This is a genomic window from Sphingobium nicotianae, assembly GCF_018603885.1.
GTDB classification, from domain to species: Bacteria; Pseudomonadota; Alphaproteobacteria; order Sphingomonadales; family Sphingomonadaceae; genus Sphingobium; species Sphingobium nicotianae.
Map to the genome: position 1 here is coordinate 112,470 of NZ_JAHGAW010000009.1, position 55,285 is coordinate 167,754.

The 55,285-nt window shown below is 65.4% G+C and carries 58 protein-coding genes (2 of these 58 only partly in view); 35 read left to right on the forward strand and 23 right to left on the reverse strand.

Annotation, left to right across the window (positions count from 1 at the left end; genetic code table 11):
* Nucleotides 1-960, reverse strand: partial view of an acyltransferase family protein gene (locus tag KK488_RS14400; protein ID WP_214624393.1) — the 5' portion only. The gene continues 54 nt to the left of window position 1, outside the view; the window shows 960 of its 1,014 coding nt (coding positions 1-960); it begins with the start codon at nucleotides 958-960; its stop codon lies off the left edge, out of view.
* A gap of 114 nt (nucleotides 961-1,074) precedes the next feature.
* Here KK488_RS14400 and truB point away from each other — a divergent pair, with 114 nt between their 5' ends.
* The 3 genes from truB (at nucleotide 1,075) to pnp (ending at nucleotide 4,836) form a co-directional block, all read left to right on the forward strand.
* On the forward strand, nucleotides 1,075-2,013 hold the full coding sequence (gene truB / locus KK488_RS14405; protein WP_214624394.1) for a tRNA pseudouridine(55) synthase TruB: 939 nt from the start codon (nucleotides 1,075-1,077) through the stop codon (nucleotides 2,011-2,013).
* Between the two features lie 17 nt (nucleotides 2,014-2,030).
* The gene (rpsO, locus tag KK488_RS14410; protein ID WP_214624395.1) at nucleotides 2,031-2,300 is read left to right on the forward strand and encodes a 30S ribosomal protein S15; all 270 of its coding nucleotides are present in this window, start codon (nucleotides 2,031-2,033) and stop codon (nucleotides 2,298-2,300) included.
* Between the two features lie 196 nt (nucleotides 2,301-2,496).
* Nucleotides 2,497-4,836 carry a polyribonucleotide nucleotidyltransferase gene (gene pnp / locus KK488_RS14415; RefSeq protein ID WP_214624396.1) on the forward strand — a complete coding sequence of 780 codons (2,340 nt, stop codon included), beginning with the start codon at nucleotides 2,497-2,499 and terminating at the stop codon, nucleotides 4,834-4,836.
* 575 nt (nucleotides 4,837-5,411) lie between these two features.
* Here pnp and KK488_RS14420 read toward each other — a convergent pair.
* Nucleotides 5,412-6,338 carry a LysR family transcriptional regulator gene (locus KK488_RS14420; RefSeq protein ID WP_214624397.1) on the reverse strand — a complete coding sequence of 309 codons (927 nt, stop codon included), beginning with the start codon at nucleotides 6,336-6,338 and terminating at the stop codon, nucleotides 5,412-5,414.
* A 289-nt stretch (nucleotides 6,339-6,627) separates the two neighbouring features.
* Here KK488_RS14420 and KK488_RS14425 point away from each other — a divergent pair, with 289 nt between their 5' ends.
* A complete protein-coding gene (locus tag KK488_RS14425) occupies nucleotides 6,628-7,446 on the forward strand; it encodes an alpha/beta fold hydrolase (protein WP_214624398.1) in 819 nt (272 codons plus the stop codon).
* 541 nt (nucleotides 7,447-7,987) lie between these two features.
* Nucleotides 7,988-9,181 carry an MFS transporter gene (locus KK488_RS14430; RefSeq protein WP_214624399.1) on the forward strand — a complete coding sequence of 398 codons (1,194 nt, stop codon included), beginning with the start codon at nucleotides 7,988-7,990 and terminating at the stop codon, nucleotides 9,179-9,181.
* Between the two features lie 85 nt (nucleotides 9,182-9,266).
* Here the strand turns inward: KK488_RS14430 and KK488_RS14435 are convergent, their stop codons facing one another.
* Nucleotides 9,267-9,467 (reverse strand): hypothetical protein, encoded by a 201-nt coding sequence (locus tag KK488_RS14435; RefSeq protein ID WP_214624400.1) that lies wholly within the window; start codon nucleotides 9,465-9,467, stop codon nucleotides 9,267-9,269.
* A gap of 297 nt (nucleotides 9,468-9,764) precedes the next feature.
* Between KK488_RS14435 and KK488_RS14440 the strand changes: the two genes are divergently transcribed.
* The 3 genes from KK488_RS14440 to KK488_RS14450 all read left to right on the forward strand — a co-directional run bounded on the left by KK488_RS14440 (nucleotide 9,765) and on the right by KK488_RS14450 (nucleotide 11,231).
* The gene (locus tag KK488_RS14440; RefSeq protein WP_214624401.1) at nucleotides 9,765-9,974 is read left to right on the forward strand and encodes a hypothetical protein; all 210 of its coding nucleotides are present in this window, start codon (nucleotides 9,765-9,767) and stop codon (nucleotides 9,972-9,974) included.
* Nucleotides 9,975-10,114: 140 nt separating this feature from the next.
* Nucleotides 10,115-10,873: a hypothetical protein gene (locus KK488_RS14445; RefSeq protein ID WP_214624402.1), complete on the forward strand. Its 759-nt coding sequence runs from the start codon at nucleotides 10,115-10,117 to the stop codon at nucleotides 10,871-10,873.
* Between the two features lie 76 nt (nucleotides 10,874-10,949).
* Nucleotides 10,950-11,231: a hypothetical protein gene (locus KK488_RS14450; protein ID WP_214624403.1), complete on the forward strand. Its 282-nt coding sequence runs from the start codon at nucleotides 10,950-10,952 to the stop codon at nucleotides 11,229-11,231.
* Nucleotides 11,232-11,308: 77 nt separating this feature from the next.
* Here KK488_RS14450 and KK488_RS14455 read toward each other — a convergent pair whose 3' ends face one another.
* Entirely contained in the window at nucleotides 11,309-13,861 is a 2,553-nt protein-coding gene (locus tag KK488_RS14455) for a TonB-dependent receptor (RefSeq protein WP_214624404.1), read from the reverse strand.
* A 319-nt stretch (nucleotides 13,862-14,180) separates the two neighbouring features.
* Here KK488_RS14455 and KK488_RS14460 point away from each other — a divergent pair, with 319 nt between their 5' ends.
* Nucleotides 14,181-15,137 carry a hypothetical protein gene (locus KK488_RS14460; protein ID WP_214624405.1) on the forward strand — a complete coding sequence of 319 codons (957 nt, stop codon included), beginning with the start codon at nucleotides 14,181-14,183 and terminating at the stop codon, nucleotides 15,135-15,137.
* Between the two features lie 147 nt (nucleotides 15,138-15,284).
* Here KK488_RS14460 and KK488_RS14465 read toward each other — a convergent pair whose 3' ends face one another.
* From KK488_RS14465 to KK488_RS14475, 3 genes are all read right to left on the reverse strand, one after another.
* Nucleotides 15,285-16,370, reverse strand: coding sequence for an NHL repeat-containing protein (locus KK488_RS14465; RefSeq protein WP_214624406.1), 1,086 nt, complete (start codon nucleotides 16,368-16,370; stop codon nucleotides 15,285-15,287).
* A 161-nt stretch (nucleotides 16,371-16,531) separates the two neighbouring features.
* Entirely contained in the window at nucleotides 16,532-17,146 is a 615-nt protein-coding gene (locus tag KK488_RS21420; RefSeq protein ID WP_250890451.1) for a PEPxxWA-CTERM sorting domain-containing protein, read from the reverse strand.
* Nucleotides 17,147-17,324: 178 nt separating this feature from the next.
* Nucleotides 17,325-18,308 (reverse strand): DNA topoisomerase IB, encoded by a 984-nt coding sequence (locus KK488_RS14475; RefSeq protein WP_214624407.1) that lies wholly within the window; start codon nucleotides 18,306-18,308, stop codon nucleotides 17,325-17,327.
* Between the two features lie 112 nt (nucleotides 18,309-18,420).
* Here KK488_RS14475 and fumC point away from each other — a divergent pair, with 112 nt between their 5' ends.
* The 9 genes from fumC to KK488_RS14520 all read left to right on the forward strand — a co-directional run bounded on the left by fumC (nucleotide 18,421) and on the right by KK488_RS14520 (nucleotide 28,054).
* Nucleotides 18,421-19,806 carry a class II fumarate hydratase gene (gene fumC, locus KK488_RS14480; protein ID WP_214624408.1) on the forward strand — a complete coding sequence of 462 codons (1,386 nt, stop codon included), beginning with the start codon at nucleotides 18,421-18,423 and terminating at the stop codon, nucleotides 19,804-19,806.
* Between the two features lie 180 nt (nucleotides 19,807-19,986).
* A complete protein-coding gene (ku, locus tag KK488_RS14485) occupies nucleotides 19,987-20,853 on the forward strand; it encodes a non-homologous end joining protein Ku (protein WP_214624409.1) in 867 nt (288 codons plus the stop codon).
* Nucleotides 20,854-20,855: 2 nt separating this feature from the next.
* Nucleotides 20,856-21,359 carry an MgtC/SapB family protein gene (locus KK488_RS14490; protein ID WP_214624410.1) on the forward strand — a complete coding sequence of 168 codons (504 nt, stop codon included), beginning with the start codon at nucleotides 20,856-20,858 and terminating at the stop codon, nucleotides 21,357-21,359.
* A complete protein-coding gene (gene ligD / locus KK488_RS14495; protein WP_214624411.1) occupies nucleotides 21,346-23,871 on the forward strand; it encodes a DNA ligase D in 2,526 nt (841 codons plus the stop codon). Before KK488_RS14490 ends, ligD begins: the two co-directional genes overlap by 14 nt.
* Nucleotides 23,872-24,015: 144 nt before the next feature.
* Nucleotides 24,016-24,384 (forward strand): PRC-barrel domain-containing protein, encoded by a 369-nt coding sequence (locus tag KK488_RS14500; RefSeq protein ID WP_214624412.1) that lies wholly within the window; start codon nucleotides 24,016-24,018, stop codon nucleotides 24,382-24,384.
* A gap of 78 nt (nucleotides 24,385-24,462) precedes the next feature.
* A complete protein-coding gene (locus tag KK488_RS14505) occupies nucleotides 24,463-24,645 on the forward strand; it encodes a DUF3008 family protein (RefSeq protein ID WP_214624413.1) in 183 nt (60 codons plus the stop codon).
* 41 nt (nucleotides 24,646-24,686) lie between these two features.
* Entirely contained in the window at nucleotides 24,687-25,538 is an 852-nt protein-coding gene (locus tag KK488_RS14510; protein WP_214624414.1) for an SDR family oxidoreductase, read from the forward strand.
* A 72-nt stretch (nucleotides 25,539-25,610) separates the two neighbouring features.
* Nucleotides 25,611-27,566: an OPT family oligopeptide transporter gene (locus KK488_RS14515; protein ID WP_214624415.1), complete on the forward strand. Its 1,956-nt coding sequence runs from the start codon at nucleotides 25,611-25,613 to the stop codon at nucleotides 27,564-27,566.
* Between the two features lie 98 nt (nucleotides 27,567-27,664).
* Nucleotides 27,665-28,054: an endonuclease domain-containing protein gene (locus KK488_RS14520; protein ID WP_214624416.1), complete on the forward strand. Its 390-nt coding sequence runs from the start codon at nucleotides 27,665-27,667 to the stop codon at nucleotides 28,052-28,054.
* 113 nt (nucleotides 28,055-28,167) lie between these two features.
* Here the strand turns inward: KK488_RS14520 and KK488_RS14525 are convergent, their stop codons facing one another.
* Nucleotides 28,168-28,794, reverse strand: a complete 627-nt coding sequence (locus KK488_RS14525; RefSeq protein ID WP_214624417.1) for a glutathione S-transferase family protein — start codon at nucleotides 28,792-28,794, stop codon at nucleotides 28,168-28,170.
* A gap of 121 nt (nucleotides 28,795-28,915) precedes the next feature.
* Entirely contained in the window at nucleotides 28,916-29,392 is a 477-nt protein-coding gene (locus tag KK488_RS14530; RefSeq protein ID WP_349356901.1) for an Lrp/AsnC family transcriptional regulator, read from the reverse strand.
* A gap of 121 nt (nucleotides 29,393-29,513) precedes the next feature.
* Here KK488_RS14530 and KK488_RS14535 point away from each other — a divergent pair, with 121 nt between their 5' ends.
* The 5 genes from KK488_RS14535 to KK488_RS14555 are packed head-to-tail and all read left to right on the forward strand — an operon-like array spanning nucleotide 29,514 to nucleotide 34,909.
* Nucleotides 29,514-30,743 carry a thiamine pyrophosphate-dependent enzyme gene (locus KK488_RS14535; RefSeq protein ID WP_214624418.1) on the forward strand — a complete coding sequence of 410 codons (1,230 nt, stop codon included), beginning with the start codon at nucleotides 29,514-29,516 and terminating at the stop codon, nucleotides 30,741-30,743.
* A gap of 60 nt (nucleotides 30,744-30,803) precedes the next feature.
* Entirely contained in the window at nucleotides 30,804-31,808 is a 1,005-nt protein-coding gene (locus KK488_RS14540) for an alpha-ketoacid dehydrogenase subunit beta (RefSeq protein WP_284732210.1), read from the forward strand.
* A gap of 2 nt (nucleotides 31,809-31,810) precedes the next feature.
* Nucleotides 31,811-33,142 (forward strand): dihydrolipoamide acetyltransferase family protein, encoded by a 1,332-nt coding sequence (locus KK488_RS14545; RefSeq protein WP_214624420.1) that lies wholly within the window; start codon nucleotides 31,811-31,813, stop codon nucleotides 33,140-33,142.
* Complete coding sequence (gene lpdA / locus KK488_RS14550; protein WP_214624421.1) at nucleotides 33,139-34,527, forward strand: dihydrolipoyl dehydrogenase; 1,389 nt, start codon at nucleotides 33,139-33,141, stop codon at nucleotides 34,525-34,527. The genes KK488_RS14545 and lpdA overlap by 4 nt, the downstream gene beginning before the upstream one ends.
* Nucleotides 34,511-34,909 carry an acyl-CoA thioesterase gene (locus KK488_RS14555; protein ID WP_214624422.1) on the forward strand — a complete coding sequence of 133 codons (399 nt, stop codon included), beginning with the start codon at nucleotides 34,511-34,513 and terminating at the stop codon, nucleotides 34,907-34,909. The genes lpdA and KK488_RS14555 overlap by 17 nt, the downstream gene beginning before the upstream one ends.
* 27 nt (nucleotides 34,910-34,936) lie before the next feature.
* Here the strand turns inward: KK488_RS14555 and KK488_RS14560 are convergent, their stop codons facing one another.
* The 11 genes from KK488_RS14560 to KK488_RS14610 form a co-directional block, all read right to left on the reverse strand.
* Nucleotides 34,937-35,506 (reverse strand): outer membrane protein, encoded by a 570-nt coding sequence (locus KK488_RS14560; RefSeq protein WP_214624423.1) that lies wholly within the window; start codon nucleotides 35,504-35,506, stop codon nucleotides 34,937-34,939.
* 215 nt (nucleotides 35,507-35,721) lie between these two features.
* Complete coding sequence (locus KK488_RS14565) at nucleotides 35,722-36,636, reverse strand: HpcH/HpaI aldolase/citrate lyase family protein (RefSeq protein ID WP_214624424.1); 915 nt, start codon at nucleotides 36,634-36,636, stop codon at nucleotides 35,722-35,724.
* Nucleotides 36,633-37,088, reverse strand: coding sequence for a MaoC family dehydratase (locus KK488_RS14570; RefSeq protein ID WP_214624425.1), 456 nt, complete (start codon nucleotides 37,086-37,088; stop codon nucleotides 36,633-36,635). Before KK488_RS14570 ends, KK488_RS14565 begins: the two co-directional genes overlap by 4 nt.
* A complete protein-coding gene (locus tag KK488_RS14575; protein ID WP_214624426.1) occupies nucleotides 37,085-37,564 on the reverse strand; it encodes a GNAT family N-acetyltransferase in 480 nt (159 codons plus the stop codon). The genes KK488_RS14570 and KK488_RS14575 overlap by 4 nt, the downstream gene beginning before the upstream one ends.
* A 120-nt stretch (nucleotides 37,565-37,684) precedes the next feature.
* Nucleotides 37,685-39,610, reverse strand: coding sequence for an acetyl/propionyl/methylcrotonyl-CoA carboxylase subunit alpha (locus tag KK488_RS14580; protein ID WP_214624427.1), 1,926 nt, complete (start codon nucleotides 39,608-39,610; stop codon nucleotides 37,685-37,687).
* On the reverse strand, nucleotides 39,604-40,053 hold the full coding sequence (locus KK488_RS14585; RefSeq protein ID WP_214624428.1) for an endonuclease domain-containing protein: 450 nt from the start codon (nucleotides 40,051-40,053) through the stop codon (nucleotides 39,604-39,606). The genes KK488_RS14580 and KK488_RS14585 overlap by 7 nt, the downstream gene beginning before the upstream one ends.
* A 125-nt stretch (nucleotides 40,054-40,178) precedes the next feature.
* Nucleotides 40,179-41,780: a carboxyl transferase domain-containing protein gene (locus KK488_RS14590; RefSeq protein WP_214624429.1), complete on the reverse strand. Its 1,602-nt coding sequence runs from the start codon at nucleotides 41,778-41,780 to the stop codon at nucleotides 40,179-40,181.
* Between the two features lie 151 nt (nucleotides 41,781-41,931).
* Nucleotides 41,932-42,558, reverse strand: a complete 627-nt coding sequence (locus tag KK488_RS14595; protein ID WP_214624430.1) for a TMEM175 family protein — start codon at nucleotides 42,556-42,558, stop codon at nucleotides 41,932-41,934.
* The gene (locus tag KK488_RS14600; protein WP_214624431.1) at nucleotides 42,555-42,815 is read right to left on the reverse strand and encodes a hypothetical protein; all 261 of its coding nucleotides are present in this window, start codon (nucleotides 42,813-42,815) and stop codon (nucleotides 42,555-42,557) included. The genes KK488_RS14595 and KK488_RS14600 overlap by 4 nt, the downstream gene beginning before the upstream one ends.
* 144 nt (nucleotides 42,816-42,959) lie before the next feature.
* A complete protein-coding gene (locus tag KK488_RS14605; RefSeq protein ID WP_214624432.1) occupies nucleotides 42,960-44,111 on the reverse strand; it encodes an isovaleryl-CoA dehydrogenase in 1,152 nt (383 codons plus the stop codon).
* Between the two features lie 207 nt (nucleotides 44,112-44,318).
* A complete protein-coding gene (locus tag KK488_RS14610; RefSeq protein ID WP_214624433.1) occupies nucleotides 44,319-44,681 on the reverse strand; it encodes a response regulator in 363 nt (120 codons plus the stop codon).
* Nucleotides 44,682-44,847: 166 nt separating this feature from the next.
* On the opposite strand from KK488_RS14610, the gene KK488_RS14615 reads away from it, so the two are divergent.
* Together KK488_RS14615 and KK488_RS21425 are read left to right on the forward strand one after the other, a co-directional pair.
* A complete protein-coding gene (locus KK488_RS14615; protein ID WP_214624434.1) occupies nucleotides 44,848-45,459 on the forward strand; it encodes an NAD(P)-dependent oxidoreductase in 612 nt (203 codons plus the stop codon).
* A gap of 166 nt (nucleotides 45,460-45,625) precedes the next feature.
* Entirely contained in the window at nucleotides 45,626-46,303 is a 678-nt protein-coding gene (locus KK488_RS21425; RefSeq protein ID WP_250890454.1) for a PEPxxWA-CTERM sorting domain-containing protein, read from the forward strand.
* 79 nt (nucleotides 46,304-46,382) lie between these two features.
* Here the strand turns inward: KK488_RS21425 and KK488_RS14625 are convergent, their stop codons facing one another.
* Both KK488_RS14625 and KK488_RS14630 read right to left on the reverse strand, forming a co-directional pair.
* Nucleotides 46,383-46,760, reverse strand: a complete 378-nt coding sequence (locus KK488_RS14625) for a hypothetical protein (RefSeq protein WP_214624435.1) — start codon at nucleotides 46,758-46,760, stop codon at nucleotides 46,383-46,385.
* 211 nt (nucleotides 46,761-46,971) lie between these two features.
* Entirely contained in the window at nucleotides 46,972-47,490 is a 519-nt protein-coding gene (locus tag KK488_RS14630) for a nuclear transport factor 2 family protein (RefSeq protein ID WP_214624436.1), read from the reverse strand.
* Between the two features lie 164 nt (nucleotides 47,491-47,654).
* Here KK488_RS14630 and KK488_RS14635 point away from each other — a divergent pair, with 164 nt between their 5' ends.
* The 5 genes from KK488_RS14635 to fghA are packed head-to-tail and all read left to right on the forward strand — an operon-like array spanning nucleotide 47,655 to nucleotide 50,832.
* Nucleotides 47,655-48,767, forward strand: coding sequence for an S-(hydroxymethyl)glutathione dehydrogenase/class III alcohol dehydrogenase (locus KK488_RS14635; protein WP_214624437.1), 1,113 nt, complete (start codon nucleotides 47,655-47,657; stop codon nucleotides 48,765-48,767).
* 16 nt (nucleotides 48,768-48,783) lie between these two features.
* The gene (locus KK488_RS14640; RefSeq protein ID WP_349356902.1) at nucleotides 48,784-49,155 is read left to right on the forward strand and encodes a VOC family protein; all 372 of its coding nucleotides are present in this window, start codon (nucleotides 48,784-48,786) and stop codon (nucleotides 49,153-49,155) included.
* Between the two features lie 35 nt (nucleotides 49,156-49,190).
* On the forward strand, nucleotides 49,191-49,580 hold the full coding sequence (locus KK488_RS14645; RefSeq protein ID WP_250890456.1) for a VOC family protein: 390 nt from the start codon (nucleotides 49,191-49,193) through the stop codon (nucleotides 49,578-49,580).
* A 24-nt stretch (nucleotides 49,581-49,604) separates the two neighbouring features.
* Nucleotides 49,605-49,985, forward strand: coding sequence for a VOC family protein (locus tag KK488_RS14650; protein ID WP_214624439.1), 381 nt, complete (start codon nucleotides 49,605-49,607; stop codon nucleotides 49,983-49,985).
* 4 nt (nucleotides 49,986-49,989) lie between these two features.
* Nucleotides 49,990-50,832: an S-formylglutathione hydrolase gene (fghA, locus tag KK488_RS14655; protein ID WP_214624440.1), complete on the forward strand. Its 843-nt coding sequence runs from the start codon at nucleotides 49,990-49,992 to the stop codon at nucleotides 50,830-50,832.
* A 148-nt stretch (nucleotides 50,833-50,980) separates the two neighbouring features.
* Here fghA and KK488_RS14660 read toward each other — a convergent pair whose 3' ends face one another.
* Nucleotides 50,981-51,877, reverse strand: coding sequence for a LysR substrate-binding domain-containing protein (locus KK488_RS14660; protein ID WP_214624441.1), 897 nt, complete (start codon nucleotides 51,875-51,877; stop codon nucleotides 50,981-50,983).
* Between the two features lie 114 nt (nucleotides 51,878-51,991).
* Here KK488_RS14660 and KK488_RS14665 point away from each other — a divergent pair, with 114 nt between their 5' ends.
* The 5 genes from KK488_RS14665 to KK488_RS14685 all read left to right on the forward strand — a co-directional run.
* Nucleotides 51,992-52,156: a hypothetical protein gene (locus tag KK488_RS14665; protein WP_214624442.1), complete on the forward strand. Its 165-nt coding sequence runs from the start codon at nucleotides 51,992-51,994 to the stop codon at nucleotides 52,154-52,156.
* 253 nt (nucleotides 52,157-52,409) lie between these two features.
* Nucleotides 52,410-53,441, forward strand: a complete 1,032-nt coding sequence (locus KK488_RS14670; RefSeq protein ID WP_214624443.1) for a DUF8021 domain-containing protein — start codon at nucleotides 52,410-52,412, stop codon at nucleotides 53,439-53,441.
* A 141-nt stretch (nucleotides 53,442-53,582) separates the two neighbouring features.
* Nucleotides 53,583-54,071, forward strand: a complete 489-nt coding sequence (locus KK488_RS14675) for a DUF6644 family protein (protein WP_214624444.1) — start codon at nucleotides 53,583-53,585, stop codon at nucleotides 54,069-54,071.
* 13 nt (nucleotides 54,072-54,084) lie between these two features.
* Nucleotides 54,085-54,579, forward strand: a complete 495-nt coding sequence (locus KK488_RS14680) for a DUF6644 family protein (protein WP_214624445.1) — start codon at nucleotides 54,085-54,087, stop codon at nucleotides 54,577-54,579.
* On the forward strand, nucleotides 54,522-55,285 hold the 5' portion of the coding sequence (locus KK488_RS14685) for a MarR family winged helix-turn-helix transcriptional regulator (RefSeq protein WP_214624446.1). It continues 316 nt past the right edge of the window; 764 of the gene's 1,080 nt are visible here — the first part of the coding sequence; it begins with the start codon at nucleotides 54,522-54,524; its stop codon lies off the right edge, out of view. Before KK488_RS14680 ends, KK488_RS14685 begins: the two co-directional genes overlap by 58 nt.

Sequence of the window (55,285 nt, forward strand, 5' to 3'; positions counted from 1 at the left end):
GAGCAGCACCGCGAGACCGAGGCGCCGGGCGATCAGCTCGGCAACGATGGGGCCGATGACGGCCGCGCCGAGACTCAGCAGCATAGCGATTCCCGTGTTCAGCCCGGGTGCGAGCTTCACGAGGATGATGCGGAGACCCGCGCCCGCGATCACGTGCAGGATGTAGATCGCCAGACTGTGGCGGCCCAGCAGATCGAGCGCGGCCGCCAGGCGCGGGATTCGTGCCGAATAATGGGCGGCAACATAGACGGCATAGCCGCCCGCCAGCATGAACGGCACATCCATCGGGCCCAACTCGGCCCCCTTGTGGTTCGCCCCCCATGCAGCCAGAGCGAGCGCCGCTGCGCATATCAGCGCGGCCCAGGGGGCGGGCACCACCCGCAAGCCGCTCTGCGACAGCCAGCCGCCGATGAGGACGAAGGGCACGCCATGGAAATAGATCTGCAGCGAATAATTCGCCGGACCGAGATCATCGAAGACGGACGGATGTCCGATCGCGAGAAGCAGAACGGCACTCGCCAGCAGGAGCGGCCCGCTCCGCAGCAGTCCCAGCAGCGCTGTACCGGCCATCAGCACGAGCAGGAACCAGAAATGCTGTATTGGCACGACGGGAATCCAGAACAGATCCTGCCAGGTGAGTGGCGTGTTCACCTTGCTGGCGAACGGCACGAGCAGCAGCCAGGTAATCAGCGACCAGAGTAGATAGGTGTAATAAAGCGACGCCTGACGCCGCAGCTGAAAGCGACCCAGAGCCGCGCGCGGAAAGGCGAGATAGCCGGCGATCACCAGGAATGTCTGGACATGCCAACCATAGGCCAGGGTATCGGCGAACCGCAAGCCAGGGGTCTGCGGCAGCAGCCCCGCGGTGACGAAGCCGCGCGTCACATGGAACAGCACGACCGCGAAGATCGCCAAGCCCTTGGCGCGATCGAGCGCGTGGTCACGATGAGCTTGCGGCATAGCGCCCACGAATTGTCCCCTGTCGCTGAACTTGAGCAGGCATGGCCTGCATTTACAAGGCTTTTGCGCTGATACGACCTGACAAGCGCGCAATCGCCGACTATGCAGCGTGGCATGACGCCATCCGATCCCGCGCCTCATGGCTGGCTGATCCTCGACAAACCGATCGGCATCGGGTCGACCCAGGCCGTCGGCGCCGTCAAGCGCGCACTACGCGAGGCGGGGTTCGGCAAGGCCAAGGTTGGACATGGCGGCACACTCGATCCGCTCGCCTCGGGCGTGCTGCCGGTGGCGATCGGTGAGGCGACCAAGCTGGCCGGACGGATGCTGGACAGTGACAAGATCTATGAGTTCACGATATGCTTTGGCACGCAGACCGACACGCTGGACTTGGAAGGTGCAGTGATCGCGACATCGGACGTGCGACCGTCGCTGGCGCAGGTCGAGGCAATCCTGCCTCGTTTCACCGGGCCGATCGAGCAGGTGCCACCAGCCTATAGTGCGATCCTGATCGACGGCGTGCGCGCCTATGACCGGGCACGGGCGGGCGAGGCGGTCGAAATGAAGCTGCGCGCGGCGACGATCCACGGGCTGTCCCTTCATCATTCCCGCGAACGCGGGAATGATGAAGGAGGTGCGGGCAAGCCTTTATCCGAGGTTACGCTCCTTGCCCACGTCTCGAAGGGCACCTACATCAGGAGCCTGGCACGGGACATCGCGCTGGCCTTGAACACGGTCGGGCATGTGACCATGCTCCGGCGGATCAAGGCCGGTCCATTCGGCCTCGCTCAGGCGATTTCGCTGGACAATTTGCGCGAGACTGCTAAGGCGCGCGCCATTGCGGAGCATATGCTCCCATTGACGGCAGGGCTGGACGACATCCCGGCTCTCTCCGTCACCCCCGAGCAAGCCATGGCCCTGAGGCAGGGTCGGACGCTCGCAGGGGATCCTCGCACCCAGGGGTTGATGCTGGCGACAGAAGGCGAAACGCCGGTGGCGCTGGTAGAGGCTTTTGGTCCGGATATCCGGGTCGTGCGGGGCTTCAATCTCTAAGACGAAAGGAATGGACGATGTCGATCACAGCGGAGCGCAAGCAGGCGCTCATCGAAGACAATGCCCAAAATGCAGGCGACACCGGTTCCCCGGAAGTTCAGGTCGCGATCCTCACCGAGCGCATCGCCAACCTCACCGAGCATTTCAAGGATCACCACAAGGATAACCACAGCCGTCGCGGCCTTCTCATGATGGTCAACAAGCGTCGCTCGCTGCTGGACTATCTGCGCAAGAAGGATGAGGCACGCTACACCGCCCTCATCGCGAAGCTCGGCCTTCGCAAGTAAGACGAGGAGGGCGCCTTCGGGCGCTCTTTTTACATATGGCAGCCGGACCAGATATTGGCCGCTACTAAACGGGACCAGACGGCAATCCGGCCTTCTGACCGGGAGCTCGACAAGCTCCACAGCCGCCGCGGGCCGGCTTAGCCCGCGACTGTAAGCCTCGCCGCGCAATAGGGCGCCGCGGGTGGAAGGAAATCAGATGTTTGATGTGAAGACAGTTGAAATCGAGCTGGGCGGAAAGACCCTCAAGCTCGAAACGGGCCGCATTGCCCGTCAGGCCGATGGCTGCGTCATCGCGACCTATGGCGAAACCGTGGTGCTCTGCGCCGTGACCGCCGCCAAGTCAGTGAAGGAAGGGCAGGACTTCTTCCCGCTCACCGTTCACTACCAGGAGAAATTCTCGGCTGCCGGCCGCATCCCCGGCGGCTTCTTCAAGCGCGAGCGCGGTGCGACCGAGAAGGAGACGCTCGTCTCCCGCTTGATAGATAGACCGGTGCGGCCGTTGTTTCCGGAGGGTTTTTATAACGAGATCAACTGTATTGCGCAGGTGTTCTCGTTCGATGGCGAGAGCGAGCCCGATATCGTCGCGATGATCGCGGCGTCGGCGGCGCTGACCATCTCGGGCGTGCCGTTCATGGGCCCGATCGGCGCGGCGCGCGTGGGCTACAAGGATGGCGAGTATCTGCTCAACCCGAGCATGGACCAGGTCAAGGAAGGCGAGCTCGACCTCGTCGTCGCGGCCACCCATGACGCGGTCATGATGGTCGAGTCCGAGGCCAAGGAGCTTTCGGAAGAGGTCATGCTGGGCGCCGTCGGCTTCGCGCATGCGGCGTGCAAGAAGATCGTCGAGGCGATCATCAAGCTCGCCGAGAAGGCCGCCAAGGATCCGTGGGACATGGCGCCCCAGGCCGACCTGTCGGCCGCCAAGGACAAGCTCAAGAAGCTGATCGGCAAGGACATCGCCGCCGCCTACAAGGTGACGGACAAGTCGGCCCGCTCCAACGCGCTGAACGAGGCCCGCGCCAAGGCGAAGGCCGCCTTCGCCGACGCGACCCCGCAGGACCAGATGGCCGCCCAGAAGCTCATGAAGAAGCTGGAAGCGGAAATCGTTCGCGGTGCCATCCTCAAGGACGGCCAGCGCATCGACGGCCGCACCACCACGCAGATCCGCCCGATCGAGGCGATGGTCGGCTTCCTGCCGCGTACGCACGGCTCGGCGCTGTTCACCCGCGGCGAGACGCAGTCCATCTGCACCACGACGCTGGGCACCAAGGACAGCGAGCAGATGATCGACGGCCTGACCGGCCTGTCGTACGAGAACTTCATGCTGCACTATAACTTCCCGCCCTATTCGGTCGGCGAAGTGGGCCGCTTCGGCGCCCCGGGCCGCCGCGAAGTGGGCCACGGGAAGCTCGCCTGGCGCGCGCTGCACCCGGTGCTGCCGAGCAAGGACGAGTTCCCCTACACGATCCGCGTCCTCTCGGACATCACCGAGTCCAACGGCTCCAGCTCGATGGCGACCGTCTGCGGCGGCTCGCTCTCGATGATGGACGCCGGCGTGCCCCTCAAGCGCCCGGTCTCCGGCATCGCCATGGGCCTCATCCTGGAAGGCAAGGATTTCGCGATCCTCAGCGACATTCTGGGTGACGAGGATCATCTGGGCGACATGGACTTCAAGGTCGCCGGCACGTCCGAAGGCATCACCACGATGCAGATGGACATCAAGGTCGCCGGCATCACCGAGGAGATCATGCGCGTCGCGCTGACGCAGGCCAAGGAAGGCCGCGCGCACATCCTGGGCGAGATGGCCAAGGCCCTCGACAGCACGCGCACCGAGCTTTCCGCGCATGCCCCGCGCATCGAGACCATCCAGATCGACAAGACCAAGATCCGCGAAGTCATCGGCACCGGCGGCAAGGTCATCCGCGAGATCGTCGCGGAGACCGGCGCCAAGGTCGACATCGACGACGAGGGCCTGATCAAGATCAGCTCGTCCGACGTCAACCAGATCGAGGCCGCCAAGAAGTGGATCCTCGGCATCGTCGAGGAAGCGGAAGTCGGCAAGGTCTATAACGGCAAGGTCGTCAACCTGGTCGACTTCGGCGCCTTCGTGAACTTCATGGGCGGCAAGGACGGCCTCGTCCACGTCTCGGAGATCCGCAACGAGCGCGTCGAGAAGGTCTCGGACGTCCTGACCGAAGGCCAGGACGTCAAGGTCAAGGTGCTCGAGATCGATCCGCGCGGCAAGGTGCGCCTGTCGATGCGCGTCGTCGATCAGGAGACCGGCGAGGAGCTGGAGGACACCCGTCCCGCCCGCGAGCCGCGTGAACCGCGCGGCGATCGTGGCCCGCGCCGCGAAGGCGGCGACCGGGGTGACCGTGGCGGCCGTGGTGGTGGCGATCGCGATCGCGGCCCGCGCCGGGATCGTGGTCCCGGTGGCGGCGAGCGTGGTGAGCGTGGCCCCCGCCGCGAGCGCAGCGACGATGACGGCCCGGCGCCCGAGTTCGCGCCCGCCTTCCTGAAGCGCGACGACGACTAAGCTTGAGGCGTCTGCCGAGAGGCGGACGCGCCAGAGACAGGGAAGCCCCGCAGCGATGCGGGGCTTTTTTGTTTGTGACGCCGCTGGGATGCCGATCCTGACAGGGTTGGCATCGCTCCCAGGTTACATGTAACCTGGGCGGCGTGGACGGATGCGAACAGGCTATCCGGTTATTTTATCTCGGAAGCGGACTGCCGGGATCGACGACATCTCTGACATTCGGATGCTCAACAGCGGTGCCCGGAGGCTGCCATTGGTCCACGCGTAATCCGGCGGCCGGGCTTGGGACGAAGCCGTCGTTCCCGGCGCGACATATAAATGACGCCTTCTGGCGGGAGCAGACACTCCAGCCTTGCAGGGGACGCCGTCGTTGATTGACTGACGTTAGGCAGGAAGCGGACTGCCAAGTTTCAAGTTGCGGGTTTCCGGAAGATGCCATTCGCGCCGCCAACTTTGAACCTGGCAGGACTCGACCATCCTCCACCGTTAAACGGCGCAGCTAATCCCCCAAAAGGACCATCTGCTATCGGCATCGACGGAACCTCTCCCCCATAATCGATAATGCGAGCGAACCCTCACGAAAGAGTTTCGGCGTATCGAATGATGCTCTGATTTTGAACACTTTCGATTAGCTCGTCGACCCGAGACAAAAGTCGACGGAGTAGGGGCGATGAATTTGCCTCCGCGTATCCCAGAGTGAGATCAACTGTTGGAGATACGCCCTCGAGTGCTCTGGCCACGACGTTCGGGGTCAACATATTTTGCGCATAAAGGGGCACAATAGTAACTCCGCCGGAAGAGGTGACCAGCGACATCGCCGATGATATGTTTTCGCCTTCATACTTTGCCTTGAGCGTAATGCCCGCGTTAAAAGCATACTCTTCGATCACCGCCTGTAATACAGGAGAGGTTCTTGCAGAACTGACGTAAATTTCGCGCGCAATATCCTGCGGCCGAATTTTTTTGTATGATGCCAAGCGATGGCCTGCTGGCAGCACAGCGACGAGAGGTTCCTTCGCTAACAATTTGAAGGAGAGTCCCAAACTCTGTTTCTCGGGTCGAAGGAAGGCCATGTCCAGTTTCCCGCGCATTAGTGCAAGAGCAAGCTCCGGGGAAGAAAGGCTGCATAGGGTAACTTCAATCTCCGGCGCTTCTTCACGGATTATCCGCAATAAATGCGGTAGCCATGTGACTTCCAGCCCAACCAGAAACCCCATGGAAAGTACGGGCCTCTTGGGTTGTGCTGCGCGCTGGGCTCCATCAATCGCTGCCTCGACCTGAAGAAGCGCCAGCCTAGCATGATCGAGAAAGACGCGTCCTGCAGGCGTGAGCACAACGCCGCGCGCCTTACGTTCAAACAGCGTCACACCGATTTCGAATTCTAGGTCACGAATTTGCCGGCTTAACGACGGCTGCGAGGTATTCAATCGCCGTTGGGCCGCGGTCAGCAGACTGCCCTCCTCCGCGACCGCAACGAAATAGCGCAGATGACGAAGCTCCATCCGAATCCCTTCCTATACCTCCCAAGCATAGCTGGAGCCTACAAAGTCTTTGTCGGACATTGAAGGCGATTTTACTGTTGCCGCTAGGTCAACGAAGGAGACGGAAGGTCAACAAAGTCCAGACCTACGACCGACTTCTGCCGTGGCATCAGCGCCGGCGGGCAGTGCTTCAGCACCGTCATTCCGATGCTGCAGGCCGACGGCCATCCGCAGCGACGACCTTTCTAGGTCACCGCATGCATCTTCTCTCGAGGACTTAATGTCTACCAGCACAAGATGGAGCAATTCGATGTCCACGATAACTACGACAGATGGCGTGAAAATCTTCTACAAGGATTGGGGGTCTGGTCAGCCGATCGTCTTCAGCCATGGTTGGCCGCTGACAGCGGACGACTGGGATGCCCAGATGACGTTCTTCCTTCATCACGGGTATCGAGTGATCGCCCACGACCGGCGCGGCCACGGCCGCTCCGACCAGCCCAGCGCTGGCAACGATATGGACCACTGGGTTGCCGACCTCGCAGCACTGACTGAACATCTCGACCTTCGCGACGCGATTCACATCGGGCACTCGACAGGCGGCGGTGAGGTGGCTCGCTATGTCGCTCGTCACCAGGAGCGGGTCGCGAAAGCGGTGCTGGTCGCTTCACTGACGCCAAACATGTATCTGAGCGAGAACAACCCGTCCGGTCAACCGCCCGAGTGGTTCGAAGCGATCAAGGCAGGCGTGCTCGGCAACCGCTCGGAATTCTTCCGTTTCGTCCCTGAGAATCCATTCTACGGCTTCAATCTGGACGGGGCCAAGCCTTCGGAGGCGATCATTGCGAACTGGTGGCGCCAGGGCATGGCCGGCGGCGCTCTCGCACACTACGCGACGGTCGACTCTTGGCTCGAAGATTATAGCGAAGACCTCAAGAAGATCACCGTACCGGTGCTGGTGATGCATGGCGAGGCGGATCAGGTCGTCCCGTTCGCAAGCTCTGTGCCGCGTGCGGTCGACCTGCTTAAGAACGGGTCGCTGAAGACTTATCCCGGTTACCCCCACGGCATGCTCACCACACATGCAGATGTCCTCAACCCCGACCTGCTCTCGTTCATCAGGTCTTGACGACGCCTCTCATCCATCATCGCATATGGTGGGCATTGCGGGTTTTGATTTGGGGAGGGTTCGGTTTCGGCATCGTGACAAAGGAACGAACGAGAAGCACAAACCCTCCTCGAACATTTGTCGATCAAGACTTCTATAGAAGCGGTTTCAAACAAGCGGCACGTGCCATGCTCAACCGTTTGCGCTAGGCTTGGCCGCACCTCGGTGAATGGTCGGTTTGAGCGCGGCCTATTCGCTGCTTAGGCTCGTCATTTCGGCGCGTTGCTGTTCGTCCGCTTTGACCAACCCGATCGGCAGCTTCCGACAAGACCGGACGTTACCCAAAGATAAATTCAGCGACCGACCCTGGTCGATAGCCGCCGCGCAGACTTCCCGTTAATGAGCGGCAGGTTTGCCTTTGCTGCTCTCATAGAAGAAGACCGCAAGCCACGACTTGTCAGCCATCCGGCGTTGATTGTCAGCGCGTAAGAGCGGACAAGCATTGAAACGGGAATTTGTCCACGCGGCCAAGTGACTTCGGGCATTTCGGGGAGGTTTCGAGGTGCGTTCTTCGACCCGGCCAGGCGCGACAATCGCGATTCCGCGCACGGTGGTGGCGCTCGGCTTCGTCAGCCTGTTCATGGACCTCTCGTCCGAGATCATCCACGCGCTGCTGCCGCTGTTCCTGACGGCGACGCTGGGGGCCAGCGTTGTCGTCGTCGGCGTGATCGACGGGATTGCCGAGGCGACCGCGTCCATCTCCAAGATCTTCTCGGGCTATGTCTCGGACCGGATCGGGCGGCGCAAGCCGCTGATCCTGCTGGGCTATGGCATGGCGGCGCTCACCAAGCCGCTGTTCGCGATCGCGCAGAGTGCGGGCCTCGTGCTGGGCGCGCGGTTCGCCGACCGGATCGGCAAGGGGCTGCGCGGCGCGCCGCGCGATGCGCTGGTGGCCGATGTGACGCCCGAGGCGATCCGCGGGCGCGCCTTCGGCCTTCGCCAGTCGATGGATACGATCGGGGCGTTCCTCGGCCCGTTGCTGGCGATCGGCCTGATGCTGCTGTTCCGCAACGACATGCGCGCGGTGTTCTGGGTGGCGGTCATCCCCGCCGTGATGTCGGCCATGATCGTGCTGGTCTGGGTGCGGGAGCCGGCGGACCATGGCGCGGGCACCGCACGGATGCCATTGCGGATGCGCGACATCGGCCAGTTCGACTTCGGTTTCTGGGCCGTGGTGGGGACGGGCGTGATCTTCACGCTCGCGCGGTTCAGCGAAGCCTTTCTGGTGCTCAAGGCGAGCGAGAGCGGCCTGGCCGTCGCGTTCGCGCCGCTGGTCTTCGTCGCGATGAACCTGATCTACTCGACGGGCGCCTATCCTGCCGGCATCCTGTCCGACAGGGTTCCCGCCAAGGTCCTGCTTCGATGGGGGCTGCTCTGTCTTGTCGCGGCGGATGCCCTGCTGGCATTCGGGTCGACGCTGCCGCTCGTCTTCTGCGGCGTCGCGCTGTGGGGCGCGCACATGGCGCTGACCCAGGGCCTGCTCGCCAAGCTGGTGACCGACCGGTCGCCCGGGCGGCTGCGCGGAACGGCCTTCGGCCTGTTCAACCTCGCGACCGGCATCGCCATGCTTGTCGCGAGCGTCGTGGCCGGTCTGCTGTGGGACAGGCTTGGGTCCGCCGCGACCTTCATGGCCGGGGGCGCATTCGGGCTGCTGGCGCTGATGCTGTCCTTCTGGGGGAAAGATCCGACCGTCTGACCGTGCTCGGACCCGGCGATATTGGCGGCGTTAACAGAGTTGGGACCGTGAGGCTGCCGTCGGATCGATCCGCGGCCCAAGCGCCTTATCGATCGATCGACCAGAGCCCGGCGCGGGTGCGGCAGATGGAGCCGAGTCGCTTTTCGCCCTCCCACAGGATTCCCTGCCGGCCGACATCCTCGCGCTGGAGGAGCTGGAAAACATAATCGGGCTCGTCCGCTTCGAATTCGATGCGTTTCGAGATACCATATTTGTCTTTTTCGAACGTGATTGCGAATGACCGCATGAAGAATCTCCGGGATGCGGGCGAAAATCTCTTCTAGCATATTTTAAGATTATTTCAAGAAATGTCCGGATCAACTCATGTTTAGAACGATTCTTTTCAAGAAATACCTGGATTGAATGCCATGATATTTTGGCAAATAATAGAACGGAAGCATATTTACATCATTAAGCTCAAATTGAGTAATTGTCTAAAAATGACCATAACTCGCCTTCTGAGCGCTTTTCAGGGGCGTTGCGCTGTCCTATACCCGTCTCCGTCCCCCGCTCGAACAGGATGGAGGCGCGTTTGGCGGATCCGATGCGCGAGCAACGCCTGCAGATCATGCTCACTCAGGATGAACTGACCGCGATAGACGACTGGCGCTTCGCGCGGCGCATGCCGACGCGGGCGTCCGCGGTGCGCGAGCTGCTGTTTCGCGGCCTTGCCGCCGAAGGATTCGATCTGGCCAAGGTGGGACGGAAGTCGCAGGATTTCGGCGTGGTGAACGGGAAGGGCGAGGGCAAGTAGCGCTCGCGCATCCGCACAGCGTGGCGGCGCACAGGATGATCGGCGAGCGGGCGCGGCGTCCGGAAAAAAAAGCCTGTCCTACATTCCGCGAACAACCATATCTGGATCGCCTCCCAGCGACTTACTCCGGAAGGCATGCCATGACCGCCAAGTTCACCGCCGCGCGCCGCGACGCCTTCCTGCGCGCGCTGGCCGAGACCGGCAACCAGACGATCGCCGCCGAGCGGGCGAAGGTCTCGCGATCCTGGGTGTCCCTGCACCGCGCGAGCGAGCCGCTGTTCCGCCAGGCGATGGACGAGGCGATCGCGGCGGCGCGGGCCGCGTTCGATCCGCATGGCGGCGACGGCTCGTGCGCGGCGCCGCAGGAGGCGCTGCGCTATCATGACGGGAGCGAGCTAGTGGTGCGCGGGAGCAACGGGCGGCGCACGCAAGTGGCGCGGGCGCGCGTCCGGCAGTTCACCCCGCGCAGCGAGGACCGCTTCCTCGCCACGCTGGCCGCGACCTGCAACGTCAAGGCGGCCTGCGCGGAGGTCGGCATGACGGCGGCCGCCGCCTACAAGCACCGGCTGCGCTGGCCGGCCTTCGCACGGCGCTGGGACGAGGCGGTCGAGGTCGGCTATATCCGCATCGAGGCCGCGCTGGTCGAGGCGGCGTGCAATCTCTTCTCCTCGCCCGCGCATCCGCCCGAGGTGCCGGTGCCGGAGATGACGGCGGCGCACGCGATCCAGCTGCTGCACATGCACAAGCATCAGGTTCGCGCGATGGGCAAGCGGCCGGGGCTGCCGCCGCACCGGCCGGGGCTGGACGAGGTGCGCGCCAGCATCCTGCGCAAGATCGAGGCGATCGAGCGGCATGAGAAGCGGCAGGAGATGGCGCGGATCGCGCACCGGCTGTGGTGAGGGCGGCGCGGGCCGGGGAGGCGCGGGGCTGCGTCGGCATCATTGCATGCGGCGCGCAATCGGCTAGCCTGCGCGCATGTGGCTGTTCCGGATCCTGTTCGCCTTCGATGCGCTGGCGCTGCTGGTGCTGCTCTATTTCTTCGTCGAGGGGCTGCAGTACGGCCCGGGGCCGGATTATATGGTCACCTGGCTGCCGATCCTGGCCGTGCCGATCGCGGTGGTGGCGGGCGCCTGGGTGCTGAGCGGGCAGGGCAGGCGGGGGCTGGCCTCGGTGCTGCTCGGGCTGCTGGCGGTGCCGCCGTTCCTCTACCTGCTGTTCCTGATGCTGATGGTGGTGATGCAGCCGGACTTCCGCTGAGGGAAGGGGGCCGGAAATGAAGAAGCCCGCGCTCTCCGGGGAGGGCGCGGGCTTCTTCCTTATCGCTGATGCGTCGATCAGAACTTCTTGCTCAGCTCCACGAACCACTGGCGCGGGGTGCCGGGCTGGCCGTTGACATTGGGGAAGCCGATGTCCTGGTAGATGAAGAAGTTCTGGTAGTAGCGCTTGTTGAACAGGTTGGTGACGCCGAGCGACACGGTGAACTCATGCTCCGTGTTCGCATAGGTCACGCGGCCGTTGAACAGCGAGTAGGCCGGCTGGTTGTAGGTGTTGCGCGCGGCGCTCATCGCGATGTCGCCGGTGTAGAACCAGTCGAGGCGCGGGGTGACCGTGCCGCCGATCGGTTCGGCCGGGATGGTGTACTGGATGCCCATCGTGCCGTTCCACTCGGGCAGGCCGGCGAGCCGGTCGTTGGCGCGGGTGGCGATCTTGAGGTCCGGGGAGTCGAACTTGGAATAGCCGACCGCGCCGTTGATCGCGAGGCCTTCGATGGGGCGGAACTCCATCTCCAGCTCGAAGCCCTTCACCTTGCCCGGCGTGTTCACGAAATAGGTGCGCGGGATCGAGAGGACGCCGACGCCGTTCGCGAGGTTGCGCGTCTCCGTGTTCGGATCGAACGGCGTCGCGCGGCAGGCCGTGGCGCCGGTGCCGCCCGCGGGGAAGCCGACGAGGACGCAGGTGCCGGCCACGGGCGCGCCCGAGAGGGTGTTCGCCTCGGCGCCCGTCACGCTGGTGTAGCGCGACTTGTAGTCGGTGTAGAAGACGTCCGCGTTCAGGCGCAGCCGGCGATCGAGCAGGTCGGCCTTGATGCCGAGCTCATAGGCGAGCGTCTCTTCGCTGCCGAAGGAGACGACCTGGCTCGGCTGCTGCGGGCGCGTATTGTAGCCGGGCAGGCGCGCGCCGGTCGATGCCGAGGCATAGACCATGGTGTGCTCGCTGATGTGATAGTCGACGCCCAGCTTCCAGTCGAAGCGGTCGGCCGCCGGCTTGATCTTGAAGAAGGTATCGCCCGGACCGGGGACCGGGTTGGTGTCGAGCACGTTGCTGAAGTCGACATTCTTCTCGTCATGCGAGTAGCGACCGCCCAGCGTGATGCCGAGGCCCTCGATCGGCTTCACCGTCGCATTGGCGTAAACCGCCTTGCTCTTGGGTGTGTAGCGGATGTTCTGGATCTTGAAGAAAGCGCTCTGCGGCGAATAAGTGATGGCGTGCGTGAAGCCGCTGCCTTCGAAGTAGAAGCCACCGGCGACCCAGTCGACGAGATCGGACTTGCCCGAGAGGCGAAGCTCGAAATTCTTGTAGTCCTCGCCGATGTTGAGGAGGGTGTGCTCAAGCACCAGCGGCGAGCCGTCGATGTCGAAGCTGTGATCCTCGGTCATCTTGCGATAGCCGCCGATGGCGGTCAGGTCGATGCTGTCGGTGAGGCCGACGACCAGCTTGGCCGAGACGCCCCAATTGTCGAGGCGGGTGTTCGGGCTGAACACGGCGCCGCCGCGATTGGAGCGGCCGTTGTGGAAGGTGCTGGCGGCCGTTGCCGGACTGCCGGGATAGGCGGCGCCTGCGGCATAGGCCGGGATGGCGACACCCGCGCCGACCGGGTCCGAATAGGTCGCGTAGGTGGTGAACGGATCGCCGGTCACGAAGCGGCTGTCATATGGCACGCCGAAATAGTTCGACTCCGCCTGGAGATTGGCGCCACCCGGACCGGTCACGGCGACGAGCTGGTCGGCCGGATTCTCCGAACGGTCGCGGGTATAGTCGCCGATCAGGGTCAGCGAGACGTTGTCGACCGGCTCCCACTTCAGGCTGCCGCGGATTGCGCGGACATCCTCGCCGCCCAGACGGCCGACCGTGCAGTCGCCGGCCGAGAAATTGTTGGCCGCATTGTTGATCGCGCTGGCATAAGGCAGCTTGCCGGCCAGCGCGGGCGTGCCCTTGCGCTCCATGTCGCAGCGGAAATCGAGCATGCGCTGATAGCCGTCGCGCTTCTTGGAGACGCCCGAGACCGAGATGCCGAGATGGTCGTTCAGCGGCAGGTTGAAGCCGGCGCGGATGTCGACGCGGTTGTAGCTGCCCATCGTGGCCTGCACATAGGCCGAGGTCTCGGTCAGGCTGGGCTGCTTGGAAACGATGTTGACGGCGCCGGCCAGCGAGTTGCGGCCGAAGAGCGTGCCCTGGGGACCGCGCAGCACCTCGATATGGTCGAGATCGAGCAGGTCGAAGTTGGAGCCCAGCAGCAGCGGATAATAGACGTCGTCGACATAATAGGCGACCGACGGCTCGGAGCCGAGGCTGGTGTCGGCCTGGCCGATGCCGCGGATGAAGGCGCTGACGCCGGGGCCGAATGCGCCCTGCACGCGGCGGAAGGTGGCGTTGGGAACGGCCTGCGAGAGGTCGGCCGTGCTCTTGAGGCCACGCTCCTGGAGCGTGTCGGAGGTGACCGCGGTGATGGCGAGCGGGGTGTCCTGCATGTTCGTCGCCTGACGCGTGGCGGTCACGACGATGTCCTCGAGGCCGGTATTGTTTTCCCCAGCCGCATTCTGGGCCCAGGCGGGCGCGGCGGCGATCAGGGCGGCGGTCGACGCCGACAGCATGAACAATCTGGTCACGATACTTCCTCTCTAAAACTTTGGACGAGCAGAATGGCTGCACTGGCAGCGCTTCTCGTCCCCGCGGCACTTATTCGAATCGGAAGCGGACAATTGACCAAAGGGGAAGACAGTTTTGCCCCATTGTTCCGGAGGCGCGAAGCGGAGGCCCTGTTGCGTCCCTGTCACAGTATCGTCGCATGCCAGCCAGGATGGGCTCGAACATTGATTTAATCCTTGCCGGTTAGTCGTCGTCATAGTGATCATCTGGCTCTGGGAATCGGTGGGGGATTAGGTGGGGAAACAGGCAAGGTGGCTGGTCGGCGGGACATGCCTGACCGTGCGCGGGATCGTTCTGGCTGGTTTGGCGATCGGATGCGGGGCGAACCTCGCCTTCGCGCAGTCGCCGGGCAACGGCGCCCCGACCGCCGCCAATGGTGTCGGCTCGCCGTTCGAGCTCGCCTTCTGGCAATCCATCTCGACGAGTGAGGACCGGGCGCAATATGAGGCCTATCTCGCGCAATATCCCGCAGGGACGTTCAGCGGCCTTGCGCGGGCGAAGATCGCGGCGCTCGATCGGGCGCGGGGCGGCGCGCCGACAGGGACGACGCCGGCTCCGGCAGCGCCTGCTCCCGTGCCGGTCGCGGCGACCGTCGTGAGCCAGCCCGCGCCGGCGCCGAGCCCCGCGCCTGTTCCGGCGCCTGCCCATATGGTCGAAGCGACGCCTGCGCCGGCTGTCGCCGCGCAGCCCGCCCTTGCCACGGCCCCCGCTGCTGTCGCTGCCGCACCGGCTCCGGCTCCGGCTCCGGCTCCGGCCCCGGCGGTGGCCGCGTCGTCCGCACCCGCGCCGGTCGCCAACGATCCCTATGCCAAATTGCGCGCGGCGATGGCGGCGCGGGCCGCCGCCGCCGCCGGTGGCGCTCAGCCGGGCGTGGCGTCCGCGCCGGCGCCTGCCGCGTCGCTCGCCGCGGCGCGGCCTGCGCTGACCGCCATTCCAGCGGTCGCGCTGCCGGATCATTTCTGTTCGGCGGAGGATCGCAATCGCTTCCACGACACGGTGTACAGGCCCGCCGTGGCGATCGCGGACCAGAACAACCAGGCGGCCATCGCCTATCTGGAAAGACTGCAGGCCGACTATGACGCGCGCTCGGGCCAGCGCGAGATCGAGGCGGCCAACATCATCGCCAGGGAAGCGGCCGCCTATAAACCCGTTGCGCAGGAGGCCTATGCGGCGCGGGGAGCCTTCACCCCGTTGTTCGACCGCATCATGGCGCTGCCGATCGCGGCCTGCCCCTGATTTGGCGTGGATGCGGGGCCGTCATGGGCACGTTGGGGTCGCGGTGGGTGCCCGAACGGGGGGCTAGCGGACGCCAATTTAGGCAATGGCTGCAATGGCGTCGCGTCCGGACCGGCGGTCCATGGAGTTCCCCACCCCGCACCACCCTCAGGGGTGAACGCGGATATATTTCTGGATGTTCCGGGGCACGGGTTCGCCGCCGTAGATGTTGCCGGCCTTGTCGACGGTAACGAACTCGGCGGCGGTGCCCTGCGTGGTGCGCGGATCGCCCCAGGGATAGAGGATGAAGTCGCGCACCCAGCCGGTGGCGATGTCGCCGATGCGGATGCCCATCTCGAAGCCCGGATTCTCGACATTGTCGGACTCGGAATCCGCGACATACATGTCGCTGCCGCGAATGAAGATGCCGCTCGGCCGGCCGAACTGCAGCCAGCTCGTCACATAGCTGCCGTCCGGCTTGAAGATCTGGATGCGGTTATTGTAGCGGTCGGCGACATAGATGCGGCCGTCATCGTCGGTGGCGATGGCGTGGATGCCGCGAAATTCCTTCGGCGCGTAGCCGGTCTTGCCGAACTCGGAGACATATTTGCCGTCGAGCGTGAAGCGCACGATGCGGTTGTTGTCGGCGGGATTGTGGCCGTCGGCGACGAGGATGTCGCCGTCTCTGGTGAAGGCGACGTCGCTCGGCGTGCTGAGATGGGCCGGGTCGTTGCCCGCTTCGCCGGGCGTGCCGAGGCGCAGCAGCAGCTTGCCATCCGGGCTGAACTTGACGACCTGCGCGCCGCGCTTGTCGCCCTTGGGAATGAAGCGCGGCGAGACGGCGTCCGTCACCCAGATATTGCCGTCGCGATCGATGCCCATGCCGTGCGGCCAGATGAACAGGCCGCCGCCGAAGCTTTTGATGACATTGCCGTCGAGATCGAACTGGATGATCGGATCGAGCTTCGAGTTCAGGCACTCATAGCCGAACAGGCCGGGCAGCTTGCGTGGGGCGTGGAGGGATGGCTCCTCGGGCGGGGCGCAGCGGATGATCGCCCAGATGCTCTGGCCGTCCGGCGCGGTGACGAGCTTGCCCACCGCCGCCGTCTTGCGGCCGGCCGGGAGCTTGGCCCAGTCATCGGCCAGGCGATAGCGGCTGGGGTGCTGGGCGAGGGCGGCGGTGGGCAGTGAGAGGAGGGCGGCTGCGAGCACCAGCGCTCGCGTGAGCCGGCCAAAGCTGGTGGCGTGTTTCATCATCCCTCCCCCCGTGCAGGTTTGTGCGCGCCTTATCATGCGACGAGGCGGCTTCCTAGCGCAGGAGGCACCAAGGGCCGGTTAAGCGCCTGGATACGCGACAAAAGGAAAGGGCCGCCGGCCTCCCCGCCGACGGCCCCACCCGCAATCGTCAATCAGGATCAGGCGAAGCGCAGCTTGCGATTGCCGCGGCGCATGGCCGCGCCAACGACGCCGAGGCCGCCGATCATCATCGCCCAGGTGGCCGGCTCGGGCACGGCGCCGCCGGCGTTGTAGACGATATTGTCGAACGCGAGATACTCGGACGCGCCGGTGAACTTGCCGAATGTGACGGAGGTCAGGCCCGACCAATTCAGCGTGTGCGTCTGGAAACCGTAGCCGACGGTCAGCAGCTGGCTGACCGTGCCGCCGCCGAAGAGATTGCCGGTCACCAGCGTCGTGTCGGTCGTCAGGCCGTTATGCTGGAACGGACCGAACGCGAGATCGACCGAGTTCAGGCTGAACACGCCGCCGCCCGTCAGCGTGAAGCTGGTGTCCGAATAGCCGCTCGCCATCACCGTCGAGGTGATCGTCGTCGGGAAGTCGGCCGGGCTCGACGGGCTGTAGTAGCAGGCAGCGAAGTCATAGCTATAGGTCAGGCCTTCGGCACTGTGTGAGCCGCCGGAGTCGCAGCGGAACGCGGCTTCGCTTTCGAAGGTGACCGTGGCGGCCTGCGCCGGCAGTGCCGACAGGCCGGTCAGCGCGGCAGCGATCAATCCAATGGCCCGAAACTTCATGTCATATCTCCCACAAGGCTAGGTAAGCCCGGGTGCCATAGACGGTATCAAAGTTTATGGAATCTGTTTTCTTGGGAGCGTAAGGTTAACGTCGGATCGTTATTTCAGTATGTTAGATAGTGAATGTATCATTATGGCCCAGTATCTTTCGGCGGGACCGCGATCCACTCGACCCAAGTCAGTTTCCGCCTTCCAGATACTCGATCAGCCCGCGCTCGTAGCGGCTGAGCCAGCGGGTCTTGCGGGGGAGCGTGAGGCTGTCGCGGAAGGCGATCGGGCTGTCCTTCGCCACCTCGATCAGGGCAGGGTGGATATAGGATTTGCGCGCGATGGCCGGGGTGTTGCCGAGATGCTCGGAGACGAAGGCGAGCATCGCGTTGAGACCGCTCTCTTTGTGCTTCTGAGCGAGCCATTCGAAGGCGAGCGCGCTCGCGGTCCAGGTGCGGAAATGCTTGGCGGTGAAGTCCGCGCCGGTCGTCTCGCGGATATAGGCGTTGACGTCTGAGGAGCTGACCGGGGAGACCTCGCCATCGTCGCGGACATATTGGAAGAGATGCTGGCCGGGCAGGTCCTGCATCTGCCTGACGAAGCGGACGAGGCCGCGATCGGTCACGCGCAGCTCGCATTGCTTGCCGGACTTGGCCTTGAAGCGCAGCAGCAGCCTGTTGCCCGCGATCTTCGCGTGGCGGACGCGCAGGGTGGTGGCGCCGAAGCTCTTGTTCGATTTGGCGTAGGATTCGTTGCCGACGCGGATACGGCCGCTGTCGAGCAGGCGCACGATCGAGGCGATGGCGCGCTGCTGCGAGAGATCGCGGCCGGCCAGATCATCCTCGACGCGGGCGCGGACCAGCGGGAGCAGGCGGCCGAACTGCGCGCAGCTCTCGAACTTGGCGGAATCGCGCGCGGCGGTGAAATCGGGATTGTAGCGATATTGCTTGCGGCCTTTGGCATCGATCCCGGTGGCGAGGATGTGCGCCTGGCGGCTCGGCGCGAACCAGGCATCCTCATAGGCGGGGGGCAGGCCGATCCTGTTGAGCCGGTCGATCTCGTCGCGCTGCGTGATGCGCTCGCCCTTGGGATCGAAATAGGCCCAGTGGCCCCGGTATTTGCGCCGGCGGATGCCCGGCAGGCTGTCATCGACGAAAATCAGGGCTTGGGACATGGGTTTGATGCGGTCTCCCGGGTTGGCCGTGCGGGAACGCATGAGCGCGCGCCTTGTTTCAGAGGCCTGGCGGGCGCATGGGAAGCGCCTTCGACTCCGAGGAGATTCCGCGATGAGCGACACCCGCAGCGAAAGCGACAGCATCGGCAGCATCGACGTCCCCGCCGAGGCCTATTGGGGCGCGCAGACCCAGCGCAGCATCGAGAATTTTCCTTTCCCGCCCGAGGAGCGCATGCCGATCGGCATCGTCCAGGGCCTCGCCATCGTGAAGCGCGCGGCGGCGCGGGTGAATCGAGCGCACGGGCTGGAGGCACGGCTGGCCGATGCGATCGACAGGGCGGCGGCCGAGGTGATTGCGGGCAAGCTCAACGACCAGTTCCCGCTGGTCATCTGGCAGACAGGCAGCGGCACGCAGTCGAACATGAACGTCAACGAGGTGATCGCCGGCCGCGCCAACGAGATCCTCGCCGGGACGCGCGGCGGCAAGAGCCCGGTCCACCCCAACGATCATGTCAATATGAGCCAGTCGTCCAACGACAGCTTCCCGACCGCGCTGCACATCGCGGTGGCGCGCGCGGCGACGGACGAGCTGCTGCCGGCGCTCGACTATCTGCACGACCTGTTCGACGCCAAGGCGAGCGCCTGGGGCGGGATCGTCAAGATCGGCCGCACCCACCTGCAGGATGCGACGCCGCTGACGCTGGGGCAGGAATTTTCCGGTTACGCGCAGATGCTTTCCAATTGCCGCGAGCGGATCGCCCACGCGGTGATGCACGATGTCATGGCGCTGGCGCAGGGCGGGACGGCGGTGGGCACCGGGCTGAACGCGCCGGAAGGCTTTGCGCAGGCGGTTGCGGCGGAGATCGGCGCGATCACCGACATGCCCTTCTATACGGCGCCCAACAAGTTCGAGGCGCTGGCATCCAACGATCCGCTCGTCCATGTCTCCGGCGCGCTCAACACGCTGGCGGTGGCGCTGACCAAGATCGCCAACGACATCCGCCTGCTGGGAAGCGGGCCGCGCTCGGGGCTGGGCGAGCTCGATCTGCCGGCCAACGAGCCGGGCAGCTCGATCATGCCGGGCAAGGTCAACCCGACCCAGTGCGAGATGCTGACGATGGTCGCCGCGCAGGTGATCGGCAATCATCAGGCGGTGACGATCGGGGGCCTGCAGGGGCATCTGGAGCTCAACGTGTTCAAGCCGATGATCGGCGCGGCGGTGCTGCGCTCGATCGGCCTGCTGGCGGTGGGCATGGAGAGCTTCGCCGAGCGGTGCATCGAGGATCTGAAGCCCAACGAGGGGCGGATCGCCGAGCTGGTCGCGCGCTCGCTGATGCTGGTGACGGCGCTGGCGCCGGAGATCGGCTACGACAATGCGGCCAAGATCGCCAAGCAGGCGCATGCCGAGGGGCTGACGTTGCGCGAGGCGGGTCTGAAGCTTGGGCTGGTGGATGAGGCGACGTTCGACCGGCTGGTGCGGCCGGAGGAGATGGTTTGAGCTGCCTTTAGCCCCTCTCCTTCAGGGGAGGGAGTATCAGGTCGGTCATGCCGGGTGGGGATTGGGTGTTGCAGTTCGCTGCGCGACACCCACCCCCTACCCCTCCCTTGAAAGGGAGGGGCCAAGATAGAGGCGGGAACCATATCCCCGACCCATGCCTTCTGTCCGATGGAGGTTCCCATGGCAGCCCGCGCATATTGGCAAGGACAGATCAAGCTCGCCCTCGTGTCGATCCCGGTCGAGGTCTATCCGGCGACCAGATCCGGCGCGACGATCAGCTTTCACCAGATCCACGAGCCGAGCGGCAAGCGCATCCGCTACGAGAAGGTGGCGCCCGGCGTCGGGCCCGTCGATCCCGACGAGATCATGAAGGGGTTCGAGGTCTCCAAGGGCAATTATGTGCTGCTCGACGATGAGGAGATCGAGGCGGTCAAGATCGAGAGCCGCAAGACGCTCGAACTTGTCCAGTTCGTCGACGCCAGCGAGATCGACGTGCTCTATTATGACAAGCCCTATTTCGTCGTGCCGGCGGACGATCTCGCCGAGGAAGCCTATGTCGTGCTGCGCGATGCGCTGCGGCAGAGCAGGAAGGTCGGCCTGGGCCAGCTTTCGGTGCGCGGACGCGAGCAGCTGGTCTCGATCAAGCCCTGCGGGCGCGGGATCGTCATGGAAGTGCTGCGCTATGCCGACGAGGTGCACAAGGCACAGGGCTATTTCCGCGACATAGAGGACAAGAAGCCGGACGAGGATCTGCTCGACCTGGCCACCGCCCTGATCGACAAGAAGACCGCGCCCTTCAAGCCCGCCGAGTTCCACAACCGCTATGTCGAGGCGCTGCAGCGGCTGATCGACAAGAAGCGCAAGGCGCACAGCAGCAAGCGCATCCTGGAGGATGTCGAGGAGCCGGGGCGCGGCGGCGGCAACGTGATCGACCTGATGGCGGCGCTGAAGAAGTCGGTAGGCAGCGAGGGGAAGGCCCCGCCGCGCAAACCGACAGCCAGGAAAACGACTCCGGCCAAGGCAGCGCCCAGACGCAAGAGTGCCTGACGATGGACCTCAACCCCGATACGCCGCTGCATTGGATCGACGCCCCCGTGCTGCTGCGTCTGGGCGTGGCGGCCTTACTTGGTCTGCTGCTCGGATTCGACCGCGAAATGAAGGGGCATAGCGCGGGGCTGCGGACTCACGGGATCGTCTGTTTCAGCGCGGCGCTGATGACCGTCAGTGCCATCGCGCTCTACAATCAGCTCGATACCGGGCAGACTCGCATGGATCCGCTGCGCATCTTTGAAGGATCGGGGGCATTCGTGGGCATCATCGCTGCCGGGCTCATCGTCGTCAGCAAAGGCCAGGTGCACAACATCACGACGGCCGTGCATCTCTGGCTCGCGACGGTGGTCGGCATTGCGTGCGGCGCCGGGCAATGGCCGCTGGTGATGGTTGCGGTGCTGGTGGCGATCATCATGCTGACGATCCTGAGCATGGCCGAGCGTCGCTGGATCAAGCCGCTCGAACATCACCGCCGCGAGGAGGCCGACAATGGCGGATCGTGACGCGCTTGCGACCTACAACGCCAAGCGGGACTTCGGGAAAACGCCCGAACCAGCGGGCAAGGCGCAGAGCAGCCCGGGCGGCAATCTCTTCATCGTGCAGAAGCATGAGGCGACGCGGCTGCACTGGGACTTCCGGCTGGAAGTGGATGGCGTGCTCAAGAGCTGGGCCGTGACGAAGGGGCCGAGCCTCGACCCCGATGACAAGCGCCTCGCGGTGCGGACCGAGGATCATCCGCTCTCCTACGCTCATTTCGAAGGGATCATCCCGGAAGGTGAATATGGCGGCGGGACCGTCATGCTCTGGGATCAGGGCACGTGGGCGCCGATCGCGGGCAAGAGCGCGAAGGACATCGAGAAGGGCCATCTCCATTTCACCTTGCAGGGCGAGCGGATGAAGGGGGAGTGGATCCTGATCCGCCTGCGGCCAAGGCCGGGCGAGAAGCGCGAGAACTGGCTGTTGCGCAAGATCGACGACGCACAGGCGGGATCGGGCGACGAACTGGTCGAGCGGGGCCTGACCAGTGTGCTGACCGGCCGGACGATGGCGCAGATCGCGGCCGACAAGGGCGGCACGCAGTCGCTCGCCGGCAAGAAGGGCAAAGCGTTCAACGCCGCGATGGCGGCAGCGGCAACGCATAATGCCAAGGCGACTGGGCCCCGAAAGGCGACACGCAAATCGAGCAATGCCAGGTTGCCGGGCTTCCAGCCGGTCCAGCTCGCGACCCTGGTCGACGACGTGCCCACCGGCAACGACTGGATGCACGAGATCAAGTTCGACGGCTATCGTGCGCTGATCGCGGCGAAGGGCAGCGAGGTGAAGATCTATACCCGAACCGGCCTCGACTGGACGGAGAAGTTCGCGCCGCTGGCGCAGGCAATCCGCCCGCTCGATCTGCCCGCCTGCCTGATCGACGGCGAGATCGTCGCCTATGACAGGGACGGCAATCCCGATTTCTCCTCGTTGCAGAACGTGCTGAAGCGCGGCCATGGCGCGCAGGGCGCGGGGGACAGCTTCGCGTTCCACGCCTTCGACCTCCTCTCGCTGGAGGGGCAGGATCTGAAGTCGCTGCCCAATATCGAGCGCAAGGAGCGGCTGGAGGCGCTGCTGGTCCATGCCAGCGCACCGATCCACGTCGCGGATCATGTCATTGGTGCGGGCGAGAAATTGTTCGAGGCGATGTGCAAGGCGGGGCAGGAGGGGATCATCGCCAAGCGGATCGACGCGCCCTATCGCGGCGACCGCACGCGCAACTGGCTGAAGGTCAAATGCACGCTGCGACAGGAGTTCGTGATCCTCGGCTGGACGAAGAGCAGCGCCCGGGCTCGTCCATTCAGATCGCTGTTGCTGGGCCAGCGGGAAGGGAGCAAGTTCGTCTACAAGGGCAAGGTCGGGACCGGATTCGATGGCGATCTGCTGACCGATCTTGCCGGGAAGATGGCGCCGCTCGCGCAGGACAAGGCGGCGGCCGAGGTGCCGCGCGAGGAAGCGCGGGGCGCGCAGTGGATCAAGCCCGAGTTGGTCGCGGAGATCGCCTTTTCCGAGATCACTGCGGAGGGACGGGTGCGCCACGGCAGCTTCATCGGGTTGCGATCGGACAAGGAGGCCAAGGCGGTGAAACCGGAAAAGGCGATCGCGGTGCCCGAGCCATCGACCCATATCCAGATCACCAACCCCGATCGCGTCATCTTCGACGAGAGCGGGCAGACCAAGGGCGACCTGGCCGCTTATTACGAACAGATCGCGCCGCTGATGCTGCCCTTCGCCGCCAACCGGCCGGTGAGCCTGGTGCGCTGCCCGCAGGGGCGCGGCAAGAAATGCTTCTTCCAGAAGCATGACAGCGGTTCGTTCGGGGAGCATGTCTTCCATGTGCCGATCGTCGAGAAGGATGGCGGGGCGGAGGATTATCTCTATCTGACCGACGCGGACGGCATCCTCGCCTGCGTGCAGATGGGCACGATCGAGTTCCACGGCTGGGGATCGCGCGCCGACGATGTCGAGCATCCCGACCGGATGGTGTTCGATCTCGATCCCGACGAGGGGCTGGACTTCGAGGACGTGAAGCGCGCCGCGCGGGACATTCGCCGGCGCCTGTCCGACATCGGGCTGGTCAGCTTCGCGATGCTCTCGGGGGGCAAGGGCATCCATGTCGTCGTGCCGCTGACGCCCGGGCATGACTGGGACGCGCACAAGGATTTTGCCCATCGCTTCGCCGAGGCGCTGAGTGCGATCGAGCCCGAGCGCTTCATCGCGACGATGAGCAAGGCCAAGCGCAAGGGCAAGATCTTCATCGACTATCTGCGCAACCAGCGCGGCAGCACCGCCGTCCTGCCTTATTCGGCGCGGGCGCGGGCAGGCGCGCCGGTGGCGGTGCCGATCGCCTGGGAAGAGCTGGACGGGATCAAGAATGCGCATCCTTTCAACATCGGCGATGGCGCGACGCTGATCGAGCACGCGCAGGACAAGGCGCTGCATGGCTGGGGCTTCGCGGCGCAGGCGCTGCCGGCGCTCTAAATTCCTCCCCAAGCAAGATCGGGGAGGAATTTGCATCGCTTCGTCGCGGCGACGCTTCCACGCGACGGACTTGCGACGAGTGGCGGAACCTCGCCGCCGCCCGGCCGTTCGGGAAGAAGAGATACTCATCGAGAGGAGCCCATCATGGCTGACACACTCGCGACGGAAGAAACCAATCGCCTGATTTCCTCGGACCGCGTCGAGGGCACGACAGTGTATAACCGCAATGGCGAGAAGCTCGGCAGCGTCCGCAACTTCATGGTCGACAAGCGCAGCGGCAAGGCGGAGTATGCCGTGCTGCAGTTTGGCGGCCTGTTCGGCCTCGGCAGCGACCATTATCCTATCCCGTGGGACATGCTCGACTATGACACCGATCTTGGCGGCTATGTCGTCGACATCGACAAGTCGAAGCTGGAGCGCGCGCCGCGTTATGCATCGGAACAGCCGGCCTACGACCATCTCTATGGTCGCGAGGTCTATGGCTATTGGGGAGTCCCCTACCCGTTCGTCTGAGCGGGGCGAACGGGGCGCGCCGGCCGGGCAGAGACAGTCCGTCTCCCAGCCCGGCCGGCCGATCCCGGGAGAAAGATGATGCCTGCCAAATCACAAGCACAGCAGAAAGCCGCCGGCGCCGCCTTGTCGGCGAAGCGCGGCGATACCAAGAAGAGCGAGCTCAAGGGCGCCTCTCGCGGCATGTATGACTCGATGAGCGAGACGCAGCTCGAGGAGTTCGCCCACACCAAGCGCAAGGGCAAGCCGCAGCACGCGGGCTAGCCGGGCGCCAATTCGATCGGGGCGCAACAGGAGGAAAGCTGGTGGCCGACACGGTCGACCGGGTGCGTGAGGATGCGCTGCCCGGGCAGGAAGCAAGCTTGGAGCCCAAGCCCGACTGGACGCCGCGCTATCCGGGCTCCGGGCGGCTCGCGGGCAAGGTCGCGATCGTGACGGGCGCCGACAGCGGCATCGGACGCGCGGTGGCCGCCCTGTTCGCGCGCGAGGGCGCGGACATTGTCGTCGCTTATCTGTGCGAGCATCAGGACGCGCAGGAGACCGAACGCATCGTGCATGCCGAGGGGCGCAAGAGCCTGGCATTCGCCGGGGATCTCGGCGACAAGGCGGTCTGCGAGGAGCTGGTCTACAAGACGATGGCGGCATTCGGGCACATCGACATTCTCGTCAACAATGCCGGCGAGCAGCATCCCGACAAGCAGATCGAGGATATCAGCGAGCAGCAGCTTCGCCGCACCTTCCAGACCAACATCTTTGGCATGTTCTTCCTGACGCAGGCCGTGGTGCCGCATCTCAAGGCCGGCGCGGCGATCATCAATTGCACCTCGGTCACCATGTATCAGGGCTCGAAGGAGCTGCTCGATTATTCCAGCACCAAGGGCGCGATCACGGCGTTCACCCGGTCGCTCAGCGAAAACCTGATCGAGAAGGCTATTCGCGTGAATGCGGTGGCGCCGGGGCCGATCTGGACGCCGCTCAATCCCTCCGGCGGCGCAAGCAAGGAGAAGCTCGCGCATTTCGGCGAGAGTACCCCGATGGGGCGGCCGGGCCAGCCCAATGAGGTGGCGCCGAGCTTCCTGTTCCTGGCCTGCGAGGATGCCAGCTACATGAGCGGCCAGGTGCTGCACCCCAATGGCGGGACGATCGTGGGCAGTTGATCGGATCGGGCGCGGGCAGGCGCCTGAAAGAAATCTCTGTTCCAGACCCACCCTGTCATGCCACGATGCAGCATGCAGGCATCCACGACCCCCACCGCCCGTCCGCTCCCCGAACTCACGGTCCGCGGCATCCTCCTGGGCGGGCTCATCACCGTCTTGTTCACCGCCGCCAACGTCTATCTGGGGCTGAAGGTCGGGCTGACCTTCGCCACCTCGCTTCCGGCGGCGGTCATCTCGATGGCGGTGCTGCGCTTCTTCCGGAATGCCAATATCCTCGAGAACAACATCGTCCAGACGATCGCGAGCGCGGCGGGGACGCTGGCGGCGATCATCTTCGTGCTGCCGGGCCTGATCCTGGTCGGCTGGTGGACGGGCTTTCCCTATTGGACGACCGCCGCGGTCTGCGCGGTGGGCGGCATTCTCGGCGTGATGTTCTCGGTGCCGCTGCGCCGCGCGCTGGTGACGGGATCGGACCTGCCCTATCCCGAAGGCGTCGCGGCAGCCGAGGTGCTCAAGGTGGGCGCGGCGCAGGACGGCGACGTCGAGAATGCCCGGGGCCTGCGCGTCATCCTGCTGGGCTCGCTTGTCTCCGCGGGCTTCGCGCTGCTCGTTGCGATGAAGCTCGTCGCCGGCGAGGCGGTGAAGAATTTCCGCGTCGGCAGCGGCGCGAGCGGCGTTTCGACCAGCTTCTCGATGGCGCTGATCGGGGTCGGCCATCTTGTCGGCCTGTCGGTCGGCGCGGCGATGTTCGTCGGGATGTTGATCGCCTGGGCCGGCCTGATGCCCTATCTGACCGGCGGCGTTCCCGGCGATCTCGACGCGGTGGTGACGGCCGCGTTCCGCAGCGAGGTGCGCTTCATCGGCGCCGGCACGATCGGCGTCGCGGCGATCTGGACCCTGCTCAAGATCTTGGGGCCGATCATCGGCGGCATCCGCTCGGCCATGGCCGCGGCGCGGGCGCGGCAGGACGGATCGATCCTGGAGCTGACCGAGCGTGACCTGCCGATCGGCATCGTCGGCGCCTCCATTCTCGCGACGCTGCCGCTGATCGGCTTCCTGCTCTGGCGTTTCTCGGCGGGCGGGCCGATCCACGATCATGGCCTGTCGGTGATCATCGGCACGATCCTCTACATCCTCGTCATCGGCGTGGTGATCGCGGCGGTGTGCGGCTATATGGCGGGGCTGATCGGCGCCTCGAACAGCCCCGTGTCGGGCGTCGGCATTCTCGCGGTGCTGGGGGCCTCGCTCCTGCTCGTCCTCCTCTACGGCCACAGCGCCGACATCGCGCAGACCAACGCGCTGATCGCCTATGCGCTGTTCACCACTGCCATCGTGTTCTCCGTCGCGACCATCTCGAACGACAATCTCCAGGATCTCAAGACCGGCCAGCTGGTCGGTGCGACGCCGTGGAAGCAGCAGGTCGCGCTGGTGCTGGGCGTCATCTTCGGGTCGCTGGTGATCCCGCCCGTGCTCGATCTGCTCAACACCGCCTTCACGTTTCAGGGTGCGCCGAATGCCAAGGACACGGCCCTGGCGGCCCCCCAGGCCGCGCTGATCTCGTCGCTGGCCAAGGGCGTGCTCGGCGGCGATCTCGACTGGCGCCTGATCGGCACGGGCGCGGGCATCGGCGTGCTGGTGATCCTGCTGGACGAAATGCTCGGCCGCGCTGGCAAGATGCGCCTGCCGCCGCTCGCCGTAGGCATGGGCATCTATCTGCCGATGGCGCTGACCTTGCTGATCCCGGTCGGCGCGGTGATCGGCCATTTCTACGACAAATGGGCGGGACGGACGGGCAATCCGGCCTTTGCCGAGCGTATGGGCGTGCTGGCGGCGACCGGCCTGATCGTCGGCGAGAGCCTGTTCGGGGTGATCTTCGCCGGCATTGTCGGCGGCACCGGCAAGGACGCGCCGCTGGCGGTGGTGGGGGCGGGCTTCGAGACTGTGGCGCTCGTCGCCGCGCCGATCCTGTTCGCGGGGCTGATCTGGCTGCTCTACAACCGGACGAAGGCGATGGCGCGGGAGGCGTAGTTGCGGGGAGGCGCCATTGCTGACATTGCATTTTTGCCCTCTCCCGCTTTCGCGGGAGAGGGTTGGGGGAGGGTCTTTCTTCTATTAGGATGAAGACCATGTATCCGGTTCGCCGCCAGATCAGTCCGCATGCCGCGCCGCTGCGCCGGAGCATGACCGATGTCGAACAGCGGCTTTGGCAAGCCTTGCGGGCGCGGCAGCTGATGGGCTTCAAGGTCCGCCGGCAGGCCACGATCGGGCCGTTTATCGTCGATTTCCTCTGTATCGAAGCGAGGCTCGTCGTCGAGCTTGACGGCGGCCAGCATGATGGAGAGCGGGATTCATCCCGCACGGACTTTCTCCAGGCGAAGGGGTATCGGGTCCTGCGCTTCTGGAATCATGAGGTCGTCGAGAATTTCGATGGCGTCACCGAAGCCATCGCCGCCGCGCTTGGCGAAGGAAGAAAGACCCTCACCCAACCCTCTCCCGCGAAAGCGGGAGAGGGCTAAGGCGACCGGCCACCACCACCCCAATCTAGCCGAATCAGACGGTCAGCGCCCGACCCAATTCTCGAGCGTGAGTGCTGTCCTCCGGCACCTCGACGCGCGGGGCAGGCGAGGGCTCAGCTGTTCACCCCTTCGTGCGAACGCTCGATGGCGCGCTTGTAGGCGTCGCGGCCTGTGGTGCGGGCGAGGTAGGCCTGTTCGGCGTCGCCCAGGGTGATGCCGCAGTTCCGTTGGCCCAGGTTCAGGGCGTAGGTCACCGAGATGTCGGCGGCGGTGAAAGCGTCGCCTGCGAGATAAAGCGAGCTTGCAAGCCGTTGGCTGACCAGCTTCAGCCGTTTCTGGAACGACCGCAGGGACCAGGTGGCGCCCCAATTCTCCCGCTCGGCCTCGGGCGCGATGAAGCGGCTGACGATGACGGGCATCATCAGGGTCGCGAGGCCGGCTTCGCCCAGGTGCAGAAACTGCTGATAGGCGGCGAAGGTCGGATCGTCCGGCGCGGGCGCCAGCGGCGTCGGCCCGTACCGCGCCATCAGATACTCCATGATCGCGATCGACTCGACCATAGTGACGTCGCCGTCCTGGATCGCCGGGATGTAGTCGGCGGGGTTGACCGCGAGAAACTCGGGATCCTGCTCGGCGGCCAGCATGTCCACCTGCCGCACGCGGTAGGGGAGGCCCATCTCCTCCAGCACCCAGACGACCCGGATCGATCGCGACGTCTGTCCGCCCCACACAATGATCATGCGCCGGTCCTTCCCAGTGTGACTGAGGATCGATCGTAGCGAAGCTTATATGGCGCTGTCATCCCAGACATTCGCGAAACCTAGCTTCGGCGACATTCGCTTTCCACGCCAAAGCGACGTCTCATCCCTCGATCGGCAGGTCCGTCGTCTGCTTCACCGTCTTGAGCGAGAAGCTGGAATTGACCGCCGCGACGCCGGGCAGGTGGAGGAGGATCTTCTTCAGGAAACGGTCGTAATCCTCGATGCTGCGGCACAGGATGCGCATGAGATAGTCGCTCTCGCCGCTCATCGAGAAGCAGGAGACCACTTCCGGGTGGCTGCGCACCGCCTCCTCGAACCGGTCGAGCGTGTCGCCATCATGATGGCTGAGGCGGACATGGGCGAAGACGTCGACCACGAAGCCGAGCCGCTTGGCATCGAGGATCACGGCGCGGCCGGCGATGAAGCCGTCATTCTCCAGTGCTTTCAGGCGCCGCCAGCAGGGGGTTTGCGAGAGGCCGATGCGCTCGGCGAGGGCGCTGACGGTGATGTCCGGTTGAGCCTGCAGAACGGCCAATATCTTCCGATCGAATGCATCCAGAGAATGATGTTCCAACACAAAGCCTTTCTGTGGAACCGTTTTCCGGATTTATCCATTTTGTCGACCGAGAAAGCAATGTTGTTTCGCACCGCTCTGTGAGACAATCGATGGACAAGATTTACTATGGAGAGTCCCCGAGATGAGGAATGACGCGTCCTTCTCTCTCCACATTCCCGAGCCGGACGCTCGTCCGGGCGGGATTCCCGATTTCTCGCATCTTCACCTGCAGCCGGCCGGCGCGACCGCGCGGCCCGCGCCGGACACGAGCGGCATCGCTCTGCGCGATCTGCCGTTCAGCTTCGTGCGCGTGCTGGACGAGGACGCACGGGCGGTCGGCCCGTGGGCGCCGGCGATCCCGGTCGAGACGATGCTGCGCGGCCTGCGCGCCATGATGCTGACGCGCATCTTCGACGATCGCATGTTCCGCGCCCATCGCCAGGGCAAGACCAGCTTCTACATGAAGTCGACCGGCGAGGAGGCCATACCGGTGGCCCAATCCCTGCTGCTCGGCGCCGGCGACATGTGCTTCCCCACCTATCGGGTGCTCGGCTGGCTGATGGCGCGGGATTATCCGCTGCATGATCTGGTCAATCAGATCTTCTCCAACGAGAAGGATCCGCTGCATGGCCGTCAGCTGCCGATCCTCTATTCGGCGCGCGCGTACGGCTTCTATTCGCTCTCCGGCAATCTCGGCAGTCGCATGAACCATGCGGTCGGCTGGGCGATGGCATCGGCCTACAAGAATGACGACAAGCTGGCGCTCGCCTATGTCGGCGACGGGACGACGGCGGAGGGCGACTTTCACGAGGCGTTGACCTTCGCCTCGGTCTATCATGCCCCCGCGATCCTCTGCATCACCAACAATCAGTGGGCGATCTCGAGCTATTCGGGCTTTGCCGGGGCACAGGAAGCACCGCTCGGCGCGCGGGCGGTCGGCTATGGGCTGCCGGGGCTTCGGGTCGACGGCAATGACTTCCTCGCCATCTGGGCAGCGACGCAATGGGCGATCGAGCGGGCGCGGGCGAACATGGGCGCGACCCTGATCGAGTTCGTGACCTATCGTGTCGCGGGCCATTCGACCTCCGACGACCCGACGAAGTATCGGCCCAGCGACGAGGCGAACCACTTTCCGCTCGGCGATCCGCTCGACCGGCTCAAGCGCCATCTCGTCACGCTCGGGCATTGGGACGAGGAACGCCATGCCGCGCTGACCCATGAGCTGGACGGACAAGTGCGCGCGGCGATGAAGGATGGCGAGGCGATCGGGACGCTCGGCAAGTCCAAGCCGCCGGTCAGCGAGATGTTCGAGGGCGTGTTCAAGAAACCCGACTGGCGGGTGATCGAGCAGCGCCGCGAGATGGGGGTGTAGGAGATGACCGACACCTATCCTCTGACGGCGTCGGCGGAGAGAGCCTGACCTATGCCCACAATGAACATGATCCAGGCGCTCAACAGCGCGCTCGACGTGATGCTGGAGCGCGACCCGGACGTGCTGCTGTTCGGCGAGGATATCGGCTATTTCGGCGGCGTCTTCCGCGTGACCGATGGCCTGCAGGCCAAGCATGGTAAGACGCGCTGCTTCGACACGCCGATCGCCGAGGGCGGCATCATCGGTGCCGCGATCGGCATGGGCGCCTATGGCCTGCGCCCGGTCGCGGAGATCCAGTTCGTCGACTATATCCTGCCGGCCTACGACCAGCTCGTCTCCGAGGCGGCGCGGCTGCGTTATCGCTCGGGCGGTGAGTTCTGGGCGCCGATCACGGTGCGCTCGCCTTATGGCGGCGGCATCTTCGGCGGGCAGACGCACAGCCAGTCGCCCGAGGCCCTGTTCGCGCATGTCGTCGGCCTCAAGACGGTGATCCCGTCCAATCCCTATGATGCCAAGGGGTTGCTGATCTCGTCGATCGAGGATGACGATCCGGTCATCTTCATGGAGCCCAAGCGTATCTACAATGGCCCGTTCAACGGCCGCCACGACGAGCAGCTCAAGAGCTGGGCGGGCGATCCGACCGCCGAGGTGCCCGAGGGGCACTATACCGTGCCGCTCGGCAAGGCGGCGATCGTGCGAGAGGGCAAGGAGGCGACCGTGCTCGCCTATGGCACGATGGTGCATGTGGCGAAGGCGGGGATCGAGGACAGCGGCGTCGACGCCGAGCTGATCGACCTGCGCTCGATCGTGCCGCTCGACATCGAGACGATCACCGCCTCGGTCGCCAGGACCGGGCGCTGCGTGATCCTGCACGAGGCAACACGGTTTGCCGGCTTTGGCGGCGAGCTCTCGGCCTTGATCCAGGAGCGCTGCTTCTGGGCGCTCAAGGCGCCGATCGCACGGGTGGCGGGCTGGGACACGCCCTATCCGCATGCCTTCGAGCTGGACTATCTGCCGGGACCGGGGCGCCTTGCCGCCGCGCTCCTCAAGGTGATGGAGGACTGAGCATGGGGCGCTACCTCTTCCGTTTGCCCGACATTGGCGAGGGCGTCACCGAGGCCGAGATCGTCGCCTGGCATGTGAAGGCCGGGGATCGCATCCGCGAGGATGACAATCTCGCCGACGTGATGACCGACAAGGCGACGGTCGAGATGACCTCGCCGGTCGATGGCACGGTGACGGCGGTGCATGGCGATGTCGGCGCGATGCTGCCGGTGGGCGCGGTGCTGGTCGAGCTGGAGGTCGAGGGGGAGGGGAATGTTGCGGGCGATGTGAAGGAGCCCGGCAAGACCGCCAATGACGAACCTGCTCCCCTCCCTGACGAGGGAGGGGTTGGGGGTGGGTCTTCAGCATCTCCTGCCACGAGCAACCCGCCTGTGGCGGCACCCACCCCTAGCCCCTCCCTTGAAAGGGAGGGGGACAAGAAAAGGGCGACGCCTAAGATCGACATTCCCATCGGGCGCAAGGAGGCGTTTGCCGCGCCGGCCACGCGCCGCCGTGCGCATGCGCTGGGCATTCCGCTGCAGTTCGTGCCGGGCACGGGGCCGGGCGGGCGTATCCTGCCTTCCGATCTCGACGATTTCATTGCCTCGGGCGGCATGGCACGGGCGCCGGGAGGGCTCGCCGCGCGGACCGGCGGGGAGGACATCAAGATCGTCGGCCTGCGCCGCCGCATTGCGGAGAAGATGCAGGAGGCCAAGCGCCGCATCCCGCACATCGCCTATGTCGAGGAAGTCGATGTCACGGAGCTGGAGGCGCTGCGTGCGGCGATGAACGCCAGGCCGGCCGAGGGGGCGCCGCGCCTGACGATGCTGCCCTTCCTGATCCGCGCCCTGGTCAAGGCCCTGCCGGACTTCCCGCAGGTCAATGCGCGGTTCGACGATGACGCCGGGGTGCTGCACGTCTCCGAGGGCGTGCATGTCGGCATCGCGACGCAGACGCCCGCCGGCCTGATGGTGCCGGTGATCCGCCATGCCGAGGCGATGAGCCTCGCCGAGCTGGGGCGCGAGATCGGCCGGCTGTCGGCGGCGGCGCGCGACGGGACGGCCAAGCGCGAGGAAATGGCGGGATCGACGATCACGATCACCTCGCTCGGCCCGCTCGGGGGCATTGCGACGACGCCGATCATCAATCATCCCGAAGTGGCGATCATCGGGCCGAACAAGATCGTCGAGAAGCCGGTGGTGCAGGGCCAGTTCGTCAGCGTGCGCAAGGTGATGAACATCTCCTCCTCCTTCGATCACCGCATCGTCGATGGCTATGACGCGGCGCAGTTCATCCAGGCGCTCAAGCGGCTGATCGAGCATCCGGCGTTGATCTTCATGGGAGACGCGGCATGAGCAAGACGCTGCGCCCCAGGGTGCTGATCGTCGGCGGCGGGCCGGGCGGCTATGTCGCGGCGATCCGCGCCGGGCAGCTCGGGCTGGAGACGGTGCTGGTCGAGGCGGAGAAGCCCGGCGGCACCTGCCTCGTCAAGGGCTGCATTCCCTCCAAGGCGATCATCCATGCCGCCGGCCTCTACGAGGAGATGGTGCGCGCGAGCGGGGAGGCGGGACATCTCGGCATCAAGCTGGGCGCGGCGCCAACGCTCGACCTGGCCGCAACGATGCGCTGGAAGGACGGCGTGGTCGATCGGCTGACCGGCGGCGTCGCCGGACTGCTGCGGCGCGCGCATGTGACGGTGCTGACCGGCTGGGCGACCTTCGCCGACGCCAAGACCTGCACGGTCGCGACGGCGGACGGCGCGGTGAAGATCGAGCCGGAGCATGTCATCCTCGCCACCGGATCGCTGCCGGTTGAGCTGCCGTTCCTGCCCTTCGGCGGCAATATCCTGTCTTCAACCGAGGCGCTGTCGCTGACCGAATTGCCGCGGACGCTGGCGGTGGTCGGTGCGGGCTATATCGGCCTGGAGCTGGGCATCGCCTTCGCCAAGCTCGGCGTGCGCGTGGCGCTGGTCGAGGCGGCCGAGCGCATCCTGCCGCTCTATGACGAGGCGCTGACTCGGCCTGTGGCCGAGTGGCTGCACAAGCATGATGTCGAAATGCATCTGCAGGCCAAGGCGCTCGGCACCTCGGCGCGCGGGCTTGACATCGAAACGGCGAGGGGTGACCGCTTCACGATTCCCGCCGAGAAGATCCTGGTCACGGTCGGCCGCAAGCCGAACCTGGAAGGCTGGGGCTTCGAGGCGATGGCGATCGAGATGGACGGGCGCTTCATCAGGGTGGACGAGCGCTGCGCCACCTCGACGCGCAATGTCTGGGCGATCGGCGACGTGACCGGCGAGCCGATGCTGGCGCACCGGGCCTCGGCGCAAGGCGAGATGGTGGCGGAGATCATCGCAGGCAAGACGCGGCGGTTCGATCCGGCGGCGATCCCGGCGATCTGCTTCACCGAGCCGGAGATCGTCTCGGTCGGGCTGGACAGGCCGGGCGAGGAGCATGTCGTCGGGCAATTCCCGTTCATGGCCAATGGCCGCGCGCTGTCGATGGATGCGGGCGAGGCGGGCACGTTCGTGCGCACGATCGCCGAGACGAATAGCGGGCGGATCGTTGGGATTCAGGGGGTCGGGACGCATATCTCCGAACTGGCCGGAGAGTTCGTGACGCTCGTCGAGATGGGTGCGACCCTGGAGGATGTGGCGGGGATCATCCACGCGCATCCGACGCTGGGCGAGGCGGTGCACGAGAGCGCGCTGAAGGCGCTGGGTCATGCCATCCACATCTGAGGCCGAGACGCTCCCCTCCGAGCAGCCGACGATCCGGGTGACGGCGATGCCGGCGGATGCGAATTTCTATGGCGATATTTTCGGCGGGTGGCTGGTCGGGCAGATGGACCTGGCGGCGAGCGCGCTGGCGTCGCGGCGGTCGAAGGGGCGGGCGGTGCTGGCGTCCATGGAGCGGATCGATTTTCACCGGCCGGTGAAGGTCGGTGACGAGGTCTCCATCTATACGCGAATGGACGACGTCGGGCGCAGTTCGATGCGGATCGCGGTCGAGGCCTGGACGCGGGATCGCAACGGGGAGGAGGTCGCCAAGGTCACCTCGGCCCTGATCACCTTCGTGGCGATCGGCGAGGATGGGCGGCCGCGCGCGGTAGTCCGGGGCTGAGCGCGGACGCGCAGCCCCGGTGACCGGTCAGAAGCGGTAAGCGACGCCGGCCAGAACCTGATGCCGCTCGAACTTGCGGTCGTCATAGCCAAGATCGCTGTAGCGATATTCGACGCGGGCCGAGACATTCTCGAGCAGCTTGCGCTCTACGCCGCCGCCGACGAACCAGCCGTCCAGCGTGCGCTGATTGCTGATCGTGGAATTGGCGACCGTGCTGGTGAAGCGGGCACGGCTATTCTCGTAGCCGCCGCGAACGTAGAGCAGATTGTCGCCGCCGACGACATAGCCGGCGCGGGCCGACAGGTCGAAGCTGTGGAGCGGATCGATCTGGGCGGCATTGGCGCCGGAGGGGCCGATGCGATCGCTGGCGCCGAGCGAGAAGCCGCCTTCCGCGCCGAGCACGATGTTGGGCGCGACTTCGTGATCATAGCCGGCGAACACGCCGCCAACGACGCTGTCCTTCTTGTCGGCGATGGCGATGTCGTGATTCCAGCCGGCCTGGACGCCGACATAGGGACCCTGGAAGCTCTGTGCCGACGCTGCGGCGGGCACGAGCGAAGAGGCCGCCAGAACGGCGGTGAGCAGGGTGCGGTACATTGTGTTTTCCTTTCCTTGGGGCGCACGACGGCTCCGCCGGCCTCGCATGCGAGACGACGCGCCAGTCACCCCCTTTGGTGGTGGGCCTTGGATGAACGGACTGAAGCTGGGCGCCTCATTCCATACCGATCGATATAGTATTCTGCGCCGGGCCGTTCAAGGCTTATTTGTGTACCGATCGATATTTTTCCAGAGGGGCGGGAATATTTTTCTTTTCAACGGGATGAAGTGGTGTGCGGCTTCGACCGGTTGAACGCCTTGGAGAAAGCCCCTCCCTCGGACGGGAGGAGTGAAGCGGCGGCGCGCGCAAGCACGTGCTGGGCCTGGATGAGATGGGGGCGGTCGATCATCTTGCCGTCGAGCGCGAGGGCGCCGGCGCCGGGATTGTCGGCGAAGGCGGCGATGATGGCTTGCGCCCTGGCGATCTCCCCGGCGCCGGGGGTGAAGCCGGCGTTGATGACCGCCACCTGCGCCGGGTGGATGGCGAGCATGGCGGTAAAGCCGTCGCGCGCGGCGCGGGCGACATAGGCGGCGAGGCCGGACTCGTCCCTGATCGCGGGAAAGACCGTGTCGATGGCGGGCACGGCGGCGGCATGGGCGGCGAAGAGGGTGAGGCTGCGGACCAGTTCATAGGGCGCGGTGTAGCGCCCGTCCTCCTCCCGCGAGGTGGCGGCGCCGATGGCGGCGGGGAGATCCTCCGCGCCCCAGCTGAGGCCGGCGAGGCGATCGGCACAGGCGCGGTAGCTGCCGAGCTCGAAGATGGCGGCGGGGGTCTCGGTGGCGATCGGGATGATCGGCGCGTCGAGATCGCCGAGCAGGCTGTCCAGCGTGGCGATGGACTCCGCGCCTTCCGCCTTGGGCAGCATGATCGCATCCGGCGCGATGCGGCGCAGGCAGGCGATGTCGGCGTCGATCTGGTCACTGCCGAGGGGATTGACGCGCACGATCGCGGGGACGTCGCGCTCGCTCGCCAGCCAGTCCGCCACGGCCTTGCGCGCGTCCGCCTTGCGCGCCGGCACGACGCTGTCCTCCAGATCGAGGATGATCGCGTCCGCGCCGCTCGCCGCCGCCTTGGCGAAGCGCTCCGGCCGGTCGCCCGGCACGAACAGGAGCGAGCGCAAGTGCCTCATGCGGCGGGCTTCTTATGGAGCAGGGCGGTGCGCAGGCACTGGCAGACGATCTCGTCGCGCTGATTATAGACGCGATGCTCCCAGGTGGCGATGCCTGCGGTCGGCCGCGACTTGCTGTCGCGCAGGGCTGTCACCCTGCTCTCGCAGCGCAGCGTGTCGCCGATGAACACCGGCTTGGGCAGCACAACCTTGTCGAAGCCGAGATTGGCGACCAGGCAGCCATGCGTCGTGCCCTCGACCGAGAGGCCGACCATCAGGCTGAAGGTGAAGGTCGAGTTGACCAGGATCTGGCCGAACTCGCTCGCCTTCGCCGCCTCGATGTCGAGATGCAGCGGCTGGGGATTGTGGGTCAGCGTCGACCAGAGGAGATTGTCGGTCTCGGTGACGGTGCGGCGGATCGGGTGGACGATGACGTCGCCGATGGTCAGCTCGTCGAAATAGCGGGCGGTCATGAGGAGACTCCGTCAAGCGTGAGTTTGAAGCCGGCATGGCTCCTGGCGAAGCCGAGCCGCTCGTAGAAGCGATGCGCATCGATCCGCACGCTGTTGGAGGTGAGCTGGACGAGATGGCAGCCACGCGCGCGGCAGCGCTCGACCGCCCAGCCGATGAACCGGGCGCCGAGGCCCTGGCCGCGCAGGCCCCGGGCGATGCGCACCGCCTCGATCTGGCCGCGCCACGCGCCGCGATAGGAGAGGCCGGGGAGGAAGCTCAGCTGCAGCGTGCCGATGATCGCGCCGTCCAGCGCGGCGATGACGAGCTGCTGGTTCGGGTCCGAGTCGATCGCCTCGAACGCGCGCAGATAGCCCTCGTCGAGCGGGATCGAGGCATCCTCACGCACGGAACCGAGCGCATCGTCCGCCAGCATGGCGACGATGGCGGGAAGGTCCGCTACGGTCGCGTCGCGAATGATGAGGCTTTTCAAGGGCATGGCGGCGATCTTCTCTAACCTCGCACGTGTGATGCATATGAATATTATAAAAACTTCTATATTTCAGTGTGTTGTATGATCGGTCATAGCGGAAACATCACGAATAGGACAGACGACGGACTATTCCTCCGGCTTTGGCTCGATCCGCGCCAGCAACGCCTCCACTTGCACCTGCGCGCCGGCGACGGCGTTGAGCTCGGCGACGGTGCCGTCGAAGGGGGCGGTAAGGCTGTGCTCCATCTTCATGGCTTCGAGGGTGAGGAGCTTCTGGCCCCTGGTGACGGCGTCGCCCGCCGCGACGTCGACCGCGATGATACGGCCGGGCATGGGGGCGAGGATGGTGCCGTTGCCAGCCGATGCGGTGGCGGAGCCATAAATGGCGTAGGGCTTGAACGCGAATGTGAAGCCCAGCTCGGGAACGATAGCCCAGCCGTCCTGTCGCTGAACGAATGCCGGATCAACGCCATTGCCCAGTTCAAAGGTGTGGATATTCCCGTGTTGATCGATCAGCCGTGCTGTCAGAACCGACGGGCCGTTCAATCGGAATCCGTTGTCGATGCTCCATGCTGTTGAGCCGCCCCGATCGACCAGGTCGCAGGCGGTGAAGGTCTGATTGTCCGAGGCCCGGTCAAGAACTCTCATAGCGGCATTCAAGATGCCCGCCGCCGGCTCAGGCTCAGCAGTGAGCGTCTCGATATTTCTCTCGATCAGCCCCGTATCCACCCGGCCTTCGAGAAAGGCTTCTTCGCGAAGAAGCCCGACGAGAAAGCCGGCATTGGTCTGGACCGGCCAGATGGCGCAATTCAGGAGCTCTCCTACAACGTCTTCCGCTGCTTCTGTCCGGTCAGCAGCGTGGCCGATGATCTTGGCGATCATCGGATCATAAAATGGGCTGATCTCACCGCCTCGCTCCACACCGGTGTCGATGCGGGCAGAGCTTCTGAAGCGATCGAGATCGAACACCGCAAGTCGCCCCGTGCTCGGCAGGAACCCCTTGGCTGGATCCTCGGCATAGAGCCGCGCCTCGATGGCATGGCCGTTGATCGACAGCTCCTCCTGCCGCTTGGGCAGCGGCTCGCCGGACGCGACGCGCAATTGCCACTCCACCAGATCGACGCCGGTAATCTCCTCCGTCACCGGATGCTCGACCTGCAGGCGGGTGTTCATCTCCATGAACCAGATGCGATCGGCGGAGAGGCCGGAGCTGGCATCGGCGATGAACTCGATGGTGCCGGCGCCGACATAGTCGACCGCCCTGGCGGCGCGGACGGCGGCGGCGCAGATGGCCTCGCGGGTGGCCGGGTCCATGCCGGGGGCGGGGGCTTCCTCGATCACCTTCTGGTGGCGGCGCTGGAGGGAGCAATCGCGCTCGAAGAGGTGGACGATGTTGCCGTGGGTGTCGCCGAACACCTGCACCTCGATATGGCGCGGCGAGAGGATATACTTCTCGAGCAGCACGCGGTCGTCGCCGAAGGAGGAGGCGGCCTCGCGCTGGCAGGAGGCGAGGGCATCGACGAAATCCTCGGGCGCGTCGACGCGGCGCATGCCCTTGCCGCCGCCGCCTGCCACGGCCTTGATGAGGATCGGGTAGCCGATCGCGTCGGCCTCGGATTGCAGGCGCGTGGGCGACTGGTCCTCGCCGAGATAGCCGGGCGTGACGGGGACGCCGGCGGCGATCATGCGCGCCTTGGCGGCGTCCTTGAGGCCCATGGCGCGGATGGAATCGGGGCGGGGGCCGACCCAGACGAGGCCGGCGTCGAGGACGGCCTGGGCGAAGTCGGCATTCTCGCTGAGGAAGCCGTAGCCGGGGTGGATGGCCTCTGCCCCGGTGGCCCTGGCGGCGGCGATGATCTTCTCGCCGACGAGATAGGACTCGCGCGCCGGGGAGGGGCCGATATGGACGGCCTCGTCGGCGCTGCGGACGTGAAGCGCGTTGGTGTCGGCATCGGAATAGACGGCGACGGTGCGCAGCCCCAAGCGCCGCGCGGTGCGGATGATGCGGCAGGCGATCTCGCCGCGGTTGGCGATGAGGAGGGAGGTCAGCATGAGCGCCTTTTCGCCGCGTTGAGTGGGACCCCTCCGTCAGCCCTGCGGGCTGCCACCTCCCCGTTCCGGGGAGGATTTGGGGCGGACAATTCCTCCCCGGAACGGGGAGGGGGACCGCCGGCCGCAGGCCGGTGGTGGAGGGGGCTTCGGGCGTGGCATGTCATGACGATGTGCGTCACGACGGCTTCCAAGGTCTTCAGGACATCCTTGGCGGGGATGCGCAGGGTCTGGAAACCTGCGGCAAGCAATGCCGCGTCGCGTCGTTCGTCGCGCTCGGGTCTGTCGCGCCGCTCATGGGCTTCGCCGTCCACTTCGATCGCGAGGCGGGCTTCGAGGCAGGCAAAGTCGATGATGTAACCGGCTTGCGGGAACTGGCGGCGGAATTTTAGGTTGCCGGGGCGTTTGCGCAGGGCCTGCCAGAGAAGGACTTCCGGGAGCGACATGTCCTGGCGGAGGTGGCGGGCGCGTTTTACCTGTTTGATCGGCGACGAGAGGACTTGCGGGACCCCTCCACCACCCTTTGGGTGGTCCTCCCCGTGCCGGGGAGGAATTGGTGCGGCGCTCTCCCTCACATCCGGAACAGCCCGAAGGCTGCCCTTTCGGGGATCGGCGCGTTCAGGGTCGTGGCGAAGGCGAGGCCGAGGACGTCGCGGGTCTGCGCCGGGTCGATGATGCCGTCGTCCCAGAGGCGGGCGGTGGCGTACCAGGGGTCGCCTTCCTCCTCGAATTTCGCGCGGATCGGGGCCTTGAAGGCTTCGGCCTGCTCGGGGGTCCAGTCGGCGGCGTCGCGGTTGACCGTGGCGAGGACGCTCGCGGCCTGTTCGCCGCCCATGACGCTGATCCGGCTGTTCGGCCAGCTGAACAGGAAGCGGGGGGAATAGCCGCGACCGGCCATGCCGTAATTGCCGGCGCCGAAGCTGCCGCCGATCAGGACTGTGATCTTGGGCACCTGCGCGGTGGCGACGGCGGTCACCAGCTTCGCGCCATGTTTTGCAATGCCTTCCGCCTCATATTTGCCACCGACCATGAAGCCGCTGATGTTCTGGAGGAAGAGCAAAGGCGTGCGGCGCTGGCAGGCGAGCTCGATGAAATGGGCGCCTTTCTGTGCGCTTTCGGAGAAGAGCACGCCGTTATTGGCGAGGATCGCGACCGGCATGCCCCAGATATGGGCGAAGCCGCAGACCAGGGTGGAACCGTAGAGCGCCTTGAACTCGTGGAACTCGCTGCCGTCGACGATGCGGGCGATGACCTCGTGCACGTCATAGGGCGCGCGGACATCCTGGGGGATGATGCCGTACAGCTCTTCGGGCGCGTATTTGGGCGGGCGCGGGTCGATCAGGGGGATGTCGGGCGCGCGATCGGCGGGGAGGTGGCTGATAATGTCGCGCACGATGGTCAGGGCATGCTCGTCATTCTCGGCGAGATGATCGGCGACGCCGGACCTGCGGGCGTGGAGCTCGCCGCCGCCCAGATCCTCGGCGCTGATCTCCTCGCCCGTTGCGGCCTTCACCAGCGGCGGCCCGGCGAGGAAGATGGTGCCTTGCCCGCGCACGATCACGCTTTCGTCGGACATGGCCGGGACATAGGCGCCGCCCGCGGTGCAGAAGCCCATGACGCAGGCGATCTGGGCGATGCCCTGCGCGGACATGTTGGCCTGGTTGAAGAAGATGCGGCCGAAATGGTCGCGGTCCGGGAAGACCTCGCTCTGGTGGGGCAGGTTGGCGCCGCCTGAGTCGACGAGGTAGATGCAGGGGAGGCGATTTTCCTGCGCGATTTCCTGGGCGCGCAGATGCTTCTTCACGCTGAGCGGATAATAGGTGCCGCCCTTCACGGTGGCGTCGTTGACGGCGATCATGACCTGCCGGCCGGCGACGCGGCCGATACCCGCGACGATGCCGGCGCCGGGGACCTCGCCGTCGTAGAGTCCGTGCGCGGCGAGCTGGCCGATCTCGAGGAACGGGCTGCCGGGATCGAGCAGGCGCTCGACGCGCTCGCGGGGGAGGAGCTTGCCGCGCGCCGTGTGACGTTCGCGGGCGCGCTCGCCGCCGCCGAGGGCGGCGGTCGCGACATCGGCATAGAGGCGATCGCGCAGGGCCTTGTTGTGGGCGGCGCGGGCGGCGAAGTCGTCGCTGGCCGTGTCGACGGAAGTAGGGAGGACGGGGCCGGTCATGATTGATCCTCCCTGAGCTTGCTCGGGGAGGGGGACCGCTCGCGCAGCGAGTGGTGGAGGGGAAAGGGCGCAACGCCGCTTCGCGGCACCCCTCCACCGCTTTCGGCGGTCCCCCTCCCCAAGCGAGCTTGGGGAGGAACTTGTGTGGTGCTCATGTCGCGACGCTCCGCAGGCGGGCGAGCAGGGCGCGCCAGAGGGGGATGGTGAAGAGGGCGATCTGGCTGATCGCGGGGATCACGAAGGCCAGCGCGACCGCCAGCAGCGAGGCGATGATGACCGAGAGAGCGCGGGCGCGCAGGTCGCGCAGATGGGGCGGGAAGGGCGTGCCCTTCTCATGCGCCTGATCGGTCGCGACGAAGATGACCCAGGCGTTCAGCACGGCCAGCGCGGTGAGGGTGACGTTGTAGAAGATGGCGGGCACTTCCTCGCCGAGATTGAGGCTGAGGAAGCCGGTCGCGAAGGGCATGAAGGCGATGACCATCAGGAAGGCCATGTTGGGCACGAGAACGCGGGGGTCATAGGCGGTCATCGTGCCGAGCGCGCTATGATGGCCCACCCAGAAGCGGCCAATGACGGCGAAGCTCAATGCGAAGCCGAAAAATTCCGGGCCGAGCTCGGCCAGCGCATGCCAGGCATTCTGCCCGGCCTGCAGATGCGGCGGGTGAATCTCGATGATCAGCAGCGTGATCGCGATGGCGATCACCGCGTCGGAGAAGAAGATCAGCCGCTCCAGCCGGTGGTCGTTGACCGCCGTGCCATTCTTTCCCCCTGCGCTCATGCCGGCTCCTTCTTGCGGATCAGGTAGCGATAGACGCCGGTGGCATTGATAAGCAGCAGCGCGACATTCTGCCAGCCGATCCCTTCGCTCTCGGGCTGGAGGAAGCCCCAGGCGATGAGCGCGAGCGAACTGGTGACGAACAGGACGAAGGCCCAGCCCGTGACGCGCCGGCCGAAATCGAGCGCGACGACGAGCGCGGCGATCGTGGCGGCGGCGGCGCCGTAATATTGGAGCGCGGTGAGGAGGGTCTGGGACACCTCAGATCCTCCCCGGAACGGGGAGGGGGACCGTTCGCGCAGCGAATGGTGGAGGGGGCTTCGGCGCGGCGTTTGGAGGAGACCCCTCCGTCAGCCCTTCGGGCTGCCACCTCCCCGTGCCGGGGAGGAGCTGGGTTCCTCTCCTCACGCTCCCACCAGCTCGCGGCCGATCAGCATGCGGCGGATCTCGTTGGTGCCGGCGCCGATGTCGAGCAGCTTGGCGTCGCGCAGATAGCGCTCGACCGGCCAGTCGGTGGTGTAGCCGGCGCCGCCCAGCGCCTGCACGGCTTCGAGGGCGACTTTCACGGCATTCTCGGAAGCGAGGAGGATGGCGCCGGCGGCGTCGAAGCGGGTGGTCTGGCCGGCATCGCAGGCCTTGGCGACGGCATAGACATAGGCGCGGGCGGAATTGAGCGCGACATACATGTCGGCGATCTTGGCCTGCATGAGCTGGAAGGCGCCGATCGGCTGGCCGAACTGCTTGCGCTCGCGGACATAGGGCAGGACCGTGTCGAGGCAGGCCTGCATGATGCCGAGCTGGATGCCGGAGAGGACGACGCGCTCATAGTCGAGGCCGGACATCAGCACTTTGACGCCGTTGCCGACGCCGCCCATGACATTCTCCTCGGGCACGTGGCAGTCATCGAACACCAGCTCGGCGGTGGGCGAACCGCGCATGCCCATCTTCTCGATCTTCTGCCCGATCGAGAAGCCCTCCATGCCCTTCTCGATCAGGAAGGCGGTGATGCCGCGCGATCCGGCGGCCGGGTCGGTCTTGGCATAGACGACGAGCGTCTCGGCGTAAGGCGCGTTGGTGATCCAGAATTTGGTGCCGTTGAGCACATAGCCGCCCTGCACGCCCTCTGCGCGCAGCTTCATGCTGACAACATCGGAGCCCGCCCCGGCCTCCGACATGGCGAGGCTGCCGACATGGGCGCCGCTGATCAGGCCGGGGAGATATTTCGCCTTCTGCTCGGGGCTGCCCCAGCGGGCGATCTGGTTGATGCAGAGATTGGAGTGCGCGCCATAGGACAGGCCGACCGAGGCGGACGCGCGACCGATCTCCTCGCAGGCGATGACATGCTCGAGATAGCCGAGGCCCAGGCCGCCATCCTCTTCCTTCACGGTGATGCCATGGAGGCCCAGTTCACCCATTTCGCGCCAGAGATCGACCGGGAACCAGTCCTCGCGGTCGACGCGCGCGGCGATCGGCGCGATGCGGTCGGCGGCGAAGCGACGGCAGCTCTCGCGGATCATGTCCGCCGTCTCGCCGAGCGAGAAATCCAGTTGCTCCATGCGGCCTCTCCATCTGCCTGCGATTGCGCGGCCTTTTAGCTGCCAGGGGAGGTCTGCGCAATTTTATTTCACGAATGGCTGAGGCGCAGTTGCTTGCGCGAAAGGAGGGGAGGACGGCATTTTCTTGCGTGATCCGCGCCCGCCTTCCTCAACAGAAAGGTTAAGATATTAAAGGGGAGCGGAGCTTCAAGATGGAGCCAAGCCCTCCTATTTGCTCAACGCCTGGGTGATGGCGGCGGGCGGGACCGGCTTGATGAAGATGTCCTGCGGCTTCACGCTCTCGATGCGGGCGATAGAGAGATTTTCCTTCGAGCCGGTGACGAAGATGAATTTGGTCCTGGGCAGCTTGGCGAGCACTTCGCGGGCGACATCCACGCCGTCGCGTTGTTCGCCCAGGCGCAGGTCCATCAGCACATAATCGGGCTTCTCGCCGAGGATCATCTTCAGGGCCGACGGGACGCCATGGGCGACGCCGACGACCTGCGATCCGCTATCCTCGCAAATCTTGCGCAGGTGCCATGCGATCAGCACCTCGTCATCGACGATTACAACGCGCTTGGCTGGTGACATTCTATTCTCCCGGAAAAAATATGCAGAAGAATCAAGGGCCATGCAAGCGATGTGATCATCCGCGCACAGATAAAGTGCCGCTTGTCTTTCAATTCGATTGGCTTCAAAGTTACAAAGTCAACTTCGGCGCAGGAAGGCCGCGTCGCACTGGAGAGGGAGAAAATTCATGTCAAAGATCGCGATCCTCGGCGCCACCGGCAATGCCGGCCAGCGTCTCGTCACCGAAGCGCTGAGCCGTGGCCACACGGTCACCGGCCTGTCACGCCATGCCGACGAGCAGGCGCCGCGCGACGGCGTGACCTGGGTGAAGGCCGATGTCGACGAGGTCGACGCGACGGCGGCGAAGCTCGCCGGCCATGACGCGGTGATCCTCTCCATGCCGTTCAAGTCGCTCAACTTCCAGAACGTGTTCGACGTCGCCAGGAAAGCGGGCGCCACGCTCTATGTCGTGGGCGGCGCGGCCAGCCTGAAGAACGACGAAGGCGTCGTGCTGCTCGACACGCCGGGCTTCCCCGATTTCGTCACGGTCGAGGCCGGGCCGGCGCGTGTGTTCCTCGATCAGCTCAAGGCGGGGCAGGGCTTCGACTGGACGTTCCTCTCGCCGTCCATGTTCTTCGGCCCCGGCGAGCGCACCGGCAAGTTCCGCCTCGGCAAGGACGATCTGCTGACCGCCGCCGACGGCAAGAGCTCGATCAGCTATGAGGATTTCGCGGTCGCGCTGATCGACGAGATCGAAGCCCCCAAGCACAAGAACGAGCGCTTCACCGTCGGTTACTGATCGAACGTGCGGCGCGCGGGTCCCTCATCGGGCAAGCGCGCCGGATCGTCGGGATTCCGTGCCGAAACGAGACAGGGTTCAAGCGTGTCCCGGTTGGTTAAGTCGGTAGCGAATCCGCCCGTTTCTGGTAAATAAGGCCTTATCAATCTGACGTGGGAGTCAAATCATGATGAAGAGCCTTGCGCTGTTTTGCGCGCCAGTGGTGCTTGCCGCCGTTCCGGCCAGTGCCGCCAACCTGATCGTCAATGGCGATTTCGAGTCCGGTTATGATCTGACCATTCCGGGCTGGCAGGTGCTGGCCAATTCGCAGGCGCCCTTCATCCCCGAGACGATCCGCATCCTGAAGGGCTCGGACTATCAGGCGTGCTGCAACACGGCGGGCGCCGGTTCCTCGGCAGGCGCGCTGGCCAATCAGTTCGCGACTTTCGGCGCGGGCAATGTCGCCAACAATGCGCGGCTCTACCAGTCGTTCAACGCGGTAGCCGGCGTCTATACGCTGGAATTCGATCTGGGCGCGATCCAGGGCACGCAGCGCATGGCGCTGTCGCTCTATGACTTCGCGTCGAGCAGCTATGTGGTTGTCGACTTCCCGTTCGTGACCGGCGGGCAGAATCTCGACACGCTGTTCACGCACTTCTCCTACACGTTCACCACGGCCGGTGGCCGCCTCGACCTGCAGTTCGACAATTATCTGTCGGACACGACCGATGTCGATGCGTTCCTCGACAATGTGCGCGTAAGCGGCGCCGTTCCCGAGCCGGCGACCTGGGCGATGATGATCGGCGGCTTCGCGCTGGCCGGCACGGCGATGCGTCGTCGCAAGGCCGCCGTCAGCTTCGCCTGATCGCATTGGTGCATTGAAAAAGGGCGTGGCTCGGGAGCACCGGGCTGCGCCCTTTCATTTTGGCTTGCCGTCGGGACGGTCAGGCGACCCAGCGCGCGGCGGCATCGCCCGTGTCGGGTGGCGTGGTGTTGAAGGCGATCGCGCTGTCCGGCGCCGCCTTGTGAACCGCATTGACGATCGTTTCGAAGAGCAGCAGCGACTTGGCCGGCAGGCGGACGCCGGCACCGATGACGACGCAGTCATAGCGGTTCGCGTGCAGGTGCGCTGTGACCGCCGGGCCGGCCGTCTCGTCGGGATGGAGGAGGCAGACTTGCGCCTCCCAGCCGCGCTCGCGCATCTGCTTGAGGGCGAGGTCGATGCCGGCCTGGATCTTCTGCGCCGTCATGCCGGGTGGCAGGGCGGGATCGGAAAAGTCGACCGTCTCAGGCAGCAGGCCCACCAGCAAAACGCGCGCCATGAGGATTCGTCTCCCGATTGGTGGCACGGTTTTAGTTTCCTCGCCCCTGAAAGGGGAGAGGATAGGGGAGCTTGCGACCGCAGGTCGGCTAGCGGACCTTGGAGAGGGGTGAAGAGCGCATCGTCGCGGCCCCCTCTCCAACTTCGCCTAACTCGCTTCGCTCGCAAGGCTGCGTATCCTCTCCCCATTCTGGGGCGAGGATAGGATGGGCTCACCAGGGCGCGGCTTCGGTCTCGAACGAGAAGTCGGGGCGCGGGGTCCAGGTGCCGTCGAAGCAGTCGGGCGAGCCGGAGTCGGCGATGACGATGCGCTTCTTGATCTTCCAGACCCCGTCGAGGCGGACCAGCCAGTCAAACTCGCGGCCCTGCTCGATGTAGCGGGGCGGGCCCTTGATCGTGTCGTTGAGCTGCTGCGTCCAGAGCAGCGAGCAGGTCGCCCGGTCGCCGTCCACCTTGATGAGGAAGTTGGTGAGCTGCATGTGGAACTTGCCGGTGAGGCGCGGCTTGGCGGCACCGACCATCTTGTAGAGCGCGAGCAGTTCGTCCGCATTGGTGGCGATCGCGCCGTTGATGTCGAGGTAGAAGTCGGGCGCGAAGAAGCCGGTCAGGCCGGCATGATCCTTGGAGCGGCCATAGCCGAAATAAGCGTGGAATATCTCCTCGATCGCGATGCGGTCCTCCAGCGCCTGCACGCGCGCCGCGAGATCATCCCTGGTCTGTGCCTCTGCCACGACTCCAACTCCTTATCATGTTCAGTTTTTCCTACAGCCAGCAGGGCGGGGCTGGCAAGCGGGATGATTTCGTCCACTCGCCTTTTGGGTTGCCCGAATCGAAGCGAGGCACCAACAGGTGCTGGGTTCCGGGCGCGCTGCGTCCAGAGAGCGGAGAGAGACTGATGAAAACACGCGCCGCGGTGGCCTTCGAGGCGAAGAAGCCGCTGGAGATTGTCGAGCTCGACCTCGAAGGCCCGAAGGCGGGCGAGGTGCTGGTCGAGATCATGGCGACGGGCATCTGCCACACCGATGCCTATACGCTGGACGGCTTCGACAGCGAGGGCATCTTCCCGAGCGTGCTGGGCCATGAGGGCGCCGGCATCGTGCGTGAGGTGGGCGCGGGCGTGACCTCGGTCGTGCCGGGCGACCATGTCATCCCGCTCTACACGCCGGAATGCCGCCAGTGTAAGTCCTGCCTCTCGGGCAAGACCAATCTCTGCACGGCGATCCGCGCGACGCAGGGCAAGGGGCTGATGCCGGACGGGACGAGCCGCTTCAGCTACAAGGGCCAGACCATCTTCCATTATATGGGCTGCTCGACCTTCTCGAACTTCACCGTGCTGCCCGAGATCGCGGTGGCGAAGATCCGCGAGGACGCGCCGTTCAAGACGAGCTGCTACATCGGCTGTGGCGTGACGACGGGCGTCGGCGCGGTCATCAACACCGCCAGGGTGCAGGTCGGCGACAATGTCGTGGTGTTCGGCCTGGGCGGCATCGGCCTCAACGTGATCCAGGGCGCGCGGCTTGCCGGCGCGGGCAAGATCATCGGCGTCGACATCAATCCCGATCGCGAGGAATGGGGCCGCAAGTTCGGCATGACCGAGTTCCTCAACAGCAGGGGCATGAGCCGTGAGGATGTGGTCGCGCGGATCGTCGCGATGACCGACGGCGGCGCGGACTATACGTTCGATGCGACCGGCAACACCGAGGTGATGCGCACGGCGCTCGAGGCGTGCCATCGCGGCTGGGGGACGAGCATCATCATCGGTGTGGCCGAGGCCGGCAAGGAGATCAGCACGCGGCCGTTCCAGCTCGTCACCGGGCGCAACTGGCGCGGCACGGCCTTCGGCGGCGCCAAGGGCCGCACCGACGTGCCCAAGATCGTCGACATGTACATGACCGGGAAGATCGAGATCGACCCGATGATCACGCATGTGATGGGACTGGAGGAGATCAACACCGCATTCGACCTCATGCATGCCGGCAAGAGCATTCGCTCTGTCGTGGTCTATTGAGGCGATGTTCCGCAGCGTGGTCCTGGGGTCGAACGACATCGACCGGTCGAAGCGTTTCTATGACGTGGTGATGGGTGTGCTTGGCGTCGCGCCCCCAGAGCTCAATTTCCGCGGTGCGCTGGTCTATCGCCACAAGGGCGCGGCGCTCATGATCACGCGACCGCTCGACGGCAACGCCGCGACCGCGGCCAATGGCAATACGGTTGCGATCACGCTCGACAGCCCGGACCAGGTGCATGCCTGGCAGGAGGCCGGCGTGGCCGCCGGCGGCACCGCGATCGAGGATCCGCCGGGCCTGCGCAGCTACCCGAGCGGGCAAGTCTATTCGGCTTATCTGCGCGATCCGGACGGCCACAAGCTTTGCGGCATCTGCCCCATTGAACCCTGATTATTTTCACTCAACCACCACCAAGGAGAGATAGTATGGCATTCACACACGTCATGGTCGGCGCGACGGACCCCGCCAAGGGCAAGGCCTTTTATGACGCGACGCTCGGGGCGCTGGGCTGGCCGGCAGGCCACGAGTTCCGTCCCGGCGTCATCTTCTATTCGCACGACGGCGCGGCGTTCGGCGTCGGCAAGCCGGCGGACGGCGAAGCGGCGACCCATGCCAATGGCGGCACGATCGGCTTCGCCGCCCAGACCAAGGAGCAGGTCGACGCGTTCCACGCCGCTGGCCTCGCCAATGGCGGCACCTGCGCCGGCGAGCCGGGCAAGCGTCCGGGCGCGCCGGGCAATGCGTATGGCGCCTATCTGCGCGATCCGACCGGCAACAAGATCTGCACCTTCTGCCAGCTTCCGGCGGACGCCTGATCTTCTGACCTGAGGGGAGAAGCCATGTTCAGCCATATCGTGGTCGGCGCCGACGACGTTGCGGCCTCGAAAGCCTTCTACGATGCGGTGCTCGGTGTCCTCGGCGTGCAGCCGGGGACACTCGATGCCAGAGGGCGGGCCCTCTACATGAAGGACGGGCTGATCTTCCTGGTGACGCCGCCCATCAATGGTGCGCCGGCGACGCATGCCAATGGCGGCACGATCGGCTTTTCCGCCTCTTCGCCCGAGCAGGTCGACGCCTGGCATGCCGCCGGGGTCACCCATGGCGGCACGCCCATCGAGAATCCGCCGGGCGTGCGCGAAAATCCCTTGTTCAAGCTCTATCTCGCTTATCTGCGTGACCCGGCCGGCAACAAGCTGTGCGCCACGCATCGCATGGGATGACGTCATGACGCTGGAGACGCTCTCGACCAACAAGGCCTTTGGCGGGGTGCAGGGCGTCTATCGGCATGACTCCCGGGAGACGGGGACGGCGATGACATTCGCCGTCTTCATTCCCGATCATGCGCCGGGCGAGAAGCTGGCGGTGCTCTGGTATCTGTCCGGCCTCACCTGCACCCACGCCAACGTCATGGAGAAGGGCGAATATCGCGCGGCCTGCGCGGCGGCGAAGATGATCTTCGTGGCGCCCGACACCTCGCCGCGAGGGGAGGGTGTGCCGGACGATCCCGAGGGGAAATATGACTTCGGACTGGGCGCGGGCTTCTATGTCGACGCGACGCAGGCGCCGTTCGCGAAGAATTACCGCATGCGCAGCTACATCGAGCGCGAGCTGCCGGTGGTGATGGCGGCCAATTTCCCGGTCGACATGCGCCGGCAGGGGATCATGGGGCACAGCATGGGTGGCCATGGCGCGCTGACGATCGGCCTGCGCAATCCCGACACATTCCGGTCCGTCTCGGCCTTCGCGCCGATCGTCGCGCCGGGCCAGGTGCCATGGGGAGAGAAGGCGCTGGCCGGCTATCTGGGCGCGGATCGCGCGGCCTGGGCCGGCTATGATGCGGTGGCGCTGATGGAGGGCGGCGCGCGCGTCGCCGATATCCTCGTCGATCAGGGCGATGCCGACCAGTTTCTCGACGAGCAATTGCGCCCGAGCCTGCTGGAGCGCGCCTGCAACGCGGCCGGGCAGAAGGCGACGATCCGCCTGCAGCCGGGCTATGACCATAGCTATTATTTCATCTCGACCTTCATGGCCGAGCATGTGCGCTGGCATGCGGAGCGGATGCGTTAACCAGCCCCTCCCGTTGAGCTTCGCTCGCCTTCGGCTCAGGGGAGGGGTTGGGGTGGGGCTGGACCGGTCCGCGTGATCGCTGTGCGAGCGATGCTGACGCATCGCCACCACCCAACCCCTCCTCTGAAGAGGAGGGGGCATTACTGGGTCAGTCGTCCCGCTCCCTTGCGAACTCGCCTCTGATCCAGTCGCGGAACTGCTTGATGCGGGGCAGATTGCGATTGGCGTGGGGGTAGGCAACCCAGTAGTTCATGATTTCGGTGACATTGGACGGAACCGGCTCGACCAGCAGGCCCGCTTCGATTTCGCGGCGCCAGAACCAGGGGGTGAGGATGGCGAAGCCTTGCCCGGCCATGGCGGCGCGGCCTTCCAGCACCTGCGAGTCCAGGGCGAGGGCGGGCGGGCCTTCGCCGGCCTCGGTGGCGATGCCCATCGCCTTGAACCAGGCCTCCCACCAGGCGTCGTTGGGCGAGAGGCGGGGCAGGGCGAGGAGATCGGCGGCGGTCTCGATCGGGCTGTGGCGGGCAAGGAAATCGGGGCTGCAGAGCGGCGCGACGCGATTGCGGATCAGGAGCTCCGCATCGCTGCCGGGCCATGAGCCGCCGCCCCCGCGAATGGCGACGTCGATCTGATCCCGCGCGAAATCGACGAGCTGGTCGGAGGTGTGGATGCGCACGGCGAGATCCGGCTGGAGCATCTGGAACTGGCCGATGCGCGGCGCCAGCCAGAGATGGGCGAAGCTCTGCGTGCAGCTGATGGTGAGTACCGACGCGGTGTCGGCGCGCAGATTGGCGAAGCCGGTCCGCATCTCATCAAAGGCACGGATGATGACCGGGGCGAGCGCCTGGCCTTGCGACGTCAACTCGACCCGGCGGCCGGTGCGGTGGAACAGGGGAACGCCGAGCCGCTCCTCCAGTGTCTTGATCTGATAGCTGACGGCAGCCTGGCTCATGCCGAGCGCCTGCGCCGCCTCGGTGAAGTTGAGCAGCCGGGCCGCCGCCTCGAAGGCGCGGACGGCGGCAAGCGGGGGAAGGAGCCCGGTCATATGACAAGCATAAGCTCAGCTTATTCGAATTGTCGAGGCTTTGTTGGTCCGACGGAGCGTCGAGCAATAGATAGGCAGGCATCGCCAGAATCCAGTGAAAAGGAGTCTTTGGTCATGTCGCTCTTTTCAGAACTCGCTCATCTGCTGCCCGCCAGGAGCCTTGCCCGAGCCAACGCACGACTGCGCGGGGCGCTGGCCGATCCGTTCGAGGTGCTGCACCGTTATTATTTCGATGCGCCGTGGCTCGAGAGCAAGCTGCGGGCGGATTGCCGGGATTGAGGTTTCTCCCCCGCGGCGCCGTCTCAGCAATGAAGGCCGGCATTTTCCTGCGATCTCCTCCCTTGTTCGGTCGCGGCAGATCCCGGCCTTCGCCTTGTCGCACGAGCGCCTGAATCCTTTCCTCGCCCCCTCCGCGCAAATGCGACAAAAGTCCCTGCCGGATTGATCATTGACGGTGTCGGCGGTTGCGGCGAGGTTGGCAAAGTCAACGACCGGCATGCGTGCAGTCGCCGGTCTTGCAGGGGAGGATATCATGATGTCACGGATGCGGTCCGCGCTGCTGGCGGGCCTTTGCCTCGCAGCCGCGCCATTCGCGCTGGCGGCGCCGGCCCGGTCGGCGGGCAATCCCACCGACAAGGTGCTCGATGTCGATTGCGACCGCGCCTGCCTTCAGGCGGCGTTGGAAAATGTGCTGGCAGCCATTGCCGCCAAGGACATCACCAACCTGCCGCTCGGCAATGATGTGCGCTCGACGCAGAATGGCGTGGAAATCCGCCTCGACGACGGCATCTGGCAGACCGTGTCGGCGATCGGCAAGTATCGCCTGTTCGCGATCGATCCGGTCTCGGGCCAGGCTGGCGTCTATACGACGATGACCCAGGGCGCCAAGCAACTGCTCGTCGCGGTGCGCATCGGCACCTGGGAGCAGAAGATCCACGAGATCGAGTTCGTCATCGCGGCAGGCGCGGGCGGCCCGGGCGGATCGTCGCCGGGCGACGGTGTCGAGAAGCAGGGCAGGCCACGTCCGCAATTCCTGCGCACCGTGCCGGCCAAAGAGCGGATGAGCCGCGCCGACCTGATCCGCACCGCCAACAGCTATTTCTCCACGCTGGCGGGCAGCACCGGCAAGTATATCGCGCCGTTCGCGCCCACCTGCCACCGGCTCGAGAACGGCTTCGCGACGACCAACAACAAGAGCAATGTCCGGCTCGGCGAGGCCAATCGCAATGGCCCCAACATGATCGCGATGGGCTGCGAGGAGCAGTGGAAGACGGGCTTCTTCCGCTTCGTCACCGGCATTCGCGACCGGCGCTTCCCGATCGTCGACGAGGAGCGCGGCATCGTCATGGCGTTCGGCTTCTTCGATCATTCGGGCACGATCCGGGAGATGAAGCTGGGCACTGGCGAGACCATCGAGGCGACGCTCAAAAATCCGGCGACCTGGCTGATTTCCGAGGCGTTCCAGATCAACAAGGGCAAGCTCGACCAGATCGAGGCGGTGCTGGAAGCCGTGCCCTACAAGATGCGCAACGCGGTGTGGACCGAGGGCGATCATATTCCGTGAAAAGGGCCGGACAATCTGGTGGACAGGGTCAACTGAGGCGTTAGGTTTCAGACCAAATAAAATTGTCGCCCTGGCGCGAGCCGGGGTCGCCCGCCGGAGATCCCAGTTTGCGCTGGGATGACGAACAAGGGGAGAGCCTGTTTGCTGGACGCATGGATAAAACCGAAGATCGACTGGCTGAACGCTCAGCCGTTCCAGCAGACGATCCGCTATACCGAGTGGGTCGTGCCGACGATGCAGACGATCCATATCATCGCCGTCGCCTTCGTCATGACGGCGGCACTGATCGTGGCGCTGCGCGGCATCGAGCTGGTCGGCACGGAGTGGAGCGTGGCGCGCTGGTATCAGCGCTTTCATGCGAGCACGATCGCGGCGCTCTGGGTGCTGCTCGGCACCGGCACCATCCTGACCCTGGCCGAGCCGGAGCGCGAACTGCTCAACTGGGTCTTCCGCACCAAGATGGTGATGGTGGTGATCACGCTCGTCCTCGCCCATCTGCTCGGACGCAGGTTGCGAACGCTGCAGCCGGGGCAAAAGGCGCCGGGCGGCGTGCGGCTCTTCGCCGTCATCATACTCTTGTGCTGGATCGGCATCGCGTGCTGCGGTCGCTGGATCGCCTACGCGGGTTGAGGGGGACAGAAAGATGATCGATACCATCCTCGACGCGATCGCGGCTCTGCCGATCGGCCAATATATCGCCGAAGATCCGGTGGCCTTTCCGTGGACCGAGACCGCACACGTCATCTGCCTGGTGATCGTGTTCGGATCGATCCTGCTGATCGACCTGCGGCTCATGGGACTGGCCTCGCGCGATTATTCGGTGAATGCGCTCACCCGCACGATCCTGCCGGTCACGTGGGTCGCCTTCCTCGGCGCGGCGATCACCGGGGCCTTGCTTTTTTCGTCCAACCCGCATGGCTATTGGGGCAATTTCTACTTCAAGGCGAAGATGTGCCTGCTGCTGGCGGCAGGGGTCAACATGCTGGTCTTCCACTTCGTGACCCAGCGGCGCGCGCCGATGGATCAGCCGGGCGTCTTGCCGGGCGGCGCGCGGCTTGCCGGCTTCATTTCGGCCGTCATATGGATCGCAGTGATTGCGTGCGGGCGTTGGATAGGCTTTACAATGTCGCCATTCTGAAGAGGCTATGTGAGGAGCGGACGCTGGCGGAGCTGATCGACGAGAAAGTGGCGGGCGGGACGCGGGCACCGATGCACGAACGGCTCGTCGGTGCGCGCCTGTTCGGACTCATCCGGCTGGTCCGCGAGAGCGGCGTCCATGCCTATGAACGCGAGATCGGCTACAAGGAAATCCAGCGCCAGCTCATCATCATGATCGGTGTGACCGGGGGCCTGAGCTCGCACGAGATCGTTTCCCTCACCGGTCACGAAAAGGCGCAGGTCAGCCGCGCGATCAAGCCGCTGGAGGAAGCCGGCCTGATCGAGCGCGAGCGGCTGCGCGCCAAGCTGACCCTGCTGCCCCCGGGAAAGAAGATCTTCGACCGGATCATGACGATCAGCCGGGCGCGCGATGCCGCCCTGACAGCCGGCATCGAGGCGGACGATCTCAAGCGCTTCATCGCGATGACCGAGGAGCTGACCAGGCATGCAGCGACCCTCTATGCCGAGGAACGGCGCTTGAGCGCCGAAGCCGGCGTGATCGGGGCCTGCTCAGCCGCGGCAGGACCGCCGGCCTGGCCGACCGGGCCGGACGGTCGCAAGCCGACGCCGCTGCTGACGCCCAAGCTGATCAGCCTGATCGCCTACCTCAAGCGCAGCGCCATGCTCGCCTATCAGCGCAGCCACGGCCTCTCGCATTTCCAGTGGCAAGTGCTCGCGATCATCGG

Coding starts and splice junctions, on each gene's coding strand:
- truB (WP_214624394.1), top strand. CDS start 1,075: ATGACGCCATCCGATCCCGCGCCTCATGGCTGGCTGATCCTCGACAAA.
- rpsO (WP_214624395.1), top strand. CDS start 2,031: ATGTCGATCACAGCGGAGCGCAAGCAGGCGCTCATCGAAGACAATGCC.
- pnp (WP_214624396.1), top strand. CDS start 2,497: ATGTTTGATGTGAAGACAGTTGAAATCGAGCTGGGCGGAAAGACCCTC.
- KK488_RS14420 (WP_214624397.1), bottom strand. CDS start 6,338: ATGGAGCTTCGTCATCTGCGCTATTTCGTTGCGGTCGCGGAGGAGGGC.
- KK488_RS14425 (WP_214624398.1), top strand. CDS start 6,628: ATGTCCACGATAACTACGACAGATGGCGTGAAAATCTTCTACAAGGAT.
- KK488_RS14435 (WP_214624400.1), bottom strand. CDS start 9,467: ATGCGGTCATTCGCAATCACGTTCGAAAAAGACAAATATGGTATCTCG.
- KK488_RS14440 (WP_214624401.1), top strand. CDS start 9,765: ATGCGCGAGCAACGCCTGCAGATCATGCTCACTCAGGATGAACTGACC.
- KK488_RS14445 (WP_214624402.1), top strand. CDS start 10,115: ATGACCGCCAAGTTCACCGCCGCGCGCCGCGACGCCTTCCTGCGCGCG.
- KK488_RS14450 (WP_214624403.1), top strand. CDS start 10,950: ATGTGGCTGTTCCGGATCCTGTTCGCCTTCGATGCGCTGGCGCTGCTG.
- KK488_RS14465 (WP_214624406.1), bottom strand. CDS start 16,370: ATGAAACACGCCACCAGCTTTGGCCGGCTCACGCGAGCGCTGGTGCTC.
- KK488_RS21420 (WP_250890451.1), bottom strand. CDS start 17,146: ATGAAGTTTCGGGCCATTGGATTGATCGCTGCCGCGCTGACCGGCCTG.
- KK488_RS14475 (WP_214624407.1), bottom strand. CDS start 18,308: ATGTCCCAAGCCCTGATTTTCGTCGATGACAGCCTGCCGGGCATCCGC.
- fumC (WP_214624408.1), top strand. CDS start 18,421: ATGAGCGACACCCGCAGCGAAAGCGACAGCATCGGCAGCATCGACGTC.
- ku (WP_214624409.1), top strand. CDS start 19,987: ATGGCAGCCCGCGCATATTGGCAAGGACAGATCAAGCTCGCCCTCGTG.
- KK488_RS14490 (WP_214624410.1), top strand. CDS start 20,856: ATGGACCTCAACCCCGATACGCCGCTGCATTGGATCGACGCCCCCGTG.
- ligD (WP_214624411.1), top strand. CDS start 21,346: ATGGCGGATCGTGACGCGCTTGCGACCTACAACGCCAAGCGGGACTTC.
- KK488_RS14500 (WP_214624412.1), top strand. CDS start 24,016: ATGGCTGACACACTCGCGACGGAAGAAACCAATCGCCTGATTTCCTCG.
- KK488_RS14505 (WP_214624413.1), top strand. CDS start 24,463: ATGCCTGCCAAATCACAAGCACAGCAGAAAGCCGCCGGCGCCGCCTTG.
- KK488_RS14515 (WP_214624415.1), top strand. CDS start 25,611: ATGCAGGCATCCACGACCCCCACCGCCCGTCCGCTCCCCGAACTCACG.
- KK488_RS14520 (WP_214624416.1), top strand. CDS start 27,665: ATGTATCCGGTTCGCCGCCAGATCAGTCCGCATGCCGCGCCGCTGCGC.
- KK488_RS14525 (WP_214624417.1), bottom strand. CDS start 28,794: ATGATCATTGTGTGGGGCGGACAGACGTCGCGATCGATCCGGGTCGTC.
- KK488_RS14535 (WP_214624418.1), top strand. CDS start 29,514: ATGAGGAATGACGCGTCCTTCTCTCTCCACATTCCCGAGCCGGACGCT.
- KK488_RS14540 (WP_284732210.1), top strand. CDS start 30,804: ATGAACATGATCCAGGCGCTCAACAGCGCGCTCGACGTGATGCTGGAG.
- KK488_RS14545 (WP_214624420.1), top strand. CDS start 31,811: ATGGGGCGCTACCTCTTCCGTTTGCCCGACATTGGCGAGGGCGTCACC.
- lpdA (WP_214624421.1), top strand. CDS start 33,139: ATGAGCAAGACGCTGCGCCCCAGGGTGCTGATCGTCGGCGGCGGGCCG.
- KK488_RS14555 (WP_214624422.1), top strand. CDS start 34,511: ATGCCATCCACATCTGAGGCCGAGACGCTCCCCTCCGAGCAGCCGACG.
- KK488_RS14560 (WP_214624423.1), bottom strand. CDS start 35,506: ATGTACCGCACCCTGCTCACCGCCGTTCTGGCGGCCTCTTCGCTCGTG.
- KK488_RS14565 (WP_214624424.1), bottom strand. CDS start 36,636: ATGAGGCACTTGCGCTCGCTCCTGTTCGTGCCGGGCGACCGGCCGGAG.
- KK488_RS14570 (WP_214624425.1), bottom strand. CDS start 37,088: ATGACCGCCCGCTATTTCGACGAGCTGACCATCGGCGACGTCATCGTC.
- KK488_RS14575 (WP_214624426.1), bottom strand. CDS start 37,564: ATGCCCTTGAAAAGCCTCATCATTCGCGACGCGACCGTAGCGGACCTT.
- KK488_RS14580 (WP_214624427.1), bottom strand. CDS start 39,610: ATGCTGACCTCCCTCCTCATCGCCAACCGCGGCGAGATCGCCTGCCGC.
- KK488_RS14585 (WP_214624428.1), bottom strand. CDS start 40,053: ATGTCGCTCCCGGAAGTCCTTCTCTGGCAGGCCCTGCGCAAACGCCCC.
- KK488_RS14590 (WP_214624429.1), bottom strand. CDS start 41,780: ATGACCGGCCCCGTCCTCCCTACTTCCGTCGACACGGCCAGCGACGAC.
- KK488_RS14595 (WP_214624430.1), bottom strand. CDS start 42,558: ATGAGCGCAGGGGGAAAGAATGGCACGGCGGTCAACGACCACCGGCTG.
- KK488_RS14605 (WP_214624432.1), bottom strand. CDS start 44,111: ATGGAGCAACTGGATTTCTCGCTCGGCGAGACGGCGGACATGATCCGC.
- KK488_RS14610 (WP_214624433.1), bottom strand. CDS start 44,681: ATGTCACCAGCCAAGCGCGTTGTAATCGTCGATGACGAGGTGCTGATC.
- KK488_RS14615 (WP_214624434.1), top strand. CDS start 44,848: ATGTCAAAGATCGCGATCCTCGGCGCCACCGGCAATGCCGGCCAGCGT.
- KK488_RS21425 (WP_250890454.1), top strand. CDS start 45,626: ATGATGAAGAGCCTTGCGCTGTTTTGCGCGCCAGTGGTGCTTGCCGCC.
- KK488_RS14625 (WP_214624435.1), bottom strand. CDS start 46,760: ATGGCGCGCGTTTTGCTGGTGGGCCTGCTGCCTGAGACGGTCGACTTT.
- KK488_RS14635 (WP_214624437.1), top strand. CDS start 47,655: ATGAAAACACGCGCCGCGGTGGCCTTCGAGGCGAAGAAGCCGCTGGAG.
- KK488_RS14645 (WP_250890456.1), top strand. CDS start 49,191: ATGGCATTCACACACGTCATGGTCGGCGCGACGGACCCCGCCAAGGGC.
- KK488_RS14650 (WP_214624439.1), top strand. CDS start 49,605: ATGTTCAGCCATATCGTGGTCGGCGCCGACGACGTTGCGGCCTCGAAA.
- fghA (WP_214624440.1), top strand. CDS start 49,990: ATGACGCTGGAGACGCTCTCGACCAACAAGGCCTTTGGCGGGGTGCAG.
- KK488_RS14660 (WP_214624441.1), bottom strand. CDS start 51,877: ATGACCGGGCTCCTTCCCCCGCTTGCCGCCGTCCGCGCCTTCGAGGCG.
- KK488_RS14665 (WP_214624442.1), top strand. CDS start 51,992: ATGTCGCTCTTTTCAGAACTCGCTCATCTGCTGCCCGCCAGGAGCCTT.
- KK488_RS14670 (WP_214624443.1), top strand. CDS start 52,410: ATGATGTCACGGATGCGGTCCGCGCTGCTGGCGGGCCTTTGCCTCGCA.
- KK488_RS14680 (WP_214624445.1), top strand. CDS start 54,085: ATGATCGATACCATCCTCGACGCGATCGCGGCTCTGCCGATCGGCCAA.